The sequence below is a fragment of the Nitrosospira multiformis ATCC 25196 genome, from assembly GCF_000196355.1.
Classification (GTDB): Bacteria; Pseudomonadota; Gammaproteobacteria; order Burkholderiales; family Nitrosomonadaceae; genus Nitrosospira; species Nitrosospira multiformis.
The window spans coordinates 1095370-1153040 of record NC_007614.1 but is presented as its reverse complement, the minus strand read 5'-3'; the positions used below and the strand labels follow the sequence as shown (position 1 = coordinate 1153040).

Annotated in this window: 51 protein-coding genes (2 of these 51 only partly in view); 32 read left to right on the top strand and 19 right to left on the bottom strand. The window is 54.8% G+C overall.

Annotated elements, in window-relative coordinates:
* The 3 genes from NMUL_RS05230 to NMUL_RS05220 all read right to left on the bottom strand — a co-directional run.
* Window positions 1-929, bottom strand: partial view of a phosphoketolase family protein gene (locus NMUL_RS05230; RefSeq protein WP_011380341.1) — the 5' end (the start) only. Its footprint begins 1495 nt before the window's first position; only the first 929 of its 2424 coding nucleotides appear in the window; its start codon is at window positions 927-929; its stop codon lies off the left edge, out of view.
* 62 nt (window positions 930-991) lie between these two features.
* A complete protein-coding gene (locus NMUL_RS05225) occupies window positions 992-2122 on the bottom strand; it encodes an acetate/propionate family kinase (protein WP_011380340.1) in 1131 nt (376 codons plus the stop codon).
* Window positions 2123-2179: 57 nt separating this feature from the next.
* Window positions 2180-3064, bottom strand: coding sequence for a universal stress protein (locus tag NMUL_RS05220; protein ID WP_011380339.1), 885 nt, complete (start codon window positions 3062-3064; stop codon window positions 2180-2182).
* A gap of 497 nt (window positions 3065-3561) precedes the next feature.
* Here NMUL_RS05220 and NMUL_RS05215 point away from each other — a divergent pair, with 497 nt between their 5' ends.
* The 3 genes from NMUL_RS05215 (at window position 3562) to ubiB (ending at window position 6623) form a co-directional block, all read left to right on the top strand.
* Complete coding sequence (locus tag NMUL_RS05215; protein ID WP_011380338.1) at window positions 3562-4449, top strand: Tim44 domain-containing protein; 888 nt, start codon at window positions 3562-3564, stop codon at window positions 4447-4449.
* Window positions 4450-4461: 12 nt separating this feature from the next.
* Window positions 4462-5043, top strand: coding sequence for a ubiquinone biosynthesis accessory factor UbiJ (locus NMUL_RS05210; protein WP_011380337.1), 582 nt, complete (start codon window positions 4462-4464; stop codon window positions 5041-5043).
* Between the two features lie 65 nt (window positions 5044-5108).
* A complete protein-coding gene (ubiB, locus tag NMUL_RS05205; RefSeq protein ID WP_011380336.1) occupies window positions 5109-6623 on the top strand; it encodes a ubiquinone biosynthesis regulatory protein kinase UbiB in 1515 nt (504 codons plus the stop codon).
* A gap of 601 nt (window positions 6624-7224) precedes the next feature.
* Here ubiB and NMUL_RS05200 read toward each other — a convergent pair.
* The 3 genes from NMUL_RS05200 to NMUL_RS15270 all read right to left on the bottom strand — a co-directional run bounded on the left by NMUL_RS05200 (window position 7225) and on the right by NMUL_RS15270 (window position 8942).
* The gene (locus tag NMUL_RS05200) at window positions 7225-8301 is read right to left on the bottom strand and encodes a hypothetical protein (protein WP_011380335.1); all 1077 of its coding nucleotides are present in this window, start codon (window positions 8299-8301) and stop codon (window positions 7225-7227) included.
* A gap of 142 nt (window positions 8302-8443) precedes the next feature.
* Window positions 8444-8497, bottom strand: coding sequence for a helix-turn-helix domain-containing protein (locus tag NMUL_RS16585; protein WP_202944854.1), 54 nt, complete (start codon window positions 8495-8497; stop codon window positions 8444-8446).
* 58 nt (window positions 8498-8555) lie between these two features.
* Complete coding sequence (locus tag NMUL_RS15270; protein WP_202944853.1) at window positions 8556-8942, bottom strand: recombinase family protein; 387 nt, start codon at window positions 8940-8942, stop codon at window positions 8556-8558.
* Between the two features lie 33 nt (window positions 8943-8975).
* Here NMUL_RS15270 and NMUL_RS05190 point away from each other — a divergent pair, with 33 nt between their 5' ends.
* The 9 genes from NMUL_RS05190 to NMUL_RS05150 are packed head-to-tail and all read left to right on the top strand — an operon-like array spanning window position 8976 to window position 14954.
* Complete coding sequence (locus NMUL_RS05190; protein WP_011380333.1) at window positions 8976-9209, top strand: AbrB/MazE/SpoVT family DNA-binding domain-containing protein; 234 nt, start codon at window positions 8976-8978, stop codon at window positions 9207-9209.
* On the top strand, window positions 9196-9618 hold the full coding sequence (locus NMUL_RS05185; protein WP_011380332.1) for a PIN domain-containing protein: 423 nt from the start codon (window positions 9196-9198) through the stop codon (window positions 9616-9618). The genes NMUL_RS05190 and NMUL_RS05185 overlap by 14 nt, the downstream gene beginning before the upstream one ends.
* 6 nt (window positions 9619-9624) lie before the next feature.
* Entirely contained in the window at window positions 9625-9897 is a 273-nt protein-coding gene (locus NMUL_RS05180) for a type II toxin-antitoxin system RelB/DinJ family antitoxin (protein WP_011380331.1), read from the top strand.
* A gap of 42 nt (window positions 9898-9939) precedes the next feature.
* Window positions 9940-11031: an ABC transporter ATP-binding protein gene (locus NMUL_RS05175; RefSeq protein WP_011380330.1), complete on the top strand. Its 1092-nt coding sequence runs from the start codon at window positions 9940-9942 to the stop codon at window positions 11029-11031.
* Window positions 11028-11942 (top strand): ABC transporter permease, encoded by a 915-nt coding sequence (locus NMUL_RS05170; RefSeq protein ID WP_238529872.1) that lies wholly within the window; start codon window positions 11028-11030, stop codon window positions 11940-11942. Before NMUL_RS05175 ends, NMUL_RS05170 begins: the two co-directional genes overlap by 4 nt.
* A gap of 1 nt (window position 11943) precedes the next feature.
* Window positions 11944-12747, top strand: a complete 804-nt coding sequence (locus NMUL_RS05165) for an ABC transporter permease (protein WP_011380328.1) — start codon at window positions 11944-11946, stop codon at window positions 12745-12747.
* Between the two features lie 23 nt (window positions 12748-12770).
* Window positions 12771-13871, top strand: coding sequence for an ABC transporter substrate-binding protein (locus NMUL_RS05160; RefSeq protein ID WP_011380327.1), 1101 nt, complete (start codon window positions 12771-12773; stop codon window positions 13869-13871).
* A gap of 38 nt (window positions 13872-13909) precedes the next feature.
* Entirely contained in the window at window positions 13910-14221 is a 312-nt protein-coding gene (locus tag NMUL_RS05155) for a (2Fe-2S) ferredoxin domain-containing protein (RefSeq protein WP_011380326.1), read from the top strand.
* 49 nt (window positions 14222-14270) lie between these two features.
* Window positions 14271-14954 carry an alpha/beta hydrolase family protein gene (locus NMUL_RS05150; RefSeq protein WP_011380325.1) on the top strand — a complete coding sequence of 228 codons (684 nt, stop codon included), beginning with the start codon at window positions 14271-14273 and terminating at the stop codon, window positions 14952-14954.
* A gap of 98 nt (window positions 14955-15052) precedes the next feature.
* Here NMUL_RS05150 and NMUL_RS05145 read toward each other — a convergent pair whose 3' ends face one another.
* Complete coding sequence (locus NMUL_RS05145) at window positions 15053-15571, bottom strand: beta/gamma crystallin domain-containing protein (RefSeq protein ID WP_011380324.1); 519 nt, start codon at window positions 15569-15571, stop codon at window positions 15053-15055.
* Between the two features lie 484 nt (window positions 15572-16055).
* On the opposite strand from NMUL_RS05145, the gene NMUL_RS05140 reads away from it, so the two are divergent.
* On the top strand, window positions 16056-16361 hold the full coding sequence (locus tag NMUL_RS05140; RefSeq protein ID WP_011380323.1) for a DUF2905 domain-containing protein: 306 nt from the start codon (window positions 16056-16058) through the stop codon (window positions 16359-16361).
* Window positions 16362-16528: 167 nt separating this feature from the next.
* Here the strand turns inward: NMUL_RS05140 and NMUL_RS05135 are convergent, their stop codons facing one another.
* On the bottom strand, window positions 16529-19633 hold the full coding sequence (locus NMUL_RS05135; RefSeq protein ID WP_011380322.1) for a transglycosylase domain-containing protein: 3105 nt from the start codon (window positions 19631-19633) through the stop codon (window positions 16529-16531).
* 664 nt (window positions 19634-20297) lie between these two features.
* Here NMUL_RS05135 and NMUL_RS05125 point away from each other — a divergent pair.
* The 13 genes from NMUL_RS05125 (at window position 20298) to NMUL_RS05065 (ending at window position 38097) form a co-directional block, all read left to right on the top strand.
* On the top strand, window positions 20298-22154 hold the full coding sequence (locus NMUL_RS05125; RefSeq protein ID WP_041352400.1) for a TonB-dependent receptor: 1857 nt from the start codon (window positions 20298-20300) through the stop codon (window positions 22152-22154).
* 38 nt (window positions 22155-22192) lie between these two features.
* On the top strand, window positions 22193-23365 hold the full coding sequence (gene moeB, locus NMUL_RS05120) for a molybdopterin-synthase adenylyltransferase MoeB (protein ID WP_011380320.1): 1173 nt from the start codon (window positions 22193-22195) through the stop codon (window positions 23363-23365).
* Between the two features lie 180 nt (window positions 23366-23545).
* Window positions 23546-23998: a M67 family metallopeptidase gene (locus NMUL_RS05115; protein WP_041352399.1), complete on the top strand. Its 453-nt coding sequence runs from the start codon at window positions 23546-23548 to the stop codon at window positions 23996-23998.
* A gap of 205 nt (window positions 23999-24203) precedes the next feature.
* The gene (locus NMUL_RS05110) at window positions 24204-24476 is read left to right on the top strand and encodes a MoaD family protein (RefSeq protein WP_011380318.1); all 273 of its coding nucleotides are present in this window, start codon (window positions 24204-24206) and stop codon (window positions 24474-24476) included.
* A 36-nt stretch (window positions 24477-24512) separates the two neighbouring features.
* Entirely contained in the window at window positions 24513-26441 is a 1929-nt protein-coding gene (locus NMUL_RS05105) for a CoA transferase (protein WP_181020089.1), read from the top strand.
* Entirely contained in the window at window positions 26438-28099 is a 1662-nt protein-coding gene (locus tag NMUL_RS05100) for an AMP-binding protein (RefSeq protein ID WP_011380316.1), read from the top strand. The genes NMUL_RS05105 and NMUL_RS05100 overlap by 4 nt, the downstream gene beginning before the upstream one ends.
* Window positions 28087-29307, top strand: a complete 1221-nt coding sequence (locus tag NMUL_RS05095) for an acyl-CoA dehydrogenase family protein (RefSeq protein WP_238529871.1) — start codon at window positions 28087-28089, stop codon at window positions 29305-29307. The genes NMUL_RS05100 and NMUL_RS05095 overlap by 13 nt, the downstream gene beginning before the upstream one ends.
* A complete protein-coding gene (locus NMUL_RS05090; protein WP_011380314.1) occupies window positions 29300-30538 on the top strand; it encodes an MFS transporter in 1239 nt (412 codons plus the stop codon). The genes NMUL_RS05095 and NMUL_RS05090 overlap by 8 nt, the downstream gene beginning before the upstream one ends.
* Window positions 30539-30945: 407 nt before the next feature.
* Window positions 30946-32391 carry an alginate export family protein gene (locus NMUL_RS05085; RefSeq protein WP_104009596.1) on the top strand — a complete coding sequence of 482 codons (1446 nt, stop codon included), beginning with the start codon at window positions 30946-30948 and terminating at the stop codon, window positions 32389-32391.
* A gap of 29 nt (window positions 32392-32420) precedes the next feature.
* Window positions 32421-33569, top strand: a complete 1149-nt coding sequence (locus NMUL_RS05080) for a hypothetical protein (RefSeq protein WP_011380312.1) — start codon at window positions 32421-32423, stop codon at window positions 33567-33569.
* A 64-nt stretch (window positions 33570-33633) separates the two neighbouring features.
* Window positions 33634-34974 (top strand): amidohydrolase family protein, encoded by a 1341-nt coding sequence (locus NMUL_RS05075; protein WP_011380311.1) that lies wholly within the window; start codon window positions 33634-33636, stop codon window positions 34972-34974.
* A 168-nt stretch (window positions 34975-35142) separates the two neighbouring features.
* Entirely contained in the window at window positions 35143-35448 is a 306-nt protein-coding gene (locus tag NMUL_RS05070; protein WP_011380310.1) for a c-type cytochrome, read from the top strand.
* A gap of 234 nt (window positions 35449-35682) precedes the next feature.
* Window positions 35683-38097, top strand: a complete 2415-nt coding sequence (locus NMUL_RS05065) for a penicillin acylase family protein (protein WP_011380309.1) — start codon at window positions 35683-35685, stop codon at window positions 38095-38097.
* A 46-nt stretch (window positions 38098-38143) separates the two neighbouring features.
* Here NMUL_RS05065 and NMUL_RS05060 read toward each other — a convergent pair whose 3' ends face one another.
* Complete coding sequence (locus NMUL_RS05060) at window positions 38144-38683, bottom strand: macro domain-containing protein (RefSeq protein WP_011380308.1); 540 nt, start codon at window positions 38681-38683, stop codon at window positions 38144-38146.
* Between the two features lie 307 nt (window positions 38684-38990).
* Here NMUL_RS05060 and NMUL_RS16280 point away from each other — a divergent pair, with 307 nt between their 5' ends.
* Complete coding sequence (locus NMUL_RS16280; protein ID WP_011380307.1) at window positions 38991-40250, top strand: PQQ-dependent sugar dehydrogenase; 1260 nt, start codon at window positions 38991-38993, stop codon at window positions 40248-40250.
* A gap of 73 nt (window positions 40251-40323) precedes the next feature.
* Here NMUL_RS16280 and NMUL_RS05050 read toward each other — a convergent pair whose 3' ends face one another.
* A complete protein-coding gene (locus tag NMUL_RS05050) occupies window positions 40324-41640 on the bottom strand; it encodes a hypothetical protein (RefSeq protein WP_041352397.1) in 1317 nt (438 codons plus the stop codon).
* Between the two features lie 440 nt (window positions 41641-42080).
* Here NMUL_RS05050 and NMUL_RS05045 point away from each other — a divergent pair, with 440 nt between their 5' ends.
* From NMUL_RS05045 to NMUL_RS05035, 3 genes are all read left to right on the top strand, one after another.
* Complete coding sequence (locus tag NMUL_RS05045; protein WP_041352396.1) at window positions 42081-43157, top strand: phytoene/squalene synthase family protein; 1077 nt, start codon at window positions 42081-42083, stop codon at window positions 43155-43157.
* Between the two features lie 157 nt (window positions 43158-43314).
* Window positions 43315-44946, top strand: coding sequence for an MFS transporter (locus NMUL_RS05040; protein ID WP_041352395.1), 1632 nt, complete (start codon window positions 43315-43317; stop codon window positions 44944-44946).
* A 143-nt stretch (window positions 44947-45089) separates the two neighbouring features.
* Window positions 45090-45389, top strand: a complete 300-nt coding sequence (locus tag NMUL_RS05035; protein WP_011380303.1) for a hypothetical protein — start codon at window positions 45090-45092, stop codon at window positions 45387-45389.
* A 205-nt stretch (window positions 45390-45594) separates the two neighbouring features.
* Here the strand turns inward: NMUL_RS05035 and NMUL_RS05030 are convergent, their stop codons facing one another.
* The 8 genes from NMUL_RS05030 to NMUL_RS04995 form a co-directional block, all read right to left on the bottom strand.
* A complete protein-coding gene (locus NMUL_RS05030; RefSeq protein ID WP_011380302.1) occupies window positions 45595-46794 on the bottom strand; it encodes an ABC transporter permease in 1200 nt (399 codons plus the stop codon).
* 45 nt (window positions 46795-46839) lie between these two features.
* Window positions 46840-48048, bottom strand: a complete 1209-nt coding sequence (locus NMUL_RS05025) for an ABC transporter permease (protein ID WP_011380301.1) — start codon at window positions 48046-48048, stop codon at window positions 46840-46842.
* 9 nt (window positions 48049-48057) lie between these two features.
* The gene (locus NMUL_RS05020; protein ID WP_011380300.1) at window positions 48058-48531 is read right to left on the bottom strand and encodes a thermonuclease family protein; all 474 of its coding nucleotides are present in this window, start codon (window positions 48529-48531) and stop codon (window positions 48058-48060) included.
* 184 nt (window positions 48532-48715) lie between these two features.
* Window positions 48716-49420: an ABC transporter ATP-binding protein gene (locus tag NMUL_RS05015; RefSeq protein WP_011380299.1), complete on the bottom strand. Its 705-nt coding sequence runs from the start codon at window positions 49418-49420 to the stop codon at window positions 48716-48718.
* 40 nt (window positions 49421-49460) lie between these two features.
* On the bottom strand, window positions 49461-50615 hold the full coding sequence (locus tag NMUL_RS05010) for an efflux RND transporter periplasmic adaptor subunit (RefSeq protein ID WP_011380298.1): 1155 nt from the start codon (window positions 50613-50615) through the stop codon (window positions 49461-49463).
* Window positions 50616-50762: 147 nt separating this feature from the next.
* Window positions 50763-51920: a DNA polymerase IV gene (gene dinB / locus NMUL_RS05005; RefSeq protein WP_011380297.1), complete on the bottom strand. Its 1158-nt coding sequence runs from the start codon at window positions 51918-51920 to the stop codon at window positions 50763-50765.
* A 41-nt stretch (window positions 51921-51961) separates the two neighbouring features.
* The gene (locus tag NMUL_RS05000; protein ID WP_011380296.1) at window positions 51962-54469 is read right to left on the bottom strand and encodes an ABC transporter permease; all 2508 of its coding nucleotides are present in this window, start codon (window positions 54467-54469) and stop codon (window positions 51962-51964) included.
* The gene (locus NMUL_RS04995) at window positions 54470-54892 is read right to left on the bottom strand and encodes a winged helix-turn-helix transcriptional regulator (RefSeq protein ID WP_011380295.1); all 423 of its coding nucleotides are present in this window, start codon (window positions 54890-54892) and stop codon (window positions 54470-54472) included.
* Window positions 54893-55021: 129 nt separating this feature from the next.
* Here NMUL_RS04995 and NMUL_RS04990 point away from each other — a divergent pair, with 129 nt between their 5' ends.
* Together NMUL_RS04990 and NMUL_RS04985 are read left to right on the top strand one after the other, a co-directional pair.
* A complete protein-coding gene (locus tag NMUL_RS04990) occupies window positions 55022-55726 on the top strand; it encodes a glutathione S-transferase family protein (protein WP_011380294.1) in 705 nt (234 codons plus the stop codon).
* Between the two features lie 150 nt (window positions 55727-55876).
* On the top strand, window positions 55877-56506 hold the full coding sequence (locus NMUL_RS04985; protein WP_011380293.1) for a hypothetical protein: 630 nt from the start codon (window positions 55877-55879) through the stop codon (window positions 56504-56506).
* A gap of 150 nt (window positions 56507-56656) precedes the next feature.
* On the opposite strand, the gene atzF is transcribed toward NMUL_RS04985, so the two are convergent.
* Window positions 56657-57671: the 3' portion of an allophanate hydrolase gene (atzF, locus tag NMUL_RS04980; protein ID WP_011380292.1), read on the bottom strand. Its footprint extends 872 nt past the window's final position; the window shows 1015 of its 1887 coding nt (coding positions 873-1887); its start codon lies off the right edge, out of view — the gene reads right to left on this strand; the stop codon is at window positions 56657-56659.

Genomic DNA, 57671 nt, shown 5'->3' with positions numbered 1-57671 from the left:
TCTTCCGGTCCGGTCCATCCTTTAGGGCTGCGCAGGATAATCAGCGGCCAGCGGGGATAGGTCACGGCTTCCTGCCTCTCCCCTGAATTCACTCCACGGCTGCGCGCCTCACGCTGTATTCTCCGTATACTTTCGATCGCGGTATCCAGCACGGCAGCCATCGACTGATGCATGGGCCCGGGGTCCGACCCCTCGACGAAATAGGGCTGGTAGCCATAACCAGCAAACAGGCTTTCCAGTTCCTCATGGCTGATGCGCGCAAGTATGGTAGGGTTTGCGATCTTGTAGCCGTTGAGATGCAGAATAGGCAGCACCGCTCCATCGCGGGCCGGATTGAGAAACTTGTTCGAGTGCCAGGAGGCGGCAAGCGGTCCGGTTTCAGCTTCCCCATCGCCCACCACGCAAGCCACGATCAAATCCGGATTGTCAAAGGCCGCCCCGAAAGCATGTGAAAGCGAGTAACCCAGTTCCCCGCCTTCGTTTATCGACCCCGCCGTTTCCGGGGCAACATGACTCGGAATCCCCCCGGGAAAGGAAAACTGCCGAAACAGCCTCTTCATGCCTGTTGCATCCCGGGAGATACGGGGATAAAACTCGCTGTAGCTCCCCTCCAGCCACGTGTTGGCAACCATTGCCGGTCCACCGTGCCCGGGTCCGCATACATAGAACATATCCAGATCAAATTTTTTTATGATGCGGTTCAGATGCGCGTAAATAAAACTGAGACCGGGGCATGTACCCCAATGGCCCAGCAGGCGCGGCTTGATGTGCGTGACGGTAAGGGGCTCCTTGAGCAAGGGGTTGTCCAGCAGATAGATTTGCCCCACCGAGAGATAATTGGCCGCTCGCCAGTATGCATCGATCTTGCGCAGTTCGTCCGTGGATAGCGGATTGCTTTCGGTTTTTACTGCAGGCGAAGCACGGTTCATATTGAATCCTCCTTTTTCCGGACACTGGTTACTGCCGAAGAATCCAGGCACTGGGGCAAAGGCTAGCCACGACTGGAAATAACTGCCTCTGCTTCCTGCGCGAGGATTGTCGCCTCATTCACGGGAGCCACCCACACTTCGACCCGACTCGCTTCGCTACTGATGCATGACATCCCGCTCGCATCGCTGTTCTTTTTCGCGTCGAGATGGATTCCGCACCATTCCATTCCTGCCAGAATCTTTTCCCGCACGACTGGAACGTTCTCCCCCACGCCCCCGCCAAAAATCACTGCATTTGCCCCGCCCAGCACGGCAAGATAAGCGCCCAGATATTTACGCGCCCGGTAACAGTACAGCTCGACCGCCAGCCCAGCGTATTCGTCTTTCGACTTCAGCAGTTCCCGGATATCGGCGCTGATTCCCGACACTCCCGATAAACCGGACTGCTCATTCAGCAGCCGATCCATCTGCTCCGGCGCCAAGCTCTCCTGCCGCTGCAAAAACGTCATCAGACCGGGGTCCAGGTCGCCCGAGCGCGTCGCCATCATCAATCCCTCCAGAGGCGAGAATCCCATGGAAGTATCGCGAGGCAATCCTTTCTCTGTCGCCGTGATCGAGCAACCTGCTCCGAACTGCATCGAAATGATTTTTCCATTTTGCACAAAGTCCGGATGTTGATCGCGCCAAGCCTGCCACATAGCCTGGTGCGCCAGTCCGTGAAAACCGTACCGCCGCAATGCGTACTTTCCGGTCAGCTCATGCGGAATTGCGTAAGTTTGCGCAACTGTCGGCAGATGGGTAAAAAATGCGGTGTCGAATACTGCAACTTGCGGCATATGAATACCGAATACTTCCTTGGCGGCACGTATCCACTCCAGTGCGACGGGGTTATGCAAGGGCGCAAGCGGCGCAAGACATTCGATTTCCCTCTCCACGTCGCGATCGATCACGCAAGGGGAAGTAAGACGCATGCCTCCATGCACGACGCGATGCGCCACGACATTCACCTTGCCAAGTTTGTGGACCTGCACGAATTCCTGGAGGATATCTTCCGGCTCACCACCGGAATCTTCCCTGACACTCACAAGCTCCGTCAGCTTTTCCTGATGGTGAAGGAATGCTGCCAGGCGTACCGATGAGCTGCCTGTGTTGACCGTCAAAATTTTCATGGCAAGGGCTTGAGCGGAACGCATAAAGATCCAGCGCTCCATCAGGGCTTGAGAATTACAAAATCATATTAAGGCATCATATTACGGGTTGACTACGAGCACATCGCAAGGGGTTTCATAAAGGACATGCTTTGTGGCTGACCCGAATAGCGCTTCATCCAGTTCTGTCTGCCCACGCTTGCCTATCACGATGAGATCAATATCGAGTGCCTGCGCTTTCTCGCGGATCACATCCGGCGCATGGCCGTATTCGATAATGGATACAACGCGTCTGTCCCCGTGCGCATAATCGCTCACTATCTTCTCCATGCCTTCTCGGGCATGGATCAACATTTCTTCGTGGTAGTGGTCGACCTGACCTGCATCGTACCCTGCCTGCTTCATTTTCTGCCCCAGCGGCATTTCCACCACATGCAAGACGTGAATGGATGCATCCATCACTGCTTTCAATGCCATCTCCAGCGCATTCAGGGAGTTTTTGGAAAAATCGACGGGTACCAGCACATGCTTGTACTCATCCCTGGGCTCCTGCTTGACGATCAGCAAGGGATGATGGCCCGTGCGAAGCGTTTTCGATGCGGTCGTCCCTAGAAAGAATTCGCATGCAAAGCTTTCCCCCTGATCCCCGATCACAATGAGATCGGCATGATGGGACTGGGCATATCGGTTAATCTCGAGGTGCGCCCTGCCGATGGCAACGTGATGCTTTACCCGTATGCCTCTCAACGCCAACATATCCGCCCTGTTCTGCAGTGCTATCTTTGCCCGGTTGTAGAGCCTCTGTTCTGTTTCCAGCGGCGTTTCGGCTATCAGATGCTTGAATACTTCGAGCGGCAACGCCGGAAGGACATGCAACAGATACAGTTCGGCTGCATGCTCTGACGCCAGCAGCGCGGCGCGCTGCACGGCGCGCTCGCCGCGCGGGGAGAAATCGGTGGAGATGAGTATGCGTCGAATTTTCTCCACGTATGTTCCTCGCAATAGCACTTATCGAACACGGTTACTTGAAATCCGGCTAAAAGATAAAAGATATTCGCTCGAAAGATGTTGCGATAGCCGAACGGGGATAAACCGAACGATTTTTCCAGTTTCCTGCGATCCTTTAGCCCTTCGCTCCTTCGGTCTCGTCAGCGAGCACCCTTTACTCCGTTCCTTATACTGCTGCCAGCAGCGCAGCGGAAAATCCCGATCCCCATGCAGGGGCCAAACTGGCGATTAGAGACAGGATCTTCGGCTGCGTCTGTACGTCACCCCTCATATGACAGATGTTTTGCCACCCCTGCTGCCGGACGGCCGTGGCCGCTGCTATAGCCGGCTGCTCGCCGAACTTTTCCGTTTTTCCTCCATCGATCGTTTATCCCCGACAGGATCCTCAAAGGTGTGAGCAATTCTGATTTTAGCCGACATTTCCTTGAATTGATGGTGCTATACTCCTTACTTTAACCGTATCCCGGGAGACTTTCATGAAGAAAATATTGACTCTGTTGACCCTGGCCGTTTTCAGCTTCGGATTGGCGGCCTTCGATGCCGAGGCGAAACGCTTCGGGGGCGGTCAAAGTATCGGCAAGCAACGGGAATCCATGAGCCAGCAGCAGGCAGCGCCTCAACCCGGAACGGCACCTAACGCCGCGCCTGGAGCAGCCACGCGTCCAGGCGGCAATAAGTGGTTGGGACCCTTGGCGGGTCTGGCTGCGGGAGGGTTACTGGCTGCGCTTTTCATGGGCGGCGCATTCGAAGGGATCAATATGATGGACGTGCTGATGCTGGCAGCGTTGATCGGCGGGATCTTCTTTGTCATGCGCATGCTGCGCAAACCGAGACAGGAACACTCGGCCCGCCCGATGCAGTATTCGGGCATGCAGGGAACCTCAACCGATCACGGCGTCACACCCGGAGCAACAGCCGCAACGGGCTCCGCACCAGAGACGACCCCGAGAGCGAGCGCAGTGGCCCCGGTTTCCGGCACAGGCAATATTCCCGCTGATTTTCAGGTGGAACCTTTCCTGCGTAACGCGAAGACTTCATTCATACGCTTGCAGGCAGCAAATGATGCGCGCGACCTGAACGATATCCGGGAATATACTACCCCCGAAATGTATGCGGAGATCAGCATGCAGATCAACGAGCGCGGTAACGAGCCCCAGCGAACCGACGTGCTGGCGATCAATGCGCAGCTGCTTGAAGTGGTCACGGAAAAAGACATGGCAATTGCCAGCGTCCGCTTCAATGGCCAATTGCGCGAATCGCCCCAGTCAACGCCGGAAGCGTTCGATGAAATCTGGCATGTGCAGAAGGATCTCAAAGATCCCGATGCTGTCTGGCTGCTCGCTGGAATTCAACAAGTCTCCTAGAGACCGGATTCCATGCTGGCATCGGTGGCGATAGTTCCGCTCAACCATATGCTGCGTGGAGAAAGCTGGGCGCGCAAACGTCTGCAGCCATGCGCCGGGAAGACTGCCCGTTTTCGCGTTCCACCTTTTTTTGATCTTGCCGTCATCATCCAGCCTACCGGCGAGGTGGCGGCGGCATCCACCGTCGCTGGCAACGACGCCATCCTGACCATCATGCCGGCATTGCTGCCGCGCCTGCTCGTTCGCGACGAAGCCGCATACCGTGAAATCCGGATTTCCGGGGATAGCGTGTTCGGCCAGGAAATCCTCGAGATCGGACAGAATCTGCGCTGGGACGTGGAGCAGGATTTAAGCGATGTGATGGGAGACATCCTCGCTCACCGGGTGGTCCGGGCGGGGGAAAACCTGGCCCACTGGCATAACGAAACCCTTAATAATTTGTCTCGGGCTTTGACGGAGTACCTCACCGAAGAGCAGCCGGTACTTGCCAAGCCAACCGACATGCGTACGTTCGCCAATGAAGTGAGCGGATTGCAGGACCAGGTGTCAAGACTGGAACTGCGCGTGGAAGGCCTCATAAACAAGTCCTTATAAGTGAACTGAGAAGAAGGAATATCTGGGCAAATCCCTGAGCGAATCGGGGTAGCAGAATAGAATAAATGCGTTTCTTCCGTCTTCTCAAAATACTCGCCGTCTCATTCCGTTTCGGCCTCGACGAATTCTTCCTGAGCCACGAACGTCTGCGCCTACTGCGGCCTGTCGTCAGAACGGCAACGTTCTGGCGTAAACTGGATCGTGCGCGGGGCGAACGTCTCCGCCTCGCCCTGGAGGCTCTGGGTCCCATCTTCGTCAAGTTCGGCCAGATGCTCTCTACCCGGCGGGATCTTCTGCCGCCCGATATCGCCGACGAACTGGCGAAACTACAGGATCAGGTTCCACCATTTCCCTCCAGCATTGCCCTCAAGACACTGGAAGAGGTCTACGGAAAACCCGTCAACGAAGTTTTTCTGCTGTTCGATGTGGAGCCGGTAGCAAGCGCGTCCATTGCCCAGGTTCATCTGGCAGTGCTGCATGATGGTACGGAAGTCGCAGTCAAGGTGCTGCGTCCCGGCATCGCGCCTGTGATCGCCCATGATATCGCGCTGATGGACACAGGCGCTCTTTTGCTCGAAATAGTCTGGCCGGATGCCAAGCGGCTCAAGGTACGGGAAGTTGTGACTGAATTCGCCCGTCATCTCGATGACGAACTGGATCTCATGCGCGAAGCCTCCAATTGCAGCCAGTTGCGGCGCAATTTCCTGGATTCTCCCCTGCTTCTGGTTCCGGAAGTCTACTGGGATTACTGCTATTCGAGCGTCATGGTGATGCAGCGCGTCAAAGGCACGCCCATCAGTCATGTCACAGCCTTGCGGGAGCAGGGCGTGGATATTCCGCGACTTGCCCGCGTCGGCGTGGAAATCTTTTTCACCCAGGTATTCCGCGATGGCTATTTTCATGCCGACATGCATCCGGGAAACATCTTTGTCGGCAAGGACGGCCGGTATATCGCTGTCGACTTCGGCATAATGGGAACCCTTACCGACGAAGACAAGAATTATCTCGCGCAGAATTTCCTGGCTTTCTTCCGCCGTGACTACAAGCGTGTGGCGGAAGCGCACGTGGAGGCGGGATGGGCGCCGAAAAACACGCGAGTCAATGATTTCGAAACCGCTATCCGGGCAGTATGCGAACCTATTTTCGACAAGCCCTTGAGCGAGATTTCATTTGGGCGGGTATTGCTGCGGCTGTTTCAAACGTCGCGCCAGTTCAATGTCGAAATCCAGCCGCAGCTCGTGATGCTGCAAAAAACCCTGCTCAATATCGAGGGGCTGGGGCGGGACCTCGACCCTAATCTCGACCTGTGGACGACAGCCAAGCCGTACCTGGAAAACTGGATGGCGGAGCAGTTGGGCTGGAGAGGGCTCAGCCGCCGCCTGCGCAAGGAAGCCACGAGTTGGGCGGTAATCATGCCCCAGTTTCCCCGCCTGATGCATCATGCCCTGACGGAAATACGTACCAGCGCTCTGGAAGAAAAGATGGACCAGTTCATCCTGGAGAAAAAACGTGAGACCCGGCGCCTCACCATCTTCATCGTATTACTGATCATAGTGATACTGTGGCATCTGGGAAAATAAGGGCGGTTTTTGCATACTCGCGAGAGCATGAACACCCCTTATTGAAAATGGAAGAATCGCAGTCCGGGAACCTCCCGGTCAGGGCGTAATAGAAGGTGTCCAGAATGGCAGATCGCCGGATAACAACCTCACATAGTTTGTGGGTTCATGGGCATCAGGAGGGACATCTTAAACGACACAATGTTGGGAAACCACGGAGGCTGTGGATTTGAGAGCATTGCTTCGCTACGCCCTTAGCCTTCAGATCTTTTTCTCATTCCCGTGACCAAGCAGACCACATCCAGCAAGCCACAACCAAACGGCAGCCGGAACGGGAACGGGCAAAACTGCAGCAGTCCCATACATGTGAAATCATTACGTCCCCCAGAGAAAACGAAGTCAGGAGCACTCTCGATCTTGACACTATGCTGGCCATATCCCAGACCTGAGACAACCAAAGTGCCCACCCAGCTACCCGGGAGCCTTTCAACGGGCAGCGTTTGCATGTTAAGTGATGAAGCACTTCCGCGTTGTCTACATAGAAATTAACAAGGCGTCATTTCCATCGCTTTCCAGCATGAATCGGTTCGCAATAAACGCGACTAATCCAAACCTGCAAGCATCAAGGCATAGGCTTCAGGTTCGGGATAGTAGTAGGAATAGCAATAGCAATGACTTGACCCCTGTTATTGATATCCATTGCCTTGACTAGAACCATGCCTTGAGGGAGGTCAACCAACGAATTGAGGTCCGTCATTCCTTCACCATCAGGACCGGTGATGAAGGCATGGTAATAACCTTCAGCCGTGTAAGAGTATCCCACTACCTGTCCGATGTCGTTGATGCCGTTGGCCTGGCTTCCGTTCCCACCTAATAAAGTGCCTAGGTCTCTCATCCCCACCCCATCGGGACCGGTGATAAAGGCATGGAGACTACCTTCAGCCGTGGAAGAGTTTCCAACCACTTGTCCGGCATCGTTGATACCGTAGGCATAGCTCCAGCGCCCCCCCAAAGTGCCCAGGTCTCTCATCCCCACCCCATCAGGGCCGGTGATGAAGGCATGAAGATTACCATCAACTGTGCCAGACATTCCTACCACCTGTCCGGCATCGTTGATGCCGGAAGCCTCGCTCAAGCTCCCGCCCAAAGTGCCCAGGTCTCTCATCCCCATGCCATCATAACCGGTGATGAAGGCATGACGATTACTATCAGCCGTGAGAGAGTATCCAGCCACCTGTCTGGCATCGTTGATGCCGAAAGCATAGCTCCAGCGCCCGCCTAAAGTGCCCAGGTCTCTCATCCCCGTGCCATTCGGGCCAGTGATGAAAGCATGGACATAGCCTCCAGCAGTGCCAGAGCCTCCCACTACCTGTCCGGCATCGTTGATGTCGAGCGCATAGCTCTCACCCCCCCGCAAGGTGCCCAAGTCTCTCATCTCCACCCCATCAGTACCGGTGATGAAGGCATGCTGACCACCTTCAGCCGTGTGAGAGTATCCAGCCACCTGCCCAGCATCGTTGATGCCGTAGGCATTGCTCCAGTTCCCGCCCAAAGTGCCCAGACTAATTGCTGTCCTGCTGTTAAGGTCAACAAGGAGGACTATTTCGGCGTTTGCAGGATTGACAAAACCAAGGCCGGTAGTTAAGGCTGCGGCCAGGATAAGATGGCGAACCTTGAAGGAATGGCTGAGTAGTGTCATGGTATTCTCCGGCAAGGCGGGGGGCAATCCATTACTTCAATGTAGGTAATGGAGTTCATGCTGTCAAAGCAGCTTCTCCCGATCTTTGGTTTTTGGTTCTGATTTTGAAACTTCCTCCTCACAGCTAGCCTGCTCTTTCTTCCTATCGGATGTATTGATAAAGGGTTTCCCGGCTTATCCCGAACTCCTTCGCCAGCTTTGTCCGGTTCGCCCCCCTGCTGCCTGCTCCCGCAACTGAACAATCCTCTCTGCATTCAGAGCGGGCTTCCTGCCTTGTAGACTCCTTCGGCCTTTGCCAGGACTATTCCTTGCCGTTGCCGCTCTTTGATCAGGGATCGCTCAAACTGAGCGAAAGCGCTGAGCATGGTAAACATCAACGTAGAGCAAGGATCTTCGCTGCCAGCAGCAAAGCTCATATTCTCTTTAACGAACTGAACCAATACCCCCTTATTATTCATTTCCCCCACCAGCCTGAGCATGTCTTCGATGTTACGGGCCAACCTGTCCATGGAATGGACTATGAGCATATCCCCTGCACGAACATGGTCGAGTGCGACCTGGAGTTGCGGCCTGTTTGTATTCTTGGCTGACGCCTTGTCATTAAATAGCTTTCGAAAACCAAATTTGGGGTTGCATGATATACTTTATATTACGTATATCATGCAGGGGCAACAATGCAAGTTTCAAGATGGGGTAACAGCCTTGCTATCCGCCTGCCGGTTTCAGTAGTGGAAGCTCTTGATCTGCGCGAAGGCGACGATATTGAAGTAATCGTTGCCGGCGACAGGAAATTCGAGATCAGAAAAAAACCGGGGGCAGATGAATTTCTGGAAAGGTTGCGCAAGTATCGGGGCAGACTTCCCGCCGATTTCAGGTTTGACCGGGAAGAAGCGAATGAGCGCGACTAGCTTTATCTACACAAATATTCTTCTATATCTGCTCTCTCCGAGTGCGGCCAAGGCAAACCGCGCTGAAGAAGTCCTGCGAGGTGGCGGCAGGATCAGTGTACAGGTCCTTAACGAAATGGCCAGCGTCATGCGCCGCAAGCTTTCCATGCCATGGCATGAGGTCAACGATGTGCTTTTCCTGATCCGCTCAATTTGTCCCGTCGAACCGCTGACGCTGGAAGTACACGACCGGGGGCGGCGGGTTGCAGAGCGGTGGGGCCTGAGCTTGTACGATGGGATGATTGCAGCGGCGGCGCTGCTCTCAAACTGCGATATTCTATATTCTGAGGACATGCAGCACGATTTGCTGATAGACGAGCAATTGCGAATACAGAATCCCTTTTTCGTAAACTGCAATGGCGAAAACTGAGGTCATATGCGGGTTGATACGCAAACGAAGGAGGAAGCAAGCCGGGTGCTGGGGGAAACGGGCCTTGCAGTTTCCCACGACATACGCCTGTTTTTAAGAAGTGTCGGCAGCAAAAAGAAATTGCCGTTTCACCCGATGGATTTCTTCGAACCGGATGCTGAAACCATTGCCGCCATGGAAGAAGCGGAGAGGGGGGAAAATCTAACGACGTGCGAAACGGTCGTTTTATCTTGGCGTCGAAATTCCTTAAGAGAATGGGAAGCAGCAGTTGCTTCATAAATTTTGGTAAAATGCTGAGTTTTACCTCGATTTGTCCCGACTATGGCGCTCCTGGAAATCCGTAATGTGACGCGGCGTTTCGGCGGTTACACTGCGGTCGACAACGTCAGCATCGATGTGGAAGCCGGCGAGTTCTTCACGCTGCTGGGGCCGTCCGGTTGCGGTAAAACAACGCTGCTGCGGATGATAGCTGGATTCGATCTGCCGGACTCCGGTCAAATCCTGCTGGACGGCAAGGATATGGTGGGTATTCCCCCGGAAAAGCGGCCTGTCCATACCGTATTCCAGACCTATGCTTTATTTCCGCATATGACGGTGGCGGACAATATCGCCTTTCCCCTCAAAATGGCAGGGAAAGCCCCCCAGGAAATAAAAAAAAGGGTGAATGAACTGTTGGAGCGGGTTCACCTGCCGAACTTCGGCAATCGCTTTCCACATGAGCTCTCCGGTGGGCAGAAACAGCGCGTGGCTTTCGCCAGAGGGTTGGTGAATCGACCACGACTGCTCCTGCTCGATGAACCCCTCGGCGCACTCGACGCAAAGTTGCGTGAAGAGATGCAGATCGAGCTCATCAATCTTCAGAAAGAAATCGGTATTACTTTTATTTTTGTCACTCATGCACAGGATGAAGCGCTGGCGCTATCGCATCGCATCGCAGTGATGAACCGGGGCAATGTCGAGCAGATAGACGAACCCTCTAAAATCTACAGTGCGCCGAGAAATCATTTCGTTGCAGATTTCATCGGCAAAATCAGCGTGATGAATGCAACAGTTATGGAAGCTGTTCCGTCTCATTTGAAACTCGCGATAGAAGGACTGGGAGAGGTAACGGCGCCGGCCAGGGAGGGCATGGAGGTGGGTGACAAGGGCGTGCTGGCTATCCGGCCGGAGCAGGTGCGAATTTCTCACCCGTCCAATGAATCGCAGCTAAAAAACCATTTCCGCGGCAAAGTGCATGACTTCCTGTATGTCGGCGACGTAACTACTTATATTGTGGAACTCGCCAACGGTGCCTATATTGAAGCTTTACTGCCAAATTCCGCTCCTGGCCGGGCCAAGTTTTTCGAGGTGGATGACGAGGTAACAATCTCCTGGCGCCACGACGCGGGCATTTTTCTCAATGATCCTGAATGATTAAGGGCGAAATGAAAGAAAAGCAGCTTGCCCGGCTGCTGGTGAGCGGGCCACCCCTATTGTTCCTGATAGTGTTCTTTGTGGCACCCAGCCTGATCATGATTCTCACCTCGTTTCGCTTTCCGGGTGAATTCGGCGGACTGGCCCCCGTTATCCCGCCTTCGGACCAAGCGATTGGCGAATATGGATTCACCTCGGACGCATATCAGTTCTTTTTCAGCGACTTCATCTACACGGAGATCTTTCTCAAATCGTTCGCGGTTGCGTTCGGCACGACCCTGATCTGCCTCATCCTGGCTTATCCATTGGCAGTACTGATTGCCCGCAGCAGAAAACACTTGCGCAACCTGATGGTCCTGTTGGTGATACTTCCGTTCGCGAGCAATTTCCTCATTCGCATCTACGCGTGGATGATCATTCTCGGCCCGGAATCCGCGCTCAGCCACTTTGTCAACACCCTTCTCGGCGCGTTCGGAATCGCCCCGGTCACGTTATTATTCTCGCCTTTTGCAGTATTGGTGGGCATGGTATACGTACATCTGCCCTTCATGGTGCTGCCTCTCTATACCAATCTGGAGAAGCACGATCCCTCCCTTCTGGATGCGGCACAGGATCTGGGGGCGAATGCCTGGCAACGCTTCTGGCGGGTTACCTGGCCGCTGTCCCTGCCGGGCGTATTTTCAGGATCCGCGCTGGTATTCATTCCGGTGCTGGGCATGTTCGCCGTGCCGGATATATTAGGCGGCACAGGCGATATCCTGATCGGAAACCTGATCAAGGATCAGTTCCTGGGCACTCGCGACTGGCCTTTCGGTTCTGCATTGTCCATCATGCTGACACTGGCGGTACTATCCGTAGCAGGCTTGACGACATGGTTCGCCCGTTCCGCAACCGGCCAGCGGGCGATATAGCGTGAAGCGCGGCAATCCCTGGTTGTGGTCCGCGGCCGTGCTGGTTTACGCCTTCCTTTATATCCCGCTGATCATCGTAGTGCTGTACTCGTTCAACGATTCCAGGTTGAATGCTGAATGGGTCGGCTTTACCTTGTTCTGGTACAAGGCGCTGTTCAACAATACCGAAATGCTGCTGGCGGCACGCAACTCGCTCATCATCGCGCTTTGCGCCAGCTTCAGCGCTACCCTGCTGGGCACGATGTCCGGCCTGGCGATACACCGGTACAAGCTCAGGGTATTGCCGGTGCTGGTATTCACTCCAGTGGCAATGCCCGAAATCCTGCTTGGAGTATCGATCCTGCTATTCTTTTTGCAAGTCCTGAATTTCACGCTTGGAATGGTGTCCATCATCATTGCGCATACTACCTTCTGCATTGGTTTCGTTGCCATCATCGTGCGGGCGCGGCTGCAGGGAATGGATGAAAGCATCTTCGAAGCGGCGCGCGATCTGGGCGCATCGCCTTGGCAAACTTTCCGCCTCGTCACCTTGCCGCTCATCATGCCGGCTGTAGTCGCAGGCGCCTTGATGTCGTTCACCTTGTCCATCGATGATTTTGTCATTACATTCTTTACCAAGGGTGTAGGCGAACCGATTCTGCCGATCCAGATTTATACGATGATAAAAGTGGCAGTGACGCCTGAAGTGAACGCCATCTCGACATTATTGATGTTGCTGACATTGGTCATGATCATCATTGCCGCCCGGCTTGAATCAAACGCCTCCTCGGAAGAGAGCACGAAACCTCGCAAAACGGTGAAATAAGCGGTGAAACAAGCGGCGGAATAATGAACCCTCCACGACTCCTTTTTTTTCTGCTGGCATCACTGCTCACGTTCGCCGCGGGATGTACTCCCCCGAATCCGGATGCGGGCAACAGCGGCAAAAATGTCCTGCACCTGTTCAACTGGAATAACTACATCGCGCCGGAAACCGTTGCGCGCTTCGAGAAATCCTGTAAGTGCGACCTGTCGCAGGATTATTATGCCGACAACGAGGAAATGCTGGCGAAGCTCGCGGCGGGAGCCACCGGTTATGATGTTATCGTTCCCACGGGCAATGCGATCGACACCCTCATCCGCCAGGGAGCGCTGCGGCCGCTGGATAAATCGCTCCTGCCCAATTTCAGGAATATCAATCCTGCCTATCTCGATACGGCCTTTGACCCCGGTAACATATACTCGGTCCCCTACGCCTACACGCTCTCTCTGCTCGGTTTCAACAAGGAGAAGATCGAGCAGCTTGGTCTGCCGACTGATACCTGGGCAATCATCTTCGAACCCAAATATCTGGAAAAAATCAGGGGACGGGTGACCGTGCTCGACAGCCAGCGCGAGCTGATGGCCGCCGCGCTCAAGTATCTGGGCTATTCCGTGAACGATACGGATGAGAGGCATTGGCAGGAGGCCGCCGCTCTGATCGTGCGCGCCAAACCCTATTGGGCGGCCTTCAGCAATACCAGCTACATCAAGGAACTGGCAGTGGGTAATCTGTGGGTGGCGCACGGTTATTCCAATGACATGTTCCAGGCGGCGCTCGATGCCCAGAAAACCGGGCGGAAATTCACGATCAGCTATTCGACGCCCAAAGAGGGAGCAGTGCTGGCAGTGGATAGCATGGTTCTGCACAAAAGCGGGAAACGCCCCGATCTTGCTCACCAGTTCATCAATTTCATGCTGGATGGAAAGAATTCCGCCGAACTCACCAATCTCATCGGCTCGGGCAATCCCAATCTCGATGCTTTGCAATACATCCAGCCAGAAATTGCAAGCAACAAGGCCATTTTTCCCGATCCGGAACTGATTGCCCGGCTTGAAATGCTGCGCGATCTCGATCGCAAGCAGCGGCGACTGTTGAGCCGCTTGTGGACAGAAATTAAACTGCGATAATCGTTATAATTTCTGCTCATCCATTCAATACAAAAACCATGAGCTACTACCATCGGCATGTATTTTTCTGCGTGAACCAGCGTGAACCCGGCACCTTGTGCTGCAATAACTTTGGCGCCCAGGCAATGCGCGACTATGCCAAAGAGCGTGTAAAGGCACTCAAGCTGGACTCTAAGAACAAGAGGATAAGGATTAATAATGCAGGTTGCCTGGACCGTTGCAATGAAGGTCCTGTCATCGTCGTGTATCCTGAAGATGTTTGGTATACCTACGTGGACAAGGAGGATATCGATGAAATCATCGAAGAGCACCTGAAAAACGGCCGTGTGGTCGAGCGGTTACGGATCTGATCTCGGTGTATGATACTGCTCCTTCGATTCACGATTTCATGTCTATCCGTTGACTGCGCATAATTCCCAAACCCTGTCCAGAAACCTGTTCATCGACGGCCCGGCGGGAAAGCTGGAAGCGGTTCTGGCGGAGCCGGCCTCGCCTTCCCCCCGAGGGATTGCCGTCATCGCACACCCTCATCCGCTCTATGGCGGAACCATGAATAACAAGGTAGTGCATACCCTGTTCAAGTCCTTCCTGGAGCTCGAGTTTATCACGGTCAAATTCAACTTCCGGGGTGTGGAGCAGAGCGAAGGTCCCCTCTATTCGGGCAACGATGGTCTGGGAGAAGTCGAGGATGTAGTGGCGGTGACGGAAGCTGTAACAGCGGAATATGCCTCCCGTTTCAACTCTTCTCCGCCGTTGTGCCTGGCGGGATTTTCATTTGGCGGTGCAATCCAGGTTTTCGCCGCGCAACGGCTCAAGCCGCAACAAATGGTGCTGGTCGCCCCGGCAGTAGAGCGCTTGAGCGCTCCTCCCCTCTCCTTTCCGCAGGATACGCAGGATGTCCAATCTCTACCGCGCGTGCTGATCATTCACGGCGATCAGGATGACGTCGTTCCGCTTAAAACCGTTCTGGATTGGGCCGCTCCGCAGGAATTACCCATTGTCGTTGTACCCGGCGCAGAGCATTTCTTTCATCGGCGCCTGCATATACTCAAACGCATCGTCCTCGATTCCTGCCGCCCCTAGAAATTTCTTGATGAGGGGCGGGTTCTACCCGCCCTGAAATCTGCTGCACCGCCGGTCACCACCGCTATCCCGATAAGATCAATGAAGCGGACGGCAAATCAAATACAATTCAGTACCATTGAACGGAAGTTGTCAAAAAAACCCATTTCCTTCGACAGATTAGCGACGTTTGCACCGGCATCGAGAAACTTATCCTCGTCCCGATAATTGTGATTGTCAAAAATGGTGAGATTGGCTCTGGGACCGACTTTGACACTGCGAACCTTGTTCTCCCAATCGTAGCCAAACGGACCTATCAGTCGAGGCAAGGTAGCGGGGCCGCTTAAAAACAGGCTGTCGCCTTGAAAATTCTTCTTGTCAAAAAATTTCACCCAGCACCCTCTGTTTTCGAGTTCTGCTGAAACCTGGACTGGAACGAACGTCAATACGGGAACCTCGATAGTCATCTTGTCAACTTTGGCCCCGGGGTGCTTGCTTTCGACCTGTTCCGACTTTTTATTCACTACCCGCTTGTCAGAATGCTCCTGCGCGCTGAGCCCGGCTGAAACAGACATGCCGAACACCAATGTAACTATGGTCAGTAAACTACGGGAGTTCTTCTTTACCAGAATATTCATGTTATCCTCCTTGAAAACAGAAATCTGAGGATTGCAATCAGATTCGATTAACGAAGATAAAAATAAACCAGTAGACCCGGCGTGGCGTTCCTCATAGAAAAGAAGGAACGATGCAGGTCATTCTGCCGATTCTAGTGACAGCCTCCCACGTGTTCCGTTCGCTTTCACACATAACTGATCCATACCACCGAAGGGATGGACAACAGGAGAAAGCAATCGTAATTCGCCCCTCTATCGACTACAGAACTTTTCTGTTGATCGGGTTATCCCACATGATAAGTGGGTGAAAGATAAGAAGTATGTATTACGACGCCGACGTCTCGATGTCTGACGTTACTGGATCCCACTAGCTGCGCTTCCAGGTAGGGCAGACCAGGCTATGATCTTCTTCGGGTGCCTTGCCATCATTCCCATTTTAACAGCGCAGTTTGCGAAGGATTTATTCACAGGTTCCCTGGGAGGAAGAACTGGCGGATAAGGCAGAGTGCCCCCGGATATAGCCGGGAAGAGCGAATTGATCTTTCCGGAAAAACCGGTTTACACTGGCTGGAACATGTTCGCAGAAAATGACGAGTCGGAGATTCTTATGCAGCGTCTGCTTATCCTATGCGGCATACTCCTGTTGTTGGCGGGATTATTGTGGCCCTGGTTGTCGAAGCTGCCCTTTGGCCGTCTTCCCGGAGATATTGTCATTGAACGCGAGAATTTCAGACTCTACTTTCCGCTCACCAGCGGGCTGCTGGTGTCGCTGGTTCTGTCGTTTCTGTTGTGGTGGTGGACCCGAAAATAAATCAGGGGAGAAAATGTGAGTTTATATGAATCGATGGTATTCTGGTTTGTAAAGGAATTTGCCAAGGCTATCCTGGGCCTCGCCCTGGTGCTGGGAATAGTGGTTTTCCTGTGGTGGATCAACACAGAGGACTGAATCCCCGCTGCCGGGTACGAGTGTGTTCAAGTTTAGCTGGAAGTGGGCTGCAGCTTTTCCTTTTCTTCCGGTAAAGCTTTCCTGATCGCATCCTCCGCCAGGGTGGATTCCGGCCAGGATGGAGGCTTGTCAATAAGGGGTTTGAGGACCGGTACCAGTTTTTTCATCACCTGTGTGGAAAGTGCCGAGGTAAACGTATAGTTTGCTGCATCCACTCCCGGTACGAATGCAGTCATGGTCCCGAAAAAACGGTCGCCGATAAAGAAGACAAAAGTTGCAGAACGGTTCACCGCACGCGATTCCTTGATGACTCCCGATGAAGAAAACGTGATATGACGATGATCACCCGTGCCGGTTTTCCCGCCGATCAGGATTTCCGAGCCATCCTCTTCCACCATTGCATGCGCCAGCCGCGAAGCCGTACCCACCGCTACCACCTTGGTCAGGACACTGCGCACCGTTGCCGCCAGTTCGGGGGAAAATACTCTTTCACCCTGGAGGGGTTTCTTCTCGACGATCGTCTCGAAAGGCGTGTCGGCTGCAAAGCGCAGACGCTCGATCAGCAGCGTGGGTACCCGGACGCCATCGTTGAGGATGACACCCATAAGCTCGGCAAGGGCCGCGGGGTGATCCGCGGAACTTCCTATTGCCGTAGCGAGCGATGGTACGAGAGAGTCGAAAGGATACCCGAGGCGCTTCCAGCTGCGGTGAATTTCGAGAAATGCCTCGACCTCCAGAAGGCCGCGGATACGCACGTCCTGGGAGTTTTTATGGATAGTATTGAACAGCCAGTGATAGACGGCAATGCGCTCGCCGGCGCTCGCGTCGATCACCTCCTTGTAGTCGGCTGCCGGATGCAGGATCAGGTAACGCGCCAGCCATAGTTCCAGAGGATGAACCGTGACGATATGGCCCTGATCCGCCAGCGAATATTTTCCTGGTGCATAAGCCTCGTACAGATCCTCCAGTCTATAGGTATCCAGCTGTTTGAACCGGGGCAAATGCGGGGTCATGAAGGCCACGAATTCGACCAGACTGGAGGCTGGGTAAATATAGCGGTAAGCCGCTGCGAGACGCCGGGGCGTGTGCCGGAAGCTGGAAAAGAATATGTCGCTCACCTCGCGCGGATCAGTGGACTTGTCTTTGTACTTCAGGTAAAAACGGTTGATGAACACTCTGCCTTCCTTGTCTGCAAAGCGCCGAAGATATTCCCCCCGATCGGAATTACTCGCATCCCTGAGTATTTTGGCGGACGACCCTCCCACCTGGAACATGTAGTAACGCACGATATCCCGCATCAACCGGATATAGACGAGATTAACCGAGTTGGTCGTGGCCTCGCGTACGCTCATGATCCTGTAGTTGTCTTCGGGCTTGAAATTATGAAAGACGTGCTGGCCCCCCCCGGTAAAGAAGCGCTCATAGGGATTGGCAGAGTACTTGCGCTCCATGGCCGCATTCAACATGGATCTCAGGCTCTTGTCCCCACTATGCAAAAGATGGTCGATTGCCCAGCGGCTGAGCGCGTCGCTTGGATCGACCTCTTCCGCGCGTAATGCTTTCAGTTCCCAGGCTGCATATTTTCGATGCAGGGCCTCGACAATTTCGAGATACGTCACGAGTGTCCTCAACTTGGCGGTGGAACCCAGATCAAGCTTGGTCCCCTTGTTGATATCGAGAGGCTGGTCGAAATTGTCAGCGAGAATGCGGAACTTGGCGCCGTCGGGAGTCAATTCTGAAAGGGTGAAGCTATAGATGATTTTGGATGGATCTTCTTTTCCCAACAGGCGATGGCCATACAGTCCCGCCGCTACCGCATTTATCGGGTCCCTCAACTGGCGCAGCATTTCGGTGGTCCTTTTTTGCAGCTCGATATCGAGCGTGCTCTGCACGGACAGATCCAGCCGGTCCAGATCATACAGCCCCTGTAGCCCGAGTTGGGACGCAAGGCGTACTCGCGCCGCATTGACCGCCTTCTGGGCGGAAAAGTCCTTGATCTCCTCCGGCTTGAAGGCATCCCGAAACCGCAGAGGTTGTCGAAGGGCAGCATCCCTGAGTCTGGGTGGAATCACTTTCACCTGGGTAAGCACGCGCAGATAGGCATCCGTGAGCTCATCGAGCTCCTGGCGGCCAGCCAACAGATAATAGGAAGGCCTCCGCTGCGCAATCATGAGGCTCAGTACGTGCTTGTAGCGCCCTGCAGCCTTGGCAAATTCGGTTTCGTTCCGGTATTGCCAGTTCAGGATGCGGTTGGTTTCTTCGAAATCGAGCCCATACCAAGCCCAGAGAGCGTCACCGATTCCATTCGTTTCTCCGAACCCGAGAGCGCCCGCAAGCGGAACGGTATTAAGATAGTCCACCATGATCTGTTTGCGGACCGCCAGCGTGTTGTCCCCCTGCAGATACGCACGCACGGAGGCGGAAGCAATCTGCTGGAACTTGTCCCCGCTGGTAAGCGTCAGCCCGTTGGGAGAATGACGGTATTTCTCGATCTGCGTGGCAAGCGTACTGCCGCCGGGAACATCATGGTCGGAATTGAAAACCTGAATCCCTTTGTCCAGGATTGCCCTGCCGAGCCGGGCCCAGTCTATGGCGGGATTTTTTTTCGGCCGGGTTTCATCCAGCAATTCACGGTTTTCGATAAACAGAAGACTGCTCGTGATCACCGACGGAACGGATTCGAATTTATCATACACCCGTTTCGGAAACGACACGCGGTATAGCGATTGCCCGTTGCTTCCGGTTATCTCGAGGCCCGCCTGGGATTTTTCGCGATATGGCACGAACACGCCCCGCCGGACCAGATCCTTCATCTGCCTGGAAGCATGCGCCTGCGCCTGCACCTCGAAACCATGTTTTTCCAGGTTCTGAAGCAACCGGGGCAGGCTGCTGTAGCCCAGACGAATATCATACGGCCCGGTCTGGGAAAGAGCGAGTTGGGTGAAGTCTTCATCCCGACCGCTTCTTATCTCCCACTTCAGATCGCCAGCCAGCTTTGACAGACGCCATGCCTGATACCAGGATGTTTCTATTTCCCGATAGACAAGAAAGACTGCAACTGAAAGCGCAGCAAAAAGCAGGATTAATACGCGGGGAGTGAAAAACCTGAGTGCACGCCGCAAAGTAGGAATCAGCAAGGGTAAAAATACAACATTACTGTTTTATGGATATCAACCAAACCACGAAATGCAGCATTTTCCTCGACTTGTTCGTTTTTTTGAATTCGTGTCGAATCTCTGATCAAAAAGATTGTTAAATCTTTTCGCTTCTTATTTCGTTTCGGACGCAAACACCGCCGGCATTATGGACATGATAAATAAGCGGGTATCGAACTGCAATGTTTAAGACAGTCAGCAGCAAGGCGGATTCCGCAACGCCGGATATGTACCGGAAACAGTCTGTCGAGACGATGAAACCTTCCGCATCAAACCTGGCGTGAGTGCCGCAATATGACATGCGACAATTTGTCACATGCGGCAATATGCCACATTCCTAATTCCCACGATTTGCCTTACATTCCACCTCAGCAGCTATACAGGGTTTGCCGACATTCTCCTGGCCGCAGGTGACAAGCTCCTTCCGGTTTTTTCCCGGCACGAGGCTTCGGGCTTCACGTCGATATGCATTCCGCCTTCGAGCAAATGACTTCGTTTACAGCATTGATGGTTGCTTTGGCCCTGTTGCTTGGGCCTGCTTGCAGCAATTCACAGGAATTCGATGAAAACAAGAAAAATGATAAGAAGAAAAAACACAGCAACCGCACTATCTGCGGTCTTGACGATAATCTGCCCAGGTTTTGCCATGGCGCATGAAACTGAACTTACTCCGATTGTGGTAACCGCCAATCCGATCATAGATCGCATTCGTATCGACGGTTTTTCCAGCACATCGGCGGTCGTCACCGAAAGCCAGTTGCACGACCAGAATGCATTCGATCTGGCTACCGCGCTGCGGCGCACGCCTGGCGTCCAGATATCGCGCTACAACCCTGTGGGCGCCTTTGGTGGGGATCAGGGCGGCGGGGTTTATATCCGCGGGATGGGCGTCAGCCGGCCCGGCAGCGAAATCAAAACCTACATCGATGGCGTTCCATTTTACATGGGGGTCTGGAACCATCCCTTGCTCGATCTTCTGCCGGTCAACGGCATGCAGGCAATCACAGTATATAAAAGCCCGCAGCCACAAATCAACGGAAACAACTTTGCCTCGATCAATTTGGAAACCAAGCGCGCCACTGAAGAGGGCCTGCATGCCAGCGGCAGGATATCCGGAGGCTACTTCAGCACCTTCATAGAGCAGGCGGATCTGGTGGGCAGTTATGGAAACGTGGATTTCATGCTGGCGCAAGGCCACGCCCAATCGAATGGACATCGGCCTAATGCGAACGGCGAGCTGAACAATGTAATGGGACGCATCGGGGTGCGCCTGAACGCTAATTGGTCAGTTGGCACGAGCTTTCTTTATGTCAACAACCAGGCAGGTGACCCGGGTGACAACCGGCTCCCGGTGCCCGCCGTGGCGCCACAATACAATACCCAGGCAGGAATCGTCTCTGTTTTTGTATCGCATCGTCATGGCAACTGGCGTGGTGGCCTGCGTGTTTACCACAATAGAGGGGAAGGCAACTGGTTGCATCAATCCGGATTAGAAGGAGACCAGTTCAATAACTTCCAGATGACTGGCATGCGCTGGAAAGAAGAATTCTCCCTATGGAGGGGGAGTGCTATTGTTGCCGGTCTCGACAGCGACTGGGTTTCGGGCGACGTACGATTCAACCGGCTGCCGCCAGCTCCACGAGACAGTTTCGATACACCGACTTTCCGTGTTACCTCGCCCTATGTGGCATTAAGCCAGAAGATCGATCTCAATGAAAACTGGTCGCTGGTGCCGTCGGTCGGGATACGTGTCTACGATCACAGCATGTTCCGCACGAGAACCTCGCCCCACGCGGGCCTCTCCCTGGTTTCCGAGAAGCTGACCCTCTTCGGCAATGTTTCACGCGGCATCAACTATCCAGGTCTGGAAGCACCTGTTCTCTCCTTCCTGATTCCGCCGTTGGGGCAGACATGGAAACAGCTGTCCGCGGAAGAACTCAACCATGCGGAGATCGGTTTGAAACTGACACCTATCGACGCGACGCAAATCGATGTCAGCCTCTTTATCGACCAGGTAAAGAACCGGTTCATCTTCGGCTTTCCGCCGAATGTTCCGCCACCGCCTCAATTCCTCAATCTCGGCACTTATTCGATCCGGGGTGCCGAGATTGCGATCACGCAGAATATCGGACGTCATTGGACGATATTCGGCGGGCTGACCTTGCTCGATCCTACCATCGACAACCTGCCTTATACCCCGGCAAGAGCGGTTACAGCCGGTCTTAATGGCCAATTCGGAATGATTCGCGTGACGATCGATACCCAGTACCAATCCAGCGTACTGGCGCTCAGCCGCTCCCGCTCAGCCGGGGCAGGGAATACCGAGCGAGTCGACTCCTTTGTAATCATGAATGCGCGTGTCTCCCACCCATTGCCTTTCCTGGGCACGAAAGGAGAAATTTTCGTGGCCATGGAAAACCTTCTGGATGCCAACTATGCCTACCGTCCGGGGTATCCCATGCCGGGTCGGTGGGGACAAATCGGCATAGCCGCAAGCTTCTAAGAAATGATGATCCTTTGACTTGAACATGGAGGTTTCGAATGCAGCTATCACCGCTGGTACATCCCTCGGAAGAATTGAGTAAAGAAGAAATTTCGCGCTACAGCCGCCATCTGCTGATTCCGGATGTCGGTCTGGAAGGGCAGCAGCGTCTCAAGAACAGCAAGGTCCTGGTAATCGGCGCCGGAGGGCTGGGATCGCCGACGCTCCTCTATCTGGCCGCAGCCGGCGTGGGAACCTTGGGCATTATCGATTTCGATATTGTTGATGAATCCAATCTACAGCGGCAGGTCATTCATCGGCAGCAGGATATCGGCAGACCCAAATGCCGGAGTGCGCAGGACTCGGTCAAGGCCCTGAATCCCTATATCCAGGTTCGGATTCACGATGAACGACTCGAAACAACAAATGCTATTGACATCATATCGGACTACGATCTGGTAATAGACGGAACGGATAACTTCTCCACCCGCTATCTCGTCAACGATGCCTGCGTGCTGGCTGGAAAGCCCTATGTCTGGGGGTCCATTTTCCGCTTCGAAGGGCAGGCCTCGGTCTTCTGGGAAGATGCGCCAGGAGGACGCGGCCTGAACTACCGCGACCTTTATCCCGAACCCCCGCCGCCCGAAATGGCCCCGTCGTGTGCGGAAGGCGGCGTGCTGGGCATACTGTGCGCATCCATCGGCGCGATCATGGCTACCGAGGCCATCAAATTGATTACCGGTCTGGGCAATACCCTGCTCGGCAGGCTTGCTGTCTACGATGCCCTGGATATGACCTTCAGATTCATCCCGCTGCGGCGAGCCCCGGTCAGGACACCGATCACCCGGCTGATCGATTACCAGGCATTTTGCGGCCTCCCGCAGTCAACGACGGGCGGCAAACCGAACGTACCCACGATCAGCGCCCTGGAATTGAAAGAGATGCGGGATTGCAGCGTAGCCATGCAGCTTATCGATGTTCGCGGAATCCAGGAATGGAACATCGTGCATATCGAAGGGGCAAATCATATTCCCAAGGACAGGATGATGTCCGAGGAAGTTTTAGCCCGATTGAACAAGGATGAGCTTATCGTGCTTCACTGCAAAATGGGCGTGCGGTCCCGGGATATTCTCATGGAGATGCGCAAGCGGGGGTTTACGAATGTCAAAAGCCTGGATGGCGGAATCCTGGCGTGGATCAGGGATGTGGATCAGACATTGCCAAGTTATTGAGCGAGTCGTCACTAGGGTAGAGCTCCAACCGACATACCCGGACGTCGGGCGAAGCCTGGCTAACCTGGCAATCCATATGCGAAAACCTCTGGATTCCGGATGAGGCACACAATGACGGAATTATATTTTTCTCGACCGGGAATATGCTGATTAATGTCAACATCATGGAGGATAAGAATCATGCTGACCATACACGCCAAGCTCGTTGAAGCAATGCTTGCTCAGGCACATAAAGATCATCCTTTTGAAATCTGCGGGGTCATTGCCGGTCCGGAAAAATCGAATCTTCCCCTGCGCCTCATCCCGATGCGCAATGCAGCCCAGTCCGAAACATTTTTCAAGTTCGATCCGCAAGAGCAGCTACAGGTCTGGAGAGAGATGGAGGCACGTGGCGAAGAACCCATCGTGATTTATCACTCCCATACCCACACTCCAGCCTATCCAAGCCGTACCGACGTGCAATACGCGTCCCAGCCCCAATCCCATTATGTCATTGTTCCAACCGATCCCGCATACGGAGAAGAAATCCGCAGCTTCCGCATTCTCGATGGAATGGTCACCGAAGAGAGAATCAGGATGATAAATTCATATAAGGCGGAATGGGAGTTATCGATGGAGGCAATGGTAGCCTAGGGCGCCTTCTGGAGGGTTCGATTTTTCGCAAACAGGTTGATCAGGAATATTGGCAGGTGGTAGCGGGATTGAGGCACGCGTGAAAACGCTTGAACCTGCCAATTAGATGAACGCGATACGCTTTTATGTTGAATAAGGGCGTTAATGCGAATTTAAATCCTTATTAATACTTTTCGTGTTTAAAACCAAATATGGAGAAATAAATATGCCGATAACCATAAGTATCCCGACCATACTCAGACCCCTTACCGACAACCAGAAGCGTATCGAAGTGGATGGCTCCAATGTGCTCGATGCCATTGAACGGATGGAACAACAGTACCCTGGCGTCAAGGAAAAACTGATCACCGGGGGCGAAGCACACCGCTTCGTCAATATCTATGTGAACGACAACGATATTCGCTTTAGCGAGGGCCTCTCGACCAGCCTCACTGATGGCGACTTGCTGACCATCCTGCCTGCCGTTGCAGGGGGTTGAGTCCGAAATTATTCCTGTCCCGTGAGAAACATGAGCATGAATCGAACATTGACGGGTTGTGTGATGAAGGGTCCGAAAAGCATAACCCCTGATTTTGCCCCCATAGCCTCCTCGTTTCTTTATCAGTCCGAAGCATTGGGGATGCAAACCGTAGCAGATGGAAATTGTGCAGGCGACGAGACATTGTGCTTCGAATTCGAAACACCCCACACCGCCCCTGTCACATGTGAGATCACCCGATGGGAAGATCCTTTCCGGCAGGCCGCCGTAAGCGAAAACATCATGCAGGCAGCATGCGGATTGATGTCGGTGCACGGGCGAAGCCATCGGCAGCCGAAACCTCTGGGGCTGAACTACGTTTCGACCTTGACTGCGGCACTGGCGCTTCAGGGCAGCATCGCCGCTTCCATTGCCCGGCTGCGGGGACTGCCTGTTTCCAGCAGTACTGTCTCGATGGCAGCCGCAGGCTTGTTGAGCATGAGTCAGTATATCGCCGGGGCGACTGCTTCGGAGTCTCCTGAAACCACCGAGGCCGCTGAAGCCACTCGTCCCCTTCCTGGCTCATCCCCCGCTTGCCCTCCCTTTGTCTCCCTGGACGGAGTCATTTTTGAACTCGAAACACTTGACGCCGGCCCCTGGCAAAGATTCTGGTCAACACTGGGTGTAAGTTCAGCAGCGGCGGGAAAAGGATGGAGAGTTTTTCTGCTGCGATACGCAAAAGCGGCCTCGCCATTGCCGGATGAGCTGTCCCGCGCTATCTCGAGGCTGACCTATCACCGCATCTCGCAAGTGTGTGCGAGAACCGGCATGGCTATCTGCCCCGTCCGCTCGATCGATGACAGGGCACAGGACGACGATGCCAGACAAATCTGGCAGCAAGGCCCGTGGGCGTTTTCGTCGTTCTCATCCGAACCAAAACCGAATGGAGAATACCTGCTCCCCGCGGGCGGCGCATTGCCGGAGGATGATTTGCCGTTAAGCGGATTCACAGTGATCGAATCATGCCGGCGCATACAAGGTCCTCTCGCCGGGCATTTGCTCGCACTCCTCGGGGCAACCGTTATCAGGATAGAGCCGCCAGGCGGCGATCCGCTGCGAGGAATGCCGCCCATGGCTGCAGGTTGCTCCGCGCGTTTCCAGGCGCTCAACCATCTCAAAACGGTGCGCGAAATCGATATCAAATCCGCAGCTGGAAAAACAGAAATCAGGGAGCTGGCACGGCACGCCGATATTTTTCTGCACAATTGGGCGCCGGGCAAAGCGGTACTGCTCAATCTCGATCATGGCGATCTGGCGGCAATCAACCCCTCCCTGATTTATGCGTATGCAGGCGGATGGGCCACCGATTGTGCCGAGCACGTCTCTTCAAATTCAATGCCCGGAACGGATTTCATGGCTCAAGCCTATTCGGGAGTGGCAGGAAAGGTCGGAGGAGGTGGCAGCAGCCGTGGCGGCTCCTTGTTCACCGTCCTGGATGTGCTCGGAGGCGTGGTAGCGGCTCAAGGTGTCACGATTGCACTGCTTAACCGGTGCATGAACAATGTGGGGGCGAAGGTCACTTCCTCGCTCATGAGCGCAGCAACACTTTTGTGTGCCGAGGATTTCCGGGATATATACAGTTTGCCGGCTTCCGGTTCAAAACCTTCGACAAGTATCATCAATGACGTTTACGCCACAAGGCAGGGCAGGATTGCAATCGAATGCCCCGATGTGGATACGGTATTACGGCTCGCGGAAGTCCTCGACCTTACTCCTGGCATTGAAAACAATGGCTTCCAGCAATGCTTGAGCGAAGTGTTCCTCTCAAAAACGGCTGACCAATGGGTTGAACTCTTCCAGCACGCAGGCATTCCCTCCGCCGTCGTCATCGAAGATCTTGTCGACCTTCAAACCCTGGCGCATCTGCAACCAGGGCTGACCTCCGGTTCTTATACCCAAGTCAATTCTCCCTGGAGATTTAAATGAACCATTCCGGCATCCTGGATATGGTCCCCGCCGAGGTCCGCGCGCAATGGGCCCGGCAGGGAATCTATCCGAATAAATCCCTGTACGAGTTGTTTTGCGAGCGAGTGGAGCAACAGCCGGATAATCCGGCAGTAATATCGCTCGACCATACCACCAGTTACGCAGCGTTGCTGGACAAGGTCCATCGCCTGGCAACCAGTTTCCAGGAATTGGGCATTGTTGCGGGCGATGTAATCTCATACCAGCTTCATAACGACTGGCGGAGCTGCGCGATCGACCTGGCGGCGGCCGCGCTTGGAGCCATCGTGGCACCTTTTCCGCCAGGCCGCGGCCGCCTCGATATCCAGTCCCTGCTCAGACGCTGTGACGCCCGTGCAATTATTGTCGAGCGCGAATATGGAAAAACCGACCTTTGCGAATTGATCGAATCCATACGCCCCACTTTGCTTTCACTGCGCATCCTCGTGGTCGATGGCGCAGCCGGAGACGGTTGGCACGCACTGGATGAATTGTTCCGGCCCGCCTCCATTGAACCGGACCTGCCGACAGTCTGCCCCGATTCACCTGCCCGTTTCCTGATCTCATCCGGCACGGAATCCGAGCCCAAATGGGTGGCTTATTCTCACAACGCGCTGGCGGGCGGACGAGGGCGATTTCTGCAACGAATTCATCCCGAAGGAAAGACTTTCAGGGGTCTTTACCTGATGCCGCTCGGCACCGCATTCGGCTCCACGGCGACATTCGGGGTTTTATCCTGGCTGGGCGGCTCCCTCATTGTCCTGCGGCAATTTGACGTTGCAGCTGCTATTCAAGCCCTCGCGGAACTGAAGCCCACGCATATATTGGGCGTTCCCACGATGTTTCAACGCATTGCCGCAGACCCTGCGTTGACGCAGGCGGATACGTCCAGCCTGGTTGCCATCATCAGCGGCGGCGCGAAAATCGATGAAACCTCCATTCGCCGATGTACGAAGGCGTTCCGATGTGGATTCATCAGCTTGTATGGTTCTGCCGATGGCGTCAATTGTCATACGACCCTGGATGATGACCTGGAAACCATTATCAGGACGGCGGGAAGGCCCAATCCGGAAATCTGTTCCATTCGTATAATCGATGACCAGAAGCAGGAAGTACCGCAAGGTTGCATAGGAGAAATAGCGGCCAGGGGTCCGATAAGTCCCATGCAGTACGTCAATGACCCGGATCTCGACGCCCTGTACCGTGACCAGGAGGGATGGGTGTATACCGGTGACCTCGGCCTTATTGATGAAGAGGGCCATCTGGTGCTATCCGGCCGCAAGAAAGACATCATCATTCGGGGCGGCGTCAATATCAGTCCCGCTCAAATTGAAAACATTGCTGTTTCCCATCCGGCGGTTGTCAGCGCAGCCTGTGTTCCGGTGCCCGACGCGGACCTGGGACACAGGGTTTGCCTCTGTCTCGTCACGAGAGAGGGAGCGGAACGTCCGTCACTTTCCCAGTTCACCCGTTTTCTCCATGAAAAGGGCCTGGAGACAAGCAAGCTTCCCGAATACCTGCGCTATTACCGCCAGCTGCCCCTCAGCCCTGCGGGAAAAATCGATAAGAAGCGGCTGACTACCGAAATCGAATTCACGGAACATCCCGCCCACCGGAGTCATCCCGAATGGGCACATTGATGCTGCAAGCATATCAGGAGCAAGCATCCTCCCATACCGAAGCAGCCCGATCTCTTTCGTGCGAGGTAAGAAAGTTCGTCGACAAGGTAATCATCCCTTGCGAGCCGCGCCTGGCCGAGGGAGGGGATTCGGCAGCGCAACTGCAATCGGAATTGACCGAAAAAGCACGGCGTGCCGGCCTCTGGGGCCTGTTTTATCCGCTCTCCCACAGCGGAAAAATTGCTTCTCTTGAAGATTACCTGATCGTAGCCGAGCAGGAAGGACGCTCAGAGTTCTCGTCCGCGATCTTTGGCAGCCATTCAGCCCTGGATGCGCACATGCTCCTGAAGTTCGGCAGCGATGAAATTCACAGAAATTTCCTGGAACCCATGGTTGCCGGGGAAGCCACTCCCAGTTACGGCATGACCGAGCCCGATCATGGCGGCTCGTTTCCCACGCTGATAACGACTTCCGCCCACCTGTCGCACGGAAACTGGACGATCAATGGCAGAAAATGGTTTGTCGGCAATGCCGACCGTGCCACTTTTGTCACGGTTCTGGCGCGCACTGGCAAAGAAGAAATCCATACCCGCCAGACGCTTTCAATGATCCTTGTTCCCACGAACTCCCCTGGATTCAGTATCGAGCGCCAGATTCCCATACTGGGGCGTTTTCTGGGCCAGGGTGAAATGTCTTTCACCGATGTGCAGGTCCCCGAATATAACCGGTTGGGCAAAAATGACAATGGCACAGAGCTGATGAGTCAACGGCTCCGTCTCGGCCGTCTGCTTCGCGCGATGAACTGGGTGGGACTGGCGCAACGATGTTTCGACCTGATGGGTATGCGCATCAATTCCCGCCGCGGCCTTTCAGCCCGGCTGCCTTACAAGCAGCTCGTAAGGCAGCACATTGCCAACACTTATCAGGCTATTGCAAGCGCGCGCGAATTGATTCGCGTTGCTGCACGCGGAATCGATATTCAATGCCCCAGCGATGTGCGGATCAATGTCGCCAAAATGGCTGCGTCACAAGCACTCTGCATTGCCTCCGATTCAGCGGTGCAGCTTTATGGTGCTGAAGGCATCAGCGACCTCACGCCCCTCTCCGGAATTTACAGGATAGCGCGCACGTCGCGAATTCTCGACGGCACCGACGAGTCGCTTATCAGTTCGACAGGCCGCCGGCTCATCGACTTCTTCAAGGAAGAGGACGTTTATCATTTTGGCTAAATCACTATTTGCAGGCATCTGGTTCAGGATTGTCCTGGTATTTGCCATGGCCCTGCCGATGCTTGTCTTGTATGCCATCAGCACGCTTGGACCATTCCTCGTGCGCGATCTGCGCTTCGAGCCCGGACTGCCGGGTTATCTCGTGATGAGTGCATTCGGCATCGCGGCCATTCTATCGCTCTGGTCAGGCGCGTTCGTCGACCGGATCGGGACACGCCGAGCGCTGGCAGTGCTCTTCTTCGCCGTAGCGCTTGCTTTTGCGCTGATTGCAACGGTTGAAGATTATTACTCCCTGGTTGCAGCGGCTGCCATTTGCGGAATCGCCCAGGCGCTGGCAAACCCGGTCACCAATTTACTGATCGCGCAGCATGTTTCACCGGAGAAAAAGGCGACAGTCGTAGGATTCAAGCAATCCGGCGTTCAGCTTGCGGCGCTTTTTGCAGGTCTCATTCTTCCCGCCATCGCAACGCAATACGGGTGGCATGCCGCATTCGGCATCGTTGTTCCGGTAGCGATACTGTTCGGAATTACGACACCCTTCATCGCTCCGCGGAAACCCTCGGAAACGCGTAAAGCTTTCACTGTCCCCCTGCCAAATGTACTGCTGCTGCGTTTGATGGCCATCCAGTTTTGCGTGGGTATAGCACTCTCCGCCTTCGTTACGTTCCTGCCGACCTTTGCCGTCCGCCAAGGGATGGCGCTGTCGGTGGCGGGAAGCTTGATCGCCGTCTTCGGCGTGATGGGGATACTCTCGCGGATAACATTGACACCCCTCGGTGCCAGAATGAAAGACGAATCGCTGCTTCTGATTGTGCTCATCGCCATTGCAGCTTGCGCAATCGCGGTGACGATGAGGGCCAATGCGGACAGTCATTGGCCCCTCTGGGCAGGAGCTGTGGGAATGGGCCTCACCGCCGTCGGCACCAATGCAATCGCAATGAGCATGTTGATCAGGGATGCCACATTTGGCCCGATAGCAACGGCATCCGGTTTTGTTTCAGTCGCTTTCTTCAGCGGGTTCGCATCCGGCCCGCCCCTTTATAGCGAGTTTTCGAATTATTCCGGCAACTCCCAGTCTTCCTGGGGCTTGTTGATCGGCGTGCTCTTGTGCGGGTGCCTGACGGCCCTGGGACTGGCTTCTGCCCGACGGCGCAAGGCGCAAACACCGGCGCCAACTGGCGCGGTTCAGCGCGCGACTACCGCAAAGGTGCAAGAACCTGTGAAGCCATGAATCCAATAACTCCCATGATCTCGCGCAAGAGTAATCCAAGCAGCGCAAGAAGACAGTTTAGTGTTTGTAATTAAGGAACCGCTGAACAAATCCTCCGCAGAGCGCGTTGCTGTCAAAATCGGGATGATCACGAGGCGCGCGACGAAGCTCGTAGCTCGGACTACGATGCCAAGGAGCGCAACGAAGTGAGCGTGCGATTTTGCTGCAACCCCCTGGGACGGAGCTTTGCGGGCGATCTGCGCTGTCAGACTCCTAGCGAAGGGGATCAGCCATTCGCGTCGTCGCCTTTCGCGCATCTCATCCCGCAAAGCCACCGTCGCGCCTGCGAGGGATTTGTTCAGCGATTCCCTAAGAATAACCGTCGAAGACGATCAAGATGGGAAATCCTTTGCATCTTGATCTGCCTCATGTTTCAAGCCACGGGTACATGGGCTGCTGCGGACGGCATCAAACCCATAGGTCAGATTAACGAATATCTGCGGCTGATGGGCGAGCTGTACGGCAGCCACGAGACCTGGAATTTTTTTCGACCAGACCCGGCAACCAATAACAACAACGATTATGGCTTGTGGGCAGCGCGGGCAAGATTGGGCGCCCTGCTCACCACGCCCTATATCGATGGCTATGCGCAAGCCCAATATATCGGTTTATACAGCCTTCCGGACGATGCGGTTGCATCTCCCGGCGGCCCGCTGGGACTGGGCGGCGCCTATTTCCTTGCCAACCAGTCAACGAATGCCAGCAACGTTTTTCTGAAACAGGTTTATCTCGACTTCAAGTTCAGTTCATTGGGGCTGCCGGGAGCGTTGCTTAAAATCGGCCGGTTCGAGTTCATGGATGGCATGGAATATACAACAGGCATCGGCAAGTTCGACGGCCTTAAACGGGCACGTATCGCCCAACGCCTCCTTGCCTCCAACGTCGTCCATGTAGGTCGAAGCTTCGACGGCTTTACCGCTGTTTATGACCGGCCCGGTTTCAATGTAACGGCTGCCGGGATACGTCCCACCCAGGGCGGGTTCACCGTCCAGGGGCAAAAAGAAATCGGCGACATCAATCTGTTTTACGCGGCACTCACCAGCAAGAAGGATGTTCTGCTCCCAGGAACAGAAGGTCGCCTCTTCTACCTCAATTACGAGGACAAACGCAACACGCAGGCGGTGGACAACCGTCCTGCCGCAGAACGGCCCAGGCTTGATAACCAGAACCTGAATCTCCATACCATCGGCGCGCACCTGCTCACCCTCCATCCGTTAGGGTCGGGCAGCATCGATGCGTTGTTGTGGGGGGCTTATCAGTTCGGTGACTGGACCAACCAGGGCCACCAGGCATGGGCGATTGCGGCAGAGGCCGGATATCAATGGACGGCTCTTCCCTTCCAGCCATGGCTGCGGGCGCTCTATTTCAGAAGTTCAGGCGACGACAAGGCCAATGACGGCACGCATAAAACCTACTTTACCGCCCTTCCCAGCGGGCGTGCGTATGCCAAGCTCCCTTTCTACAACCTCATTAATATGCAGGATGCATTTCTTCAGATGATCGTCTCGCCCACTCCGAAAACCAGAGTGACAATCGATCTGCACCATCTGTCCCTCAGCAATTCGAGTGATCTGTTCTACTCAGGGCTCGGACCGACGTCCCGCTCGGGTGCATTTGGCTACTCGGGTCGCCCCTCCGGCGGCAAAAGTGATGTAGGTCAATTGGTGGACATCAGTTTCACGCACACGCTCAACAAGCACTTGTCATGGCGGTTCTATTACGGCCATGCATTCGGCGGCAGCGTGGTCAGGAATTTTTATCAGGGCAAGAAAGATGCGGACATGGTCTACATCGACTTCAGCCTGGTTTTTTGAAGCAACTTTTTACTTGATCTCTTACGCACATGCTTGAAAAGACCCGATACAGCATCGAGGAGCAGTCGTCAGGCGTCCTGTTGAATCCTGCAGAAATGAAGCAGGCACTGGAGTTGCTGGTACAGCGCATGGGGACCATTCATTCGAGCTGCGCGAACAGTTTTCCACTTTATTCGCCGAAGGTTGCCGATCGATGGATCTTATCGGCAGGCGGTTCCTGGGTCGGAGGATACTGGGGGGCGTGCTGGTGGCTACGGTCACGGATAACAGGTTCCCTGTCCGATCGCCATAAAGCTGCCGCCATCTGCCAGCGGCTGTCGCCTAAAATGGCAACCGACTCCATTAACCGAAACCTCATATTCTGGTACGGGGCAGCACTTGGCGATCTCTGGTTCAGTGACGCAAAGGCGCGTGGCCTTGCCTCGGCATCCATTTCCACGATTGCCTCTTCCTATGATCCGGAAATGCATTGCATTCCACTTGGTAGAGATATGGGAGGCGGAAAGGAAGGCCATCAACTCATCTCCGTGGACTCGCTTGCTCCCCTGATCCAGCTTCTGAATCATAGTGAGGATAGTGCTCATCATCAAGTCGCGCGTACTCACGCAAGCACCCTGGCGGGAGTGTGCGGTATCGGCAATGGCGCATTTCACCCCGGCGCGCGCTTCGCTGACGGGCACTTTCGGCCAACGGAACCGGCAGGCGTATGGTCTCGCGGTCAAGCGTGGGCCATGCTGGGCCTAAGCCGGGCAGCAGCACTGTGGGGAGAACCTTATCTGACCTGCACGTTGCGCGCGTGTGAATACTGGAAGCGCTCGCGATTGGCGCTCCTGCCCCTGAATCGGCTGGATGATCCATCAGGTCTTGCCGACCCTTCGTCCTCGGTCATCGCGTCCCTCGCAATGCTCACCCTCGCTGAACTGCTGGCGGACGGGATGCAATGGCGTGCTTCCGCCCATCGGGAGATTGCCGCGATCGTTCGAAGCGATTACTTCACCGGTTTTCATGAAAACGGCAGCCATGTAAAAAGTGGCGATTCGCCTTCCGGAATATTCTGGGGCTGCTGTTATAAGACCAACAGCAACAAAGAGGAAATGGTCGAATCTGCCTGGGGCAGTTTTTTTCTCATGGCCGCTCTCTGCGTTCTGCTGGATATGCTGAAGCCGAACGAGTTTTAAAAATACTGCTGAATCGAGCAGCATCTGGAACGCAATCAAGATATAGGAAAAAGGAGAAAAGGCCATGAAAAGCGTCTGCCTGAAAATCACCAGCCTCATCAGCCTCGCCAGCCGAATCACGACAGGTTTATCGTTGATGTCGGTCATGCTGGCCTCCCCTCTGGCTGTTGCCCAGATGGGGAAGCACGACGCGCTTCTCCTGCATGCCGCACGGGTTTTCGACGGCCACAGGATGAGGACAAACACATCGGTACAGGTAGTAAACGGAAAGGTAACGCAAATCGGCCCACGCGGCTCATTCGCCCCCGATAATGCAAAAGTCATCGATCTGGGGGACGCGACGATACTGCCCGGTTTTATCGAACTGCATGCCCATCTTTCGTTCCAGCATGTTCCTGCCGATACTGTATTGAAGCATGGGATTACCACAATCCGGGACGTAGGCGGACCGGTACACAAGCCCTATGGCGGAAATGGCACCCTGCGCATGCTTACCTCGGGACCCATCATCACCGCACCTGGCGGTTATCCTATCCCGCTGACAGGGGAAAAGAATATCGCAACACCGGTATCCACGGAGAAAGAAGCAAGAGAAACAGTCCGAAACCTGATCGATGCGGGCGCGGTGGTGATCAAGATTGCCCTGGAACCCGGCGGCGAGCCGGGCGCGCCGTGGTCGTGCGGCCATGCGCATGTGCATCACCACAACCATGCGGCCGCCGGTAATCATGCTCATCATGCACAGCCCAATCACGAACCGCCAAACCACGAAGCGGCAAACGACGCCCATTCCTCTCACCCACATCCCAATACTGGTCTCGGTACTGCCTGGCCCCTGCTCGCTGAAAGAGTCGTAAAGGCGATAGTGGACGAAGCCCATGTGAACAAACGCAGGGTAACGGCCCATATCGCCGAAGTAAAAGGCGCGGAGATTGCCATCAACGCGGGAATCGATGAGTGGGCTCATGTTCCCTGCGACATCATCCCCGAGCCTCTGTTAAAAAAAGCCGTGTCACAGGGTGTCAGAATAGTTACGACGCTCGATACCCTGTCGAAATGTCCCGGTGTTGCGCACAATACCCGGGTCTGGCGGGAACAGGGTGGCGAACTGCTGTACGGCGCTGAAATCGCACACCCGGATGTTCCCAGGGGAATCGACGCCCAAGAGCTTATGTACATGATGCAGATGGGAAATATGGAAACCCTGGAGGTCCTGCGCGCGGCCACGTCGAAAGCGGGGGAACACCTCGGCTTGCCCCTTCTCGGCACCCTTCTGCCCGGCGCGCCCGCCGACGTGATCGCCATCAAGGGGGATCCCACCCATAACCTGAAAAATCTGGAATACCCGGATCTGGTTATTTCGGGCGGAGAAATTGTTTTGAATAATTTTCCAGCTGCTTTCTAGCCAAGGGCAGCGGCAGGTGACAGGTAATAGAAACAGGTAACAGATCGCTCCGCTCGATGATCAGGAATTGTCGAATGAAGCCTCAAAGCGCAATATCACTTAGGACCGTATAGCGCGCTATAATCCACCCTGGGTATAAAAACAATTCCTCTTTAATCAGGAGCAATAATGAAGAACACAACCTTGATATTGACGTTTGTCGCACTGGCAGGCTTGGTAGGCTGTTCGAGAACAGATCCTTACACCCCGCCTTCAGATGCCACGGGAGAAGATATATTCAGCACAAACTGCACAAAATGCCACAAACCCGAAGCGGGCGCGGCAATGATATTGAGCGAGAAGATGGCCAATAAGGATGCGATCATTCAGAAAGTGCAGAAGGGAAGCATGGGAATGACGGCTTTCCCGAATATTCAGGGCGAACCGGCACAACGTCTCGCAGAATACGTCCTGGCGAACAGCAAGACGAAATAGCGGCCGAATAGCGACCGCATCGGCTTTCTGACGGGAAATGACGGCAGGATATGAGGCCGCAGTCGCCTCGCCTGCCATCCGGCTGGATGGCAAGAAATGACGATGGAATCCATCCGGGAAAAGCTTTTGAATTCCTGAAAACGCCTTGCATATCCCCTCCTGTTGGCATAATCCGCACCCGGCACCCATTTCGCACGCTATCAATGGCTGTTTCGCCGTAGCGAATCCGCCTACATGACTCCGCGGGCGCCTCATCGTCTGGCTCGCCTTGCCTGCGCCCTAGTTATCCTGGTGTTGCTGTCCGTTGCTATTCTCTGGCTGGTATTGCGTGGAAGCCTGCCGCAATACGAAGGAACAGTACAAACGGACGCCCTGTCTGCATCTGTGGCTGTCGAACGCGATACCCTCGGTACCGCTACACTGCGTGCGCAAAACCGGCGTGACCTGGTTTGGGCGCTGGGTTATGTTCATGCGCAGGAGCGCTTCTTTGAAATGGACCTGATGCGCCGGCAGCCTGCGGGCGAGCTGGCCGAGTTGTTCGGACCGCGCGTCTTGGCCGCCGACCGGGAAGCACGCAAGCATCGGATGCGAGTGCGCGCATCCTCGATGCTGAAAGAATTGCCGCTTGAACAGCGCGAACTGCTCGACGCGTATCGCGATGGGGTAAATGAAGGTCTCGATGCGCTGACGACAAATTCCTTTCCCTATCTTCTACTGGGCTTGAAACCTCTGCCATGGCGCAGCGAAGACAGCTTGCTGGTCATCGGGGCGATGTATTTCACGTTGAAAGAAGCAAGCGACGTGCGCGAACTTGCCTTCTCTACCCTGCGGGATGCGCTTCCTCCGGCTGCCTTCCGGTTTCTTAGCGCCAAGGGTGGCAAATGGGATGCTCCGTTGCTGGGCCCTCCCCTTGCCTGGCCGGATATCCCGCCTGCGAGCGAACTCGACCTCCGCAAGCTCGATCCCGGCCTTATGCTTCCCGTGGATACGCATAGCCCGGACGAATACGTCGACGATATACTTGGGAGCAATAGCTTTGCAGTGGCGGGCTCCCTGGCCGGAGGCGCGGCACTGGTTGCCAATGACATGCACCTGGAACTGCGTGTTCCCAATATCTGGTTTCGCACACGCTTCATCTATCCCCACCCGCAACGGCCGGGGGAAACAAGCGACATCACAGGTGCCAGTCTGCCGGGCACACCAGCAATCACGGTCGGTTCCAATCGGCATGTTGCGTGGAGTTTTACAAACAGCTACGGCGATTTGATCGACTGGGTGCGGATAATGCGCGATCCGGATGATCCCCTGCGCTACCGGACTGCGGACGGATGGAAGCGCATCGAGGTACATCGCGAAGTGCTGCGTGTACGTGGAGCGGCAGATGAAACACTGGAGGTCCAGGAAACAGAATGGGGACCCATTGCGGCAACCGATCATGACGGAACACCCCTTGCATTTGCCTGGACTGCGCATCAACCGGGCTCGATGGACATCAAGCTTACCGAGCTGGAACAGGTGGAAAGCGTGGATCAAGCGATCGTCATCGTACGGACTGCCGGTATCCCCGCGCAGAACTTTATCGTTGGCGACCGGACAGGCAGAACCGCATGGACCATTGCCGGAAGACTGCCGGCACGGGGCAAGGAATATAATCCGCGGCTCCCGTCGGACTGGAGCGCACCGGGTACCGGCTGGAACGGATGGCTGGATCCCGCGCTCTATCCAACCATCATCGATCCTATCGACCAGCGTCTGTGGACTGCGAACGCACGCACCGTGGAGGGCCTGATGCTGGAGAGGCTCGGGGATGGCGGCTTTGATCTCGGCGCACGGGCAAAGCAGATCCGCGACTCCCTTTATCAACACGATTATTTTACACCTGCCACCATGCTGGCCATTCAACTGGACGATCGGGCGCTGTTCCTCGCGCGCTGGCGGCAGCTTCTCGAACAAACCCTGGAAAGAACCGAAGCAGCGCCCTGGCGCACTGAAATGCAAGAGGCGCTCAAGGACTGGGATGGACATGCCTCCACGGACTCGGCAGCCTATCGGGTAGTGCGCGCCTTTCGGCAGGAAGTTGTCAATGGCGTCCTCCGCGGATTTGAAGCAGTCGTGCGGGAGAAATACCCGGAGTTCGAACTGCCGCCGTTGAATCAGGCGGAACATGCGGTCTGGAAATTGATAGAGGAACGTCCCCCGCACCTTCTACTCCCTGTGCATGCCGACTGGGACGATCTCCTTGGCAAGTGCGCGCATCGGGTAGCCGAGCGTTTCCGGCGCCAACCCGGCGGTATTGCCGCAAGAACCTGGGGCGAACGCAATACCGCCCGCATCCGGCATCCTTTCAGCCAGGCTTTACCGTTATTTATCGGAAAGTGGCTGGATATGCCCGGAGATGAACTTGCCGGAGACAGCAAAATGCCGCGCGTGCAGGGGCCTGCATTTGGTGCGTCGAACCGGTTTGCCGTCGCCCCGGGCGATGAAGAGAGCGGGTATTTCGAGATGCCCGGCGGCCAGAGCGGACATCCCCTGTCACCTTATTACGGCAGTGGACACGAAGACTGGGTGACGGGCAGGCTCACACCCTTCCTTCCCGGCCCCTCCGAGCAAACGTTGCATCTGCTACCCGCCAGCAAAAAGCCCTCCTGACCTCCCTGCCCTGGAATCGAACCAGGAATCATCAGGCGTGAGGCTATTACTGCCTGCGGGAAACATCCGGTCTCCTGTCGAGGCTGTCATTTCGACTCAACCCCGGCTCCATGGCCTGAACGCCTTCCTCATATTGAGTATAAATGTAAATAGGCAGATCCAGGTCCCCCAGATGGCGCTCGATCAAGGGTTCCACCACCTTCCAATCCAGACCGCCTGCACCAGTAGCAAGGCGCGGCAGCGCGATATGGGAAAACCTCTTGCTCTCCAGCAGACTGCGAAGTTCACGCAACGACAGTTCTAAAACTTCCTTTCTGGCCGGAGGCGGCTTGTCCCCGGTCCCAGGCGGCGCTTCATTCGTCAGCAGGCTGATCACCCGCTTGCTCATCGCACCCGACCAGACCCACACGTCGCCCGCTTTGGGTTGCCTGGTATGGCAGAAGTGATGGAAATCCTTGACCAGGGCAGGCCACCGCTGGCGCAAACTCAAGGCCAGCCCCTGACTGAAACGATCATCGGGGGCAACGGCGTGGGCAATGACCTGCGCATGGCTCAGCAGGATATCGCCCCTTACTTCGTGAATCATGCGCCTCCCCTCCGCGATCGATGACAATGAATAGGACACCCATGATTCAGTATAGCAAGTTGTGTTGTTTTGGCTTGCCCGGTGATTCCTTTGTAACTCCTTCTAACTTCAACATATTTCTATCTCGGCAGGTTTGAGGGTGCCTGTTCCAGAATGGAAACCTGGCAATGACGATAGATTCGAATTCGCCGCCCATTTCAAGCCGGGTTGACAGCGAACTTTGCCTTTTCTATACATAAGTTGGCCTTCGCATTATTTCCGCTATTGACTCGATTGATTTCAACTCTAACCGGTCCCGAAGGTTGACATGATCAAACCCTTTTCTGCCCTGCTTGCCTTGGTCTTCGCCACTGGTCTTGGGGCACCGGAGGCTTTTGCACAGTTGCAAACCCGGATCGTTGCAAACGGCCTTGATCGCCCTTTGTTCGCAACATCGCCAGCAGGAGACTCACGCCTGTTCATTGTCGAACAGGGCGGGTTGATCAAAATCCTCCAGAATGGGAGTGTGCAGCCAACACCATTTCTCGATCTGTCAGGCTCGGTCAATACCGAGGGCGAACGCGGCCTGCTGGGAATGACATTCGATCCAAACTTTGCCAGCAACCGTCGATTTTATGTCGATTACATAGACAGGACTTCGCTCAATACCGTAGTCGCAACGTATCAGGTAAGTGCAACGCAGCCAAACGTGGCAGATATCACCAGCCGACAAACAGTGCTCACTGTGCAGCAACCTGAGTTCAACAATCACAAGGCCGGGTGGCTCGGCTTCAGGCCCGGCGAGCCGGGGAATCTTTACATAGCCACAGGAGACGGCGGCCTCCGGGATGATCCTGGTAACCGCGCGCAAAACCTGTCCAGCAATCTCGGCAAAATTTTGCGAATCGATGTTTCATCTGATCGCCTGCCCAATGATCCCACGCAGTATGGCTATGCAATACCGGATGGAAATGCCACAGGCAGCAATCCGGAGATATATGCATCTGGATTGCGTAACCCGTTTCGTGACAGTTTTGACCGGGAAAACGGCACTTTCTACATCGGTGACGTCGGGCAGAACGCACGCGAGGAAATCGATATAGGCGCTGCCGGAGCGAACTATGGGTGGCGCAGATTCGAGGGAACGCTGGTGAATTTTCCTAACGATCCACAGATTCCCAACCACACGCCGCCCATCTTTGAATATAACCATACCGCGGATGGCGCCTCAGTCATTGGCGGCTATGTCTACCGCGGCTCAGAAATCCCCGGCCTGGAAGGCACCTACTTCTTTGCGGACTTCGTCAACGACAAGGTGATGTCCTTCCGCTTTACTGGCTCAGGCATTACCGACCTCACCGACCGCACTGCCGAACTGCTCTCCCCAACGGGCATTTCGGGGAATATCACCTCATTCGGCGAGGATGCTTCCGGCAACCTTTATCTGGTAAGCCTCAATGGGCAAGTCGGACGAATCGCCCTTATACCCGAACCTGCAAGCTACGCAATGATGCTGGCGGGGATGGGTTTGATCGGGGTGTGGGTTAGGCGAAGAGGGAAAGCGAGGAAAGTCCCAGGGCTCACCTAAGTCTCTGCGATAGTGGCATGCGGTTCTGGCAACAAAAGGCAGGTCCTGCAGATAGCTATTTGGACGTTTTAATCTACATCTCACTCATCCACGTTTGTACCAACTGTTTTTCTTTTGAAAATACCTCAGACAGCGGAAGCTCCAAAAAACTCTCAAAGTCCTTTCGAGCTTGTACTTCATCTCCTTTTATTTTCCAGTTGAAGAAACCCAGACAGTAAAATAAATGTTTTTGCTTCGGATCCTGTTCTATTATCCAAACCATAAAGCTTTCTACTTGCGCGATTGTCTCAGGATGTATCTCAATCAAAGCTGCCTGATTGTAATGCCTCGCAGCGTTTCTTAAGTTACCGTTGTACGCATAAAGAAATGCCATATTGAGATGCCATACTGCATCCCCATCCTTCCCTATTTTCTTCATCTTTGTTAAGGGTAAACGACTATCCCTATATTTCACAATGTGGAGCATGGCCTCGCAATAAATCATGTCAGGGCTATTCTGATGAGCTGGGTGAACTTCTTTTAGCCGTATTTCAATGTCATCCCATATGTCGAGTACCCGAGTTTTCATCCATTCCATATACAACCAGTTGATACGTGCTTGACATATTTCGGAAAGTCGTAATGGTATTCGTTCTTTAAGCTTCCTGTATATTGGAAAGTCTTGGTTTTTGTTGGCGAGTTGCTGGAGCGAGTCATTTAGTAAGCTTTCCGAGTAATCCAATTCACCAGATAGACCAAAAGCAATGCCGAGGACGTATCTGACAACGATCTCAGTCCACTCAGAAGTAAACTGGAAAGCCAAGATGTCGTTTTCACCACTGATATGAATCCTTCTGGGAAGCAATTCGGTAAATTCAGTTGCTAGATCTCGATTCACAAGCTCTGATATTGATCTATATAAAACTATACCTTCAAGATGAATTACATGAGTACTTTTCCCGCCAATAAGACGCTTACGCACATTTCCATAAAGCATGAAGTTCGCTCTAGTGCGAATTCTCATCGCTTCCGCTTGCTCAACATCTTCAACTTCCCGTGCGAGAAACTGAGGTAGATTTATGAATTGAAATGCATACCCTGTTTTTCCAGACTTCATAAGCTGTCTTAGAGGACGAATAAAATCCTCTTGCAATTGCTGACTTGTAGTATCGTCCGCACATGATATGCTGACCAAGAATCCGATTTTATGCTTTGAAGTCCTTGGAGGGCGCCTCATCCACCCCCAGACTAGACCTATGATCAGGTAGATGAAGAAGAGGCCAATAGTGGTTTGTTTCAAGGATTCATGCCATCCAATACCGGCTATGGTGACGAAAACTATGGCGGCACCAAGACCCGTTTTTGTATACCAAGATGTCTTAAAAAAATCGACAATTTCAGTGATCTTCACCAACTTCTCCGCTTCTTATTACTATTACATTTTTAAATATTTGTCATAAATCTGTTTACTGCTCTTTTATCTCTAACTATTACAATTGATAATTAATTTTCCAAAATTACCTGCACTCAAGACCTTTGTCCCACTTGTCAGCCCCCAATTCTAATTTTTAAAACTCTCCTAACCAATTGGACTTTGACACAATTTTATCAATTAAAACGAGGGCTTAAGTAGGTAAAAACCTATCCTCAAAGCACGTTACTTTTATATCGGCTTGATTCTATTGCTTTTTTAGATTACCCCTGCTCCTGATCGCCTCCAAAAGATACTTGGGTCTGATCAGTACTTGTGCAGAGGGGATTCAACTCTTTTCTTAACAAGTTATCTTGCCCTCCTGTGCCAGAGCAGATAATGTTCTGCCCTTTGCGTTAACGGTTCCGGAATTTCCATCCTTGACTACTCCCTCCACCAGACACGAACTGCTGCACGACATCCTCAAGCAGGTTTCCCGTTCGTTTTATCTCACGCTCAATGTGCTGCCTATCGGAGTGCGCGAGCAGATGGGCCTGGCGTATCTGTTTGCGCGTGCCGCCGATACCATTGCCGACACGGATCTGATCGACCGGGCAGAGCGTCTGAAATACCTGAACCAGTTCCGTGAGCAATTCATGACGGCCAGGATTGATCGGAAAGCCGTTCAGGAGATTCAGAGCGCGCTGGTCCCTCATCAGAAAGACTCGGGAGAAAGCATTCTTCTGCAGCGGCTAGAGGATTGTTTCAGGCTGTACGAGGAGTGCTCGCCCGATGACCGGAAGCGCATCCAGTGGGTTATAAAGGTACTCACCGAAGGGATGGAAATGGACTTGAACCGCTTCCCCGGCCAGTCAGGTAACCAACTTGCAGCGCTATCCACTCTGGACGACCTGGACCAGTACACTTACCATGTCGCAGGTTGTGTCGGGGATTTCTGGACCAGGATGATTTGTGCTCATCGGCCGACGATGGGACGATGGGATGTGGAGGAGATGGCAGCCATCGGGGTAAGGTTCGGGAAAGGGCTGCAACTCACCAACATTCTGAAGGATATCGGCCGGGACCTGCACAATGGCCGCTGTTATATTCCCGAATCGCTTCTCGATGAGGCAGGCCTGAAGCCCGCGAACCTGTTGAATGACAGCAGCCTGCCAAAATTCAAACCGGTTCTCGACCGCCTCATCAGGATGGCCATCGAGCACCTGGATCAAGGCTGGATTTATACCATGGCGATTCCTGTCTCGGAAATTCGTCAACGGCTGGCCTGCATCTGGCCTATCCTGCTGGCCGGGGAAACCCTACGGCGTGTCGCGGTGACGCCCGATCTGCTCGACCCCGCCGTGTATGTCAAAGCGCCTCGAAGCGAGGTATACCGGATAATGACATTGACAACCCTGACCTGCGCCAACGGCTTTGTTGCAACCAGTTACTGGAACCGAGTCCGGGAACAGGTTGTCTCAGCCGTAGAGCAATCACAGCAGAGCCGGCTGGCGTAACATGCAAATATTAACTGTCGCTGCCGCGTTTCATCCTTGAAGTCAAAAAAATCGAAAACGTTTTTGTGCCAGATACTCCCGACAATCTTTCTTTCCTGCCCCAACAATGAGCCAGTCTCCCGATAAAAGCGCGGTGGCCGCAACCGCGCGGCCAGCCATGGGTTTCCTCGCTACTGCCGGCAGCTGGCTGGACGAGAATATTTTCGCGCTAGGCCGTGAAATGCGGTTGTCCTATCTGCCTCCACTCATGGTGTACGTAGCTGCCGGCATTTCCGGGCTGACGGCAATCGTCGGCACGTTTTACGTCAAGGAGCGGTTAGGGCTTTCGGCCGAATTTCTTGCGGCGCTCGGGTTCTGGATGATGCTGCCATGGGCGTTGAAGATGCCGCTCGGGCACCTCGTCGACCTCGTGTGGCGGTGGAAGAGCCTGCTGGTGTATCTGGGCGCCGGCTTGATCACATTGAGCCTGGTCATCATGATCGGGCTGCTCGGACACCTGGAGGAAATGCGCGCCATTGCTACTGTGGAGGCGTGGTACGTTACTGCGGCATTGCTCGCGCCTATTGGCTACGTCCTTCAGGATGTGGTGGCGGATGCGATGACGGTTGAAGCCGTGCCTCGAGTCGACAAGGACGGAAACCCGCTGACGCTTGAAAGCCGCAAATCCATGCATGTCACGATGCAGACGCTGGGGCGGGTCGCCATCATCAGCGGCGGAATTCTGGTCTCGATGGTGAATGTTTATGTGTTGCAAGGCGTGGGTGAGTTACCCGAGGCGGGCAAGGCCGCGGCGTACCTGTTCGTCTATGAGCTTGCCTTGATCATCCCGCTGGTTTCCGTTACCGGTGTTCTGTTCGCCTCATGGTTGAGGCGGCGAGATATTAAGCATCTTGTGGCGCAGGGACATAGCCGGATGGAATCCGAAGCGCTGCTTGGGGTTAACCCCGATCCTCCTCCGGTGAACTGGTGGATACTTGGCGGCGGATTGGCTTTCACGGCAGTCTCCCTGAGTGTAGGCCTGAGCCAGATACCCGGGGGAGAGGAAATCATCTTCCTGGTTTCCATGGCCATCGTCTTATTCCTGATGTGGCGGCTGACTGGCGAACTGGAACCCGACGCGCGCAATGTGCTGGTGGGCACGGCAATCCTGATATTCGTGTTCCGCGCCATACCCGGGCCGGGGGCTGGTTCGACCTGGTGGATGATCGATCACCTTGGCTTCGATCAGCAGTTTCTGGCGACATTATCCCTGATCGGCGCGACCTTGACCCTGGCGGGAATGTTCATCTTTCGGCGATTCATGGCTGAACGTTCGATTGCCTATATTATCGGTTGGCTTACCATCGTCGGCACCTTCTTGTCCCTCCCCATAATCGGGATGTATTACGGTTTGCACGAATGGACGGCTGCCTTAACGAACGGCATGGTGGATGCGCGCTTTATCGCAGTGATCGATACGGCGCTGGAATCCCCCCTGGGTCAGATTGCAATGATCCCGATGCTTGCGTGGATTGCCAACTCCGCACCGGAAGCGCTCAAGGCCACCTTCTTCGCCGTAATGGCCTCGTTCACCAACCTTGCCCTGTCTGCGTCGCAGCTCGGGACAAAGTACATGAACCAGATTTTCAGGGTAACACGCGAAGTGACGGACCCCGATACCGGGAAGATTACTGTTCCTGCCGACTACAGCGAACTTGGTCCACTGCTGGTTTCAGTGACCGTGATTGGCCTCGTATTGCCGCTGCTGGCTATCTTCCTGCTCAGGTATTCACGCTTCCGCAATGCGTGAGGTGTTGAAGTGAAAAGGGGTAGCAAATCCATCTCCGTGGACAACCAGAATATTGTCCACAGGAATCAGCCTGCTGGTCATCCTGAATATTTTCAAAGCGTGCTTGCTTTCCGCGGAAGCATCATTTATGGAGTGGAGAAAAAATGCGTTCCATGCGACAAGAAGGCCGGGTAAACTGGCTTGCCCTTATGCTGATCGTTTTTGCCGCATCAATGGCATACTGGCTGTGGCGGGCTCATGTCCAGGTTTCTTACGAAATCGACCTGGCCTGTCGCCTTCCCGATGCCAGCGCCTGCTCCACGGCCAAGGCGCGCTACATGGATAGCTTCTATGCCGCGTGGTTTTCGCAGATGTTCCCGTGGATTCTTCCGTTTGTTCCGGCCTTTATTTATGTTTTCTTTTTCCGGTGGCTGCGCAGGAACAAACAGGCTGCGGGGGATTAAAGATCCCCTTATCTTTTATTCTGCTGTTCTTTTGTGGAGCAAAGAAGGAATCTCGTCCTTCGAGAGACCCAGATGAACGCAGGTTAGGGACCCAGGGTGAACAGGTGCAAAGAAACCAAGTGAGCGGCGAAGAAGCCAAAGTCATCCTCTCCCCATCCCTCTCCCACATGGGGGAGAGGAAGCTATATCAGAGTGAACGAAAAACCTATTCGGCCCGAAGCGCTTCAATCGGATTCAACCGTGCCGCTCGCATGGCGGGAATAACGCCGGCGGCAAGACCGACCAGCACAGAAATTCCGAGTGCGCTGGCGGTGTAATTCCAGGGGATCTGCACGGGCAGACCGATTGCCAGGGATTTCAGCAACCATGCTATTCCCACGCCCGTAGCCAATCCCCCTAAGCCCCCCAACGTAGCGAGCACTGTGGATTCCGTCAGGAACAGAAGGCGGACGCGGGCACGGGTGGCGCCCAGGGCGGTGAGCAAACCGATTTCGGCAACGCGTTCAGTCACGGCAATATGCATGAGCGTAACCATGCCGACTGCCCCTACCAGCAAGGAAATGCTCCCCAGCGCGGCAACTGCGAAAATCAACACGTCCAGAACGGTATTCAACGTATTCAGCATTTGCTGCTGGGGGGTGATGGTGAAATCTTCCCGCCCATGCCTTGAAACGAGGATGCGGCCTATATCCTCCACTACAGCTTCCAGTGGCGCGCTTGGCTGGTATGCAATGTTGATTTCCATTACACCCTCGCGGTTGAAAATTTCCAGTGCGCGGCTAGTGGGAAGAAAGACCGTATCGTCCAGATCGAATCCCAGCACCTGCCCCTTCGATTCCATGACACCTATCACACGAAAGCGCGATAGGCCGACTTGCAGCGTAGCACCCAGAGGATTCGCACTGCCGAACAATTCCGTGCGTACTTTTGAACCCAGCACCACATAGGCGCGAGGATTGCGAGGATCATCCTCCGGCAGAAACCGTCCGCTTGCGACCTTCATGTTGAATGTATGCGCAAAATCCGGGCTTTCACCATAGACGGTGACCCGCCGGCTCCGTCCACGCGCCCGTATTTCCGCATTGCCCATCACGCCTGCGTTAACGTGCTGAACATACGGAGAGTTCTTTAACGCCAGCGCATCCTCGATCGTCAGGAGCCGAGCGCTCCCGATCGCACCCAGCGACCTGCCGTGAGTCCTGATTTTTCCCGGGGTGACCGTAATGATATTGGTACCGAACTGGGTGAACTCCGAAATCACGAACTGATGAATTCCTTCCCCAATGGAAGTCAGGAGAATAACCGCCGCAATCCCGATGCCGATTCCCGTTGCGGACAACAAGGTGCGCAGGCGATGTGCGGTGAGCGAGCGCAGGGCGAAACGCAGCGTATCGATAACGCTCATGCCGCTCCTTTCATACCCTTTTTATATCCATTTCCTCATCTCCGCTTATTTTCCACTCAGTGCGCGCACGGGATCGAGCCTGGCGGCACGCGCTGCCGGTAAAAGGCTGGCGAGCAAACCTGTTATAAAGGCCACTCCCACCCCGGCAACATTAGCCCATAGGGGCGGCCAGGCAGGAAGCTGCGGATAAGCCAGTCGGATCAGCAGGCTACCAAATTGTCCCAATGCGAATCCCGCTATCCCGCCCGCCAATGACAGCCACAACGCCTCGGCAAGAAACAAACGGTGGATTTCAGAGGACGGCGCGCCGAGGGCTTTCAACAAACCGACTTCGGAGGTGCGCTGACTGACCGACACCAGCATGACATTCATTACCAATATGCCGGCTACCGCCAGACTGATAGCGGCGATTCCCGCTACACCAAGCGTCAACGCCCGCAGAATGCGATCAAAAGTGGCAAGTACGGCATCGTGTGTAATTATGGTGATGTCCTCTTCCCCATCGTGTCGCTGCTTTAAAATGTCGCGAATTGCTTCTTTGACGGGCAAAAGGTCGCTGCGGCTTCTGGTTTCGACGAGAATACGGAAAAGGGACGATGTGTTGAACAAGGCCTGGGCATAATCGATAGGAATGATGACGATTTCATCGGTATTGAAGCCCATCGTTTCGCCTTGCGGCGCGAGCACGCCGGAAACGAGAAAGCGCCGGTCACCCAGTCTTACCCGCTGACCGATAGGACTGCTTTGGGGAAAGAACTCCTGTGCGAGCTGTGCACCCAGAACGATTTGCGCGCTGCGCTCGCTTCCTTTTTCTCGCGCAAGAAAACTGCCCTGCGCGAGATCCATATGCCTTATCGGCAGTATAGCCGCCGTGCTTCCCAGCACCGTCACTTCGCGCAGGCGACCGGCGGAAGCAAGTTCGGCAACACCGACGTTGAGCGGCGCATACCGCCTGATTTGCGGCAGATGGACAAGCGAGCGAGCATCTTCCAGCGTCAGGTCGCGCGGAGTCTGCCCCAACGCTGCACCAGGGAGGCCCCCGGAAGTTTCGGCACGACCGGGCAAGACGATGATGAGATTGGTTCCGACGGATGAAAACTGCTGAACCACGTAGCCACGGGCGCCATCTCCCAAGGCGGTTAGTACGACCACTGCCGCCACCCCCAATGACATTGCCAGAATGATGAGCAACGAACGGGTGCGGTAGCTGGCAACGGTTCTGATGGAGAGACTCAACGTGTCACGAAGCTTCACGTCAAATCTTCATTCCTTCCACACTTCGCGCCATTTCCATGGCGGCTTTGAATAGGGATCCGCCCACAAACCACGCTTTGCAGCCTTCGCATCATCCTGAAGGGGCTGGAGGTCACTCTCTTTTACATAGTGATCATAAACCCAGGCCATGCCGCGCCGTACCTGCTCGGCCCCGGCATCGACATCACCACAGAGGACTTGGGCAAAGATGCGGCCATATTGGTCTTTTCCTTTCGGAATAACCGTAACCTGCTGCCAGAAACAAAGATCAGAGAGAGATTCCCTGGAAAGCTTGCCAAAAGGCTGATTCGCTTCGGGCGCATCGATGCCCGCAAGGCGTGCCCTTACCCATTCCTTGTTTATTACAAGGGTAAGAGTGTCTCCATCCGTGACATGAATTACCTGACCGGTGAGGTCAGCATAAGCCAGGCAAGGAAGAAAACTGGAAAACCCGATTGCCAGAGCAACCAGAATACGCGGCATTGCAGTCGCCTCGATCCATCTCCCCGAAAGAACCGAACCTGTGAATGCGCAACTGCGAGCGCAAGTGACAAGGCAGGGAGCTGTGATAGTACAAAATCTGCCAAGTCCATTATAAACAATTTATTGCTGCCACAGGATATATTTCAGCACTCCTGAACTCCTGAAAGCGGCAAATTGATGCAGATCATGCCAAACTGTTGCCTCCTGGAAATTTACCCTGCCTCTCGTCGGATACAATTTTTCCATCACGCATCGCGATATGGCGGTGTGCCCTGGCGCCCAGTTCGCGATCATGCGTCACCACGATCAATGTTGTTCCGGCCTCATGCAAGCCTTCGAGCAGCCCCATGACTTCCGCGCCAATACGGTGGTCGAGATTACCTGTTGGCTCATCCGCCAGCAAGGCAGTGGGTCGCAGGATGGTCGCGCGAGCGATAGCGACGCGCTGACGCTGGCCGCCTGACAGCTCGGAAGGCCGGTGCGTGGCCCGATCCTGCAGATTGAATCCCCGTAGCGCCTCATTCACGCGCGACTTTCGCTCGGCGGGTGGAATTCCCTCCAGGATCAACGGCAGTTCGATGTTTTCCGCGGCGGTCAACCGGGGCACAAGATGAAACGACTGGAACACGAAGCCGATTTTTTCCCTGCGAACGCGCGCCTTTTCGATCTCGGACAGATCGGTTACATCCTTTCCGTCGAGCTCATAGCGTCCGCCATCTGGCTGATCGAGCAAGCCGATGACGTTGAGCAGAGTCGACTTGCCCGACCCCGAAGGACCCATGATGGAAACATACTCGCCAGTATCGATTTCAAGATCGATCCCATCGAGCGCTCGTACCCCCTGGTCTCCCATATGGAAAACACGCGAAATGTCAGTAAGGCGAATCATTCCATTCTGGCGAAGTGAATCAACGGATCACTCCATTGATTCACTGCTCGGCAACCTTCTCCCGGACTTGTATACCGGCTTTGATTTCCTTTGCCTCTGATGACAGCAACACGCGATCGCCTTCCTCCAGGCCACCGGTGACTTCGGTAAATGCCCAGTTGGCCAGTCCTGTTTCCAGCCTGCGTTCAACCAATCGGTTCTCCTCGTTCACCAACAACACCTTGCCACCCTGACGGATCGCCTGGGTGGGCACGCGCAGCACATTCTCATGCCGTTCGATCACCACTTCGACATCTGCGCTATACCCCACCAGCAACGGCCGTTCCGGTATTTCTTCGAAATCCACTTCGATATCCACCGTGCGCGCCTGCTTCTCTACCTCCGTGACATAGGGCGCCACCCGCCGCACCTTGCCGGGGAAGATCTGGCCGGGCAAGGCATCAATCGTAATGCGGGCGAGTTGGCCGATCTTCAGCTTGGGCGCATCGACTTCATCCATTGGAGCGGTAACATACAGACAACTATCATCGATCAGATCAATAGCCGGCGGGGTGGGAATCCCCGGGGGGGACGGAGTGGTATATTCACCCAGCTCCCCGGTGACAAGCGCCACAATGCCGTCAAATGGAGCAGTCAGAACCGTGCGCTCCAGCCCCGCCTCTGTTACTTCTACCTGAGCTCGCGCCCGCTTCACATCGGCAATAGTCGCATCGCAGCTCGCTTGCCGGGCGCGCGCATCGGCATCGGCATTCTCCCGGTTCTGGGCGCTGACGAAGCCTCTCTCGGCGAGCTGACGCGCACGCTCGGCCTCGCGGCCGGCATGGGCCGCAAGGATGCAGGCTTCGCGGCGCCGCTCTTCCGCGGTGATGAGCTGGCGCCGGGCAAGATCGCGCTGGGCGGTCAGATCCGTATTCCACAGTTCCAGCAATACCTGTCCTTTCTTGACCCTGTCACCCTCCTTGACCTGCAACTTGACAATCTGCCCTCCCGCCGCTGGCGCAAGCTTGGCACGCCGGCATGCGGTCACTGTTCCGGCACGTGTATTCACCACGGTGGCTTCCACTGTACTCCGCCCGATGGTCGCAAGCTCAACCTCTATGGGCGCCGGACGCATTGCAAACCATATTGCATAACCCGCCACCATGAGAATAACAATGATAATGGCGAAACGGACCAGTGTTTTTTTTGTTTGCATGGAGAATGGATAAATCGGGTGAAAGCAAGTAGCCGCTTCAAGCAGCCAAGGACACTGCCCATGCTGCTCAATGAAGAAAAAAGGAAGGATTATCGCCCATATTTCACTGGCCCACTTGGGCAACGAGCAATCTGTATGCACACTTCTTCATCGGATGTCCGGCACAGCCAGGGGAAGTTCCCTTTGCTGACTCATGTCCGCGCTCTGCGCCAGCGTCTCGGAACACAACCCGCTCGCGCGAACGCCAAGCAACCGTATTTTCTGCTCAAGAGAGACGCGCCGCAGGCATTCCTGGGCTGCCTTGCGAATGACGGCGGCATTCGCTGTGGGAACTGGGAGCGTGATGTCGCGGGTTACGGTGCGAAAATCTTCATACCGCAATTTGATGCCGATGGTACGGGCAGCATAGCCCTTGCGCTGAAGATCTTCGGCGACTCCCGCGCATAGGCCGGTGAAAATTTCAGAAAGAATGGGACGATCGCGACGCGCATGCAGATCCCGCTCGAAAGTCGTCTCGCGGCTGATCGACCTGGGCTCCGCATGAGTCACGACGGAACGCTCGTCAATGCCCCGGGAAGCCTCATACAGCCAGCAGCCGTTGCTGCGCCCGAACCGCGCCTGCAGGAAAGCGATGTCTACTTGTGCCAGATCACCGATGGTGAAAATACCTGACGCTGCCAGTTTCTGGTTTGCCTTCGGACCGATGCCATTAATTTTACGGACGGGAAGAGGCCAGATTCTGGCTGGAACATCGGCCATGCTCAGGAGAGTGAGACCATCCGGCTTTTCAAGGTCTGAGCAGATTTTTGCCAGAAGCTTGTTTGGCGCCACGCCGATAGAACAGGACAACCCGGTGCTTTCCCGCACAGCCTGCTTGATGCGCCGGGCAAGAGTCACGATATCTTCGGCCGAGTCACTGAGATCGATGTAAATCTCATCGATACCGCGATCCTCTATACGAGGCGCGACCAAAGCAACGGCCGTTTTGAACAGATTCGAATAACGGCGGTATGCGCTGAAGTCGGCGGGCAGCAGGATAGCCTCCGGGGCCAACTGCGCCGCTTTCATCAAGCCCATGCCGGAGGAAACGCCGAAAGCGCGAGCCTCGTAAGTAGCGGTGGTTACCACACCCCGTCCCGCATAACCTTTCAGTTTTGCAAAACGCGGCTCACCATTGAAAAGTTCTGGCTGCTGCTCCGCGCTTCCGCCGATTATCACCGGTAATCCGCGCAATTGCGGGTATCGTTTCAACTCGACCGAAGCGTAAAAAGCATCCATATCGAGATGGGCAACGCAGCGGGCCATTCCTCCTATCCGTTCGAGGCAAAGCGGCAAGACGGGAACATTCAGATCCTGCGCAGGGTCATGAGCGGGGGGGTTGAGAGCGCGGCGCGCGTACCGAGCAATCCCGCCAGAGTCACGCCCGCGGCTCCCGCGCCTATACCGATGAGCCAAATCCACGAATTGAAGGTATAAGTGAGATTCAGCGCATATTCCGCAACGACATAACCGAGTGCGCTTGCTCCCGCCGCCGCGAAAAACCCGGCAAAGCCTCCTAATATGGCAAATTCAGCTGCCCAGGCGCGCGCCAGCTGCCTGCGCCTTGCGCCCAGCGTGCGGAATATGGCCGCCTCCTGAATACGTTCATCCTGAGTGGAGACGATGGCAGCATAGAGTACCGCCACCCCTGCCAGCAGGGTAAACAGGAACACGAATTCGACGGCCCTCGTCACCTGTTCGATCATTCTTTGAACCTGGGCGAGGATGGCAGCTACATCCAGCACGAGCAGGTTGGGAAACTCCTTGACCAGCTGGTTCGTCAGTTCCACATGCGTGGATGGAAGATAAAAACTCGTCACATAGCTTGCCGGATATTGCTCCAGCACGCCGGGCGGCGTCACGACGAAAAAATTTACCCGGAATGAATCCCAGTTCACTTTCCGCAAGCTTGTAACCTTGGCGGAAAACACGCTGCCCGCTATGTCATAAGTCAGTGTGTCGCCCACATGGATCCCGATGGTCTTGGCAATATCCTCTTCGATCGAGATTTCCTCTTCTCCCCGATCCTCAGGTTTCCACCAGCGACCTTTTACGATCTGGTTGTCGCTTTGCATCTCGCTCGCCCATGACAGGTTGAATTCCCGCTCCACCAGCCGCTTGGCGCGAATATCGGCATAATCCTCGGAAGTGATCGCCTTACCATTGATTTCGGTGAGGCGGCCTCGAACCATGGGAAAAACCTTCGGCAGTTGCATCCCGTGCTCTTTGAAAAACGCCGCCAACGGCTCCAGCTGGTCCTCCTGGATATTTACCAGAAAATGGTTGGGAGCATCGGGAGGCAGGCTGGTCTGCCAGTTTCTCAGCAGATCGTCCCGGATCAGTGTCAGCGCCAATAGCGCCATCAATCCCAATCCGAGGGCCACAGCCTGCAGCACACTCGCGACGGCACGGCGGCGGATACTTGCCAGCCCGTAGCGCCACGCACCCCCCGCCTGGTTGCGGATGTGGGTCAGCATTCTCATCAGCAGGAATCCGATTACGCCAAAAACTGCTATTGCCACGATGAAACCGCCGATGACGGAGGCGCCGAGCCGCATATCGCCCGCTTTCCACAGGAACAGCAGCGCCAGTACGCTCAGTCCCAGGCCATAGCCGGCGAGTCCCTGCGGCGGCATTCCGATGTCCCGGCGCATGACGCGCAGCGCCGGAACGCTGCGCAGACCGAGCAGCGGAGGAAGCGCAAAGCCAAGCAACAATACTGTTCCAGTCAGCACTCCGTGCACGCCCGGCCATACGGTGGGCCAGGGTAGTTCGGCTTCAACCAATCCCGAAAGCCAATAGGTAAGAACCTGCTGGGCGACAAAACCGAGAAGACAGCCCAGGCTGCTGGCAACGAAACCCAGGGTGAGAAAATGATACAGATAGAGACGCAGAATGGTGCTCTGGCTTGCGCCGAGGCAGCGCATCACTGCACAGCCATCCAGGTGGCGCTGAGTGAAGCGGCGCACCGCCAGGGCCGCAGCGGCGGCCGCCAGCACCACGCTCGCCAGCGCGGTCAGGCTCAGGAATTTTTCCGCCCGCTCCAGCGCCGACCTGATTTCGGGCCGCGCGTCACGGATACCCTCGATTTTCTCTCCCAGCATCAGGCGTTGCTCGGCCCACTTGCGGAACTCCTCCACGTCGCCCGACTCGCCGGAGACAAGCAGGCGGTAACCAATACGGCTGCCCTGCTGGATCAGCCCGGTCGCCGCCAGATCCGCCTCGTTGATCAGCACGCGCGGCCTCAGGTTGAGAAAACCGATCGAATAATCCGGTTCCTGCGTTATCAGCGCGTCCACAGCAAACCGGGATGAGCCCACCTCGATCCTGTCTCCCCGTTTGAGAGAAAAGCCGATCATGAGCTTTTCGTCCACCCACGCCGTGCCCGGGGACGGAATCCTGTTGGCCATATGGGCCACACGCTCGGCAGGCGGGGTCCCGTTGCTGAAATCCTCGCTGATGCGCAATTCGCCACGCAGTGGATAACCTTCCGTCACGGCCTTGATTTCCGTCAGCAGGCTTTCCTCCCCTTTCGCAGTCATGCTCGGGAACTTGATGGCAGTGGAAATCGACAGATTCCGGCGTTTTGCCTCCTCGGCGTAATGCGGAGCCAAAGGATGATCCGAAAAAATGATCAGATCCGCTCCCAGCAACTGGTTTCCCTGGCGCGAAAGCGCCACCTGCACGCGATCTGCAAAAAAACCGACAGTGGTCATCCCACCCACTGCAATGAGCAGCGCAAATACCAGCACGCGCAACTCGCCCGCGCGCCAGTCGCGCGCAAGCATGCGAAGAGACAGTTTTAGAATATTCATTCAATCATTAAAATCGCTATTTGTACTTCCTGTTTTTGAAACTGGTAATGCGGGTGGATCGACAGGGCGAAACACATCGGTGCCAGGACAGTGCTTCTTGCCCCATCTGCTTATTGCTTCCAGAACGGGCTTGAGATCATTGCCCTTCTCTGTGAGAACGTATTCGTAGCGAACGGGTTTCTGTTGATATACCCGCCGGCAGACGAGGCCCGCCGTCTCCAGTCTCTTCAAGCGATCGGCAAGGATGTTCGAGGCGATATTTTCCGGCGAAGAGATAAAATCGGCATAACGGCGTTTACCGAGCACCAGGTCGCGAATGACCAGAAGCGTCCATTTGTCGCCAAAAATATTCAATCCATTGGTAATGGGACATGAGGAGCGCTTGAATATTATGCCATCACCGGCTTCCGCACCCCCTGTCACAGCTTTCTCCTTCCTCCACCCATAACTTATTATAGTCACTTGCAATTCGCAACATAGTAGGTTAGGCTGCAGGCCCATGCCAAGACGAGCTGATGAGAGGAATGCTGACTAACAAGATGGGGAACAGCCATGTTGATACTGTACCAGTTTGAGCGCACCTGGGGTAATCCGAATTTAAGTCATTTCTGTTGCAAAACAGAGACGTATTTGCGTATGGCAGGGATTGAATATGCAATCAAAACGACGCTTCCACTATTTGCGCCAAAGGGTAAATTGCCGTATATAAAAGATGGAAACATCAAATTGGCGGATTCCCGCTTCATCATCCGGCATCTCAAAAACAGGTATAAAGACCTTGACGAAGGATTGAATCCCGCAGAGATTGCACTGTCCCTCGCAATGCAGCGCCTGATCGAAGAACATCTTTTCTGGGCAACCATGTATACCCGCTGGCAGTATACGGATGTGAACTGGCAGGTCAACAAGAAAGCCATCTTTGACGTCTTGCCCCCAGCAATCCGGGATGTCGCAGCAGTTATCTACCGCTACAGGATTCGGCGTCAAATTTATGGGCACGGCATGGGGCGCCATAAACCCGAAGAGATTTTTGAACTCGGGATGCAGGATATAGACGCGCTCTCTGCATGCCTTGGCGACAAAAAATATTTTCTCGGGGATCAACCCACCACGCTGGACGCCAGCGCCTTCGGCTTCCTGATCAATACCATCGCTTGCCCCATCGAGTCCCCGCTCAAGGAATATGGCTTATCGAAGGAAAATCTCGGAGACTATATTGACCGCATCAAGATGCAATATTATCCAGACTTGCAGTAGCAAGAGCTGGAAGAGCCCCACGCTTGTGATCCATCTCTGTTACGACTGTCAACTGTCTATTGTTGAACCGGGTCAAAGCAGAATACTAATTGTGACTTAAACAACCGCCACGTACACTGGAACATCCAGAGCATCGAACAGGAAAATGGCATGGATTTTTGGCGTAGATTGCCGCCGCGTATGCGGCTTCTGGTTGTAACAGGATTTGTGGCGTTGATGGTGGCGGTGGGAGCACAGTTTCATGTGAGTTCTCAGGGAGATCGGTCTTCAACCTATCCAAAAGGCTATCGCGGCGGGACCTGCACCATCGAAACCGATGCCCTGCTCGTGGGCTATTCCGCCTACTTCATCCCCAGTGACTACGAAATACCGGATGACCCAACCAGCGCCAAGGCGGTTCCCGTCCTCTGTGGCAAAGTGCCCAGCCCGGGCACGCTTAATGTGACGCTGGATCTGCTTTATCCTGAATCTGTTCGTCATGTTCCCCTGGCACTTCGGTTGATCAAACTGTCGGACAAAAATGGGGAACAGGAATTGCTGTCAATACCACCGCAGGCCTATGCATCCGGTACTCTCACTCAGGCTTTCAGGTTTGATGCGGTTGGACAATACGCACTCTATCTCGATGGTAAACGTCCTGGCGGTACCGAGTTCGAGTTACAGATACCGATCAAAGTCGGAACCGACTGGAAAGACTATGTGGCCAAGTACTGGCCCCAGGCACTGGTGTTCCTTTTTATCGTGATTGTCTTGGTGAACTGGAAGAGAATATTTGGATGATCGTCTGCGGATTCTGGATACCAGCTTCACGCCAGGCTATATTGTTGTTTTTATGGCTCCTTCCCGATGTACATCAGCTTCGGAGCAGGAATGGGCGAGGCGAGGACCTATAGGACCTAACCCATCCGGGAGCGGAAGAATACGTCATCCTTATCCCGGATCCACCTCGCGCACCACCTCTTCGCTTGCAATGGGATCAGCCGTTGATTGCATATAGCGGCGCCATCCTCCGAATTGACTGATATCCCTTGCATCCCCTACCGCGTAGCCCTCGCACAAGAAACCCTGCACGGATTCGCCCCCCGCGAGCGTAATGGTGCCGATTCCCAGCGGAGCAGGTATGCCCGCCACAAAGCTGCCGAATTCGCTTGCTGGCAGTTCCCACACCTCGACTTCAATCGCGGCTCCTCGCTCGTTCTTATCCACGCGCACCAATCCGGGACGCAGCGGCGGTATTCCGGGAAGCGCGTAGAATTTGTAGTCGGGGGAGGTTGTGGTACTTGCTACCAGGCGTCCGTTGCGGCTGGTCAGTTGAGGATTCAATGGCAGACCGGACAAATGCGCGCCGCAGACCGCCACACGCACGAGGGCTGGTTGCTCCGGCGGTGGCGGTCGTTGAAAAGATCCCTTTTCTGTCAAAACTTCTTTTTCCAGTGGAGTATCGGTAGCCCCCAGCGGTAGCGCGTACACCTGTTGCAGACGTGCGGCAAGATGCAACAGCGAGCCGTCCTGATGAGCTGGAGCCACCAGGGTTACGCCAAACGGCAATCCATCCTTCTGAAATCCGGCGGGCACTGCCACTGCTGAATAGTCGAGCAGATTTATGTAATTGGTGTAGTAACCCAGATTCGTGTTCAGCCGAATCGGGTCTGCCAGCATTTCCTCTATGCGGTAAATGGTCCCAGCGGTAGGCGTCAACAGGCAATCCACTTCGGACCAGATACGGTCAGCCTGACGTTTCAGCGTACGCAAGCGATACAAGCCGTTGTAGGCATCTGCAGCCGAGAATCGGTGTGCGCCCGCAATGATCTCTTGTACCGGCGAAATTACCTCATCGCTATGCAGATCAAAAAATTGCTGAATGGCGGCATAACGCTCGGCTACCCATGGCCCCCCATAAAGCAGGTGCGCTGCTTCCAGAAAGGGCGAAAAATCGATCTCGATG

Bases quoted from the DNA above. Each gene is read 5' to 3' on its own strand.
- NMUL_RS05225 (WP_011380340.1), bottom strand. From the start codon at position 2,122: ATGCGTTCCGCTCAAGCCCTTGCCATGAAAATTTTGACGGTCAACACA.
- NMUL_RS05215 (WP_011380338.1), top strand. From the start codon at position 3,562: ATGAAGAAAATATTGACTCTGTTGACCCTGGCCGTTTTCAGCTTCGGA.
- NMUL_RS05210 (WP_011380337.1), top strand. From the start codon at position 4,462: ATGCTGGCATCGGTGGCGATAGTTCCGCTCAACCATATGCTGCGTGGA.
- ubiB (WP_011380336.1), top strand. From the start codon at position 5,109: ATGCGTTTCTTCCGTCTTCTCAAAATACTCGCCGTCTCATTCCGTTTC.
- NMUL_RS05200 (WP_011380335.1), bottom strand. From the start codon at position 8,301: ATGACACTACTCAGCCATTCCTTCAAGGTTCGCCATCTTATCCTGGCC.
- NMUL_RS05190 (WP_011380333.1), top strand. From the start codon at position 8,976: ATGCAAGTTTCAAGATGGGGTAACAGCCTTGCTATCCGCCTGCCGGTT.
- NMUL_RS05185 (WP_011380332.1), top strand. From the start codon at position 9,196: ATGAGCGCGACTAGCTTTATCTACACAAATATTCTTCTATATCTGCTC.
- NMUL_RS05180 (WP_011380331.1), top strand. From the start codon at position 9,625: ATGCGGGTTGATACGCAAACGAAGGAGGAAGCAAGCCGGGTGCTGGGG.
- NMUL_RS05175 (WP_011380330.1), top strand. From the start codon at position 9,940: ATGGCGCTCCTGGAAATCCGTAATGTGACGCGGCGTTTCGGCGGTTAC.
- NMUL_RS05170 (WP_238529872.1), top strand. From the start codon at position 11,028: ATGATTAAGGGCGAAATGAAAGAAAAGCAGCTTGCCCGGCTGCTGGTG.
- NMUL_RS05160 (WP_011380327.1), top strand. From the start codon at position 12,771: ATGAACCCTCCACGACTCCTTTTTTTTCTGCTGGCATCACTGCTCACG.
- NMUL_RS05155 (WP_011380326.1), top strand. From the start codon at position 13,910: ATGAGCTACTACCATCGGCATGTATTTTTCTGCGTGAACCAGCGTGAA.
- NMUL_RS05145 (WP_011380324.1), bottom strand. From the start codon at position 15,571: ATGAATATTCTGGTAAAGAAGAACTCCCGTAGTTTACTGACCATAGTT.
- NMUL_RS05125 (WP_041352400.1), top strand. From the start codon at position 20,298: ATGGCGCATGAAACTGAACTTACTCCGATTGTGGTAACCGCCAATCCG.
- moeB (WP_011380320.1), top strand. From the start codon at position 22,193: ATGCAGCTATCACCGCTGGTACATCCCTCGGAAGAATTGAGTAAAGAA.
- NMUL_RS05115 (WP_041352399.1), top strand. From the start codon at position 23,546: ATGCTGACCATACACGCCAAGCTCGTTGAAGCAATGCTTGCTCAGGCA.
- NMUL_RS05110 (WP_011380318.1), top strand. From the start codon at position 24,204: ATGCCGATAACCATAAGTATCCCGACCATACTCAGACCCCTTACCGAC.
- NMUL_RS05105 (WP_181020089.1), top strand. From the start codon at position 24,513: ATGAATCGAACATTGACGGGTTGTGTGATGAAGGGTCCGAAAAGCATA.
- NMUL_RS05100 (WP_011380316.1), top strand. From the start codon at position 26,438: ATGAACCATTCCGGCATCCTGGATATGGTCCCCGCCGAGGTCCGCGCG.
- NMUL_RS05095 (WP_238529871.1), top strand. From the start codon at position 28,087: ATGGGCACATTGATGCTGCAAGCATATCAGGAGCAAGCATCCTCCCAT.
- NMUL_RS05085 (WP_104009596.1), top strand. From the start codon at position 30,946: ATGTTTCAAGCCACGGGTACATGGGCTGCTGCGGACGGCATCAAACCC.
- NMUL_RS05080 (WP_011380312.1), top strand. From the start codon at position 32,421: ATGCTTGAAAAGACCCGATACAGCATCGAGGAGCAGTCGTCAGGCGTC.
- NMUL_RS05075 (WP_011380311.1), top strand. From the start codon at position 33,634: ATGAAAAGCGTCTGCCTGAAAATCACCAGCCTCATCAGCCTCGCCAGC.
- NMUL_RS05070 (WP_011380310.1), top strand. From the start codon at position 35,143: ATGAAGAACACAACCTTGATATTGACGTTTGTCGCACTGGCAGGCTTG.
- NMUL_RS05065 (WP_011380309.1), top strand. From the start codon at position 35,683: ATGACTCCGCGGGCGCCTCATCGTCTGGCTCGCCTTGCCTGCGCCCTA.
- NMUL_RS05060 (WP_011380308.1), bottom strand. From the start codon at position 38,683: ATGATTCACGAAGTAAGGGGCGATATCCTGCTGAGCCATGCGCAGGTC.
- NMUL_RS16280 (WP_011380307.1), top strand. From the start codon at position 38,991: ATGATCAAACCCTTTTCTGCCCTGCTTGCCTTGGTCTTCGCCACTGGT.
- NMUL_RS05040 (WP_041352395.1), top strand. From the start codon at position 43,315: ATGGGTTTCCTCGCTACTGCCGGCAGCTGGCTGGACGAGAATATTTTC.
- NMUL_RS05035 (WP_011380303.1), top strand. From the start codon at position 45,090: ATGCGTTCCATGCGACAAGAAGGCCGGGTAAACTGGCTTGCCCTTATG.
- NMUL_RS05030 (WP_011380302.1), bottom strand. From the start codon at position 46,794: ATGAGCGTTATCGATACGCTGCGTTTCGCCCTGCGCTCGCTCACCGCA.
- NMUL_RS05020 (WP_011380300.1), bottom strand. From the start codon at position 48,531: ATGCCGCGTATTCTGGTTGCTCTGGCAATCGGGTTTTCCAGTTTTCTT.
- NMUL_RS05015 (WP_011380299.1), bottom strand. From the start codon at position 49,420: ATGATTCGCCTTACTGACATTTCGCGTGTTTTCCATATGGGAGACCAG.
- NMUL_RS05010 (WP_011380298.1), bottom strand. From the start codon at position 50,615: ATGCAAACAAAAAAAACACTGGTCCGTTTCGCCATTATCATTGTTATT.
- dinB (WP_011380297.1), bottom strand. From the start codon at position 51,920: ATGGCCCGCTGCGTTGCCCATCTCGATATGGATGCTTTTTACGCTTCG.
- NMUL_RS05000 (WP_011380296.1), bottom strand. From the start codon at position 54,469: ATGAATATTCTAAAACTGTCTCTTCGCATGCTTGCGCGCGACTGGCGC.
- NMUL_RS04990 (WP_011380294.1), top strand. From the start codon at position 55,022: ATGTTGATACTGTACCAGTTTGAGCGCACCTGGGGTAATCCGAATTTA.
- NMUL_RS04985 (WP_011380293.1), top strand. From the start codon at position 55,877: ATGGATTTTTGGCGTAGATTGCCGCCGCGTATGCGGCTTCTGGTTGTA.